Here is a 55,736-nt window from a genome sequence, read left to right as displayed (position 1 = left end):
GCGACCGCACGATCTACCACGGCTTCGCCCGCGAGACACCCTTCGAACTCGCCCACGCCACCACGACAGCCGATTCCGCCCGCCTGCTGCTGCACACCACGAGCATCAGACCGGACCGGCACCCCGGCTACCCCTTCGCACTCGACCTCGAAGCCCAATACACCATCACCGGCCGCGAGTTGAGCATCGTGATCCGGGCGACGAACGTGGGCGACACCACCGCCCCCTACGCGGCGGGCTGGCACCCCTACTTCACACTGTCGCGCCCCATCGACGACCTGCTCCTGCACATCCCCGCCCACACCCTCATCCGGACCGACGCCTCCCTCATCCCACTGACCGGCGATGCGGCCCTGCTTCCCCTGGACGACTGCACTGACATGGACTTCCGGGCACCGAAGCGGCTCGACGACGCGGTCATCGACGCCTGCTTCGCGGACCTGACGCCCGGCCCCGGCGGCCGGATCGACACGGTACTGACCAACCCGGCGACCGGCGAGGAACTGCGGGTCTGGCAGTACAGCGGGTACATGCACGTCTTCACCGGAGACACCCTGGCCCGCGACCGGCGCGCCTCCATCGCCCTGGAACCGGTCGAGACGATGACCAACGCCTTCAACCGCACCGAACACACCACCGCCCTTGCCCTGGAGCCCGGTCAGCGACGCGAGTTCAGCTTCGGGGTGCGGTACGGGGCTTCGGGAACCTGAGGCGGACGGTCGTCCCCGGCTGCGCCGATGAACTGCGCCACGGAGCACACCCGTGGGACGGATCTGCCGCAACGCACCGAGCCCACCTCCGTGCCCCCCCGTGACGGCTTGTGCCGCACCGTGTACGCGAAAGCCACGAGGAACGGCATCCCGGACTCGGACAAGACCAACTGATCGAGCCGCAGGCAGGCGGCGCGCTTGCCGATGGACCCTAGGGTGGGGGCGTCATCACCCGCGGGCGTCGGCCGGCGCCAGCAGGCTGGTGATCTCGGCGATCGCCTTCGGAGACGGCTTGAGCAGCGGCGGATGTTCTCCGGCTTCCTGTGCCGGTACTTCGCCATCAGCATGAGGAGCGACGTGCCCTGCTCAGGCTTCGAGGGCTCCCCGCAGCTTCTGCGCGCAGTCCCGTGCGTGCCATATATGTGCCGCGAGTACGAAGGTCCTTCCGTCCACCGGACGGAAGGACCTGTGACCAGGTACTTCTCTGTGCCCCGGCAGGATTCGAACCTGCGACACCCGCTTCAGGAGTGGGATCGAATCCTTGCCGGGGGGTGTTCGACGATGCCGCGTAGGGCTGTTTGGCCTGATCGGGCGCCACGCGGCTGTGTGTTCCATCCCGCTCGTGACGCATCGTGCCGGTCAGTCCGCTCACGCATCGCGCACGCAAAAGGACCTCGGTGACCAGTGCGTTCGCCTTCTTTGGGTGCTGCTCCGCCTCCGGGCATTCAGCGGTTGAGGCCACTGGCTCTCTTCACGAGATTCGCGTTCTGGCCCAGATCTTGGGGGGCGGTCGCAGTCCGGACACGCCGCGCTGGCCGCCCGGCCTCTCGCCACCACTTCGAGCGTGCCGAAGACGGCGGACACCGCCTCGACGTCCACGTCGTCGATCCTGTCGAACACCAGCGAGTCCCAAAACGATGCGTCGGCCTGTATGACGAGCACCGTCACCAGCAACAGCCCTCGCTGGCGGGAACAGCCGCAGACCTGTCGGAGCGTCACCCTCGCGTGCCGGACGGGGCGTACCCGGTCTCAGACGGACCCGGACCTCCGCGTTCGAACATCACACCAGCCCGGCGTGACGGCTCCCCAATGCCAGAACCCGCTTGAGACCTACGTAGTCGCCCCCCCTTCTCCCTTGAATCGGCATCTGGGCCGGCGTCCGTACGCCTTGGGGCGGCGCACGGACGCCGGCCGGTTGTCCGGCCTCAGCTCAGCGGCGCTCCGGGGCAGTGATCTGGCGCTTGAGGATCTTGCCGGTGGGGCCCTTGGGTAGAGCGTCGACGAGCCAGACCTCACGCGGGTACTTGTACGCCGCCACCCGCTCGCGGACGAACTCCCGCAGCTCGTCCGGGCCAGCCGCGCTGCCGTGGCGCAGCGCGACCACGGCGGCGACCTCCTCGCCGAGCGTGACGTGTGGCATGCCGATCACTGCGGCCTCGGCCACGGCAGGGTGCTCGTACAGCACCTCCTCGATCTCGCGCGGGTAGACGTTGTAGCCGCCGCGGATGATGAGGTCCTTCTTGCGGTCGACGATGTAGTAGTAGCCGTCCGCGTCGACGCGGGCCAGGTCGCCGGTGCGCAGCCAGCCGTCGACGATGGTCTCGGCGGTCGCCTCGGGACGGTTCCAGTAGCCGGCCATCACGTTGTGCCCGCGGACGCAGAGCTCGCCGACACCGTCCTGCGGGTCGAGGAGGCACATCTCGACGCCCTCGACGGGTGTGCCGACGGAGCCGGGCTTGCGGGGCCGGTCGGGGTGGTTGAAGGATGCGATCGGGGAGGTCTCGGACATGCCGAAGCCCTCCAGGACCGGACATTCGAAGGCGGCCTCGAAGGCGTGGAGGACCTCCACCGGGAGTGAGGCTCCACCGGAGGCGCACAGCCGCAGCGAGCTGGTGCCGTGTTTCTCGGTGCCGCGCTCGTGTTCGGCGAGTATGGCGGCGTACATGGTCGGCACGCCCTCGAAGACGGTGACCCGCCGCTCGTCGATGGTGCGGAGGGCCTGGCCCGGGTCGAAGCGGGCGAGCAGGGTGAGTCTGGCACCCGTCGCCACAGCGGCGTTCATGGCGCAGGACTGTCCGAAGGCGTGGAAGAGCGGCAGACAGCCCATCACCACGTCGTCGGGGGTGAGCCGGAGCAGGGTGCGCCCGCCGATCTCGGCGTTGCAGGCGAGTCCGGCGTGGGTGAGCATGGCGCCCTTGGGCGCGCCCGTGGTGCCGGAGGTGTAGAGGATGACGGCGAGGTCGTCGTCCTTCCGCGGGGCGGCCGCTGCCGGGTCCGGGTGCTCGGCCAGCAGCGTCTGAAGCCCACCGGGCACGATCGGCACCACCGGGGTTCCGGTGTCGTCGGCGCCGGCCCGGGCCTGGTCGGCGACGCCGTCCCAGGCCAGGAGCAGCTCCAGGCCGGAGTCGCGCACCTGGTGGGCGATCTCGCGCGGCTTGAGCAGGGGGTTCATCGGCACCACGACCGCACCGGCGCCCAGCACGCCGTAGTAGAGGACGGGGAACTCGCACAGGTTGGGCAGCATCAGGCCGACCCGGTCGCCGGGGCCGACCCCATGGGCGGCGAGGAGTGCGGTGGTGCGACCGGCGAGGGTGGCCAGCTCGGCGTAGCTCAGCCCCTGGTCGCCGAGTTCGACCGCGCGGCGGTGGCTGTGCTCGGCGGCGGCGCGGACGAGGAGGTCGTTGAGGTTCATGAGGGGGGTCGCTTCCTGTCAGCCGCGGAGGGCGGAGGCGAAGACGGCGGGCAGTCGGGTGATGCCGGGTGCGGTGGTGAAGCCGGTGACGCGTCGCAGGGTGGTGCGCCCGGTGCGGTTGGTGACGAAGTACGGGGGGCGGGGCGAGAGCGACGGCGAGCCGGTGAACAGGCCGCGCGGGGCGGGCGCGAAGGGCGCGCGCACCACGGTCTTCTCGACGTCCTCCAGCATGAAGGCGTTGTTGACGAAGCCGATGCCGCTGCCGATCGCCTGCCGGGTGTTGCCCGGGTAGGCGCCCCAGGGCGTGTAGCCGAGCAGGAAACCGACGGCGGACCAGCTGTTGACGCCGAGGGTGCCGTAGCGCAGCCCGGCGATGGCCGCCTCCACCACGGCCCGGTGGGCCCGCTCGGTGGCCGGGTGGACGATCAGGGTCGCGCCGAGCGTGCCGGGGAGGGTGTCGTTGGCGAAGTCGACGGCGGTGCCCAGGAACTCGGCCGGGGTCTCGCCGGGCAGGCGTACCACTCCGAGGGCGCTGGCGAACACCTCTCCGCTGAGCAGCACGTCATCGTGGTCGGCGATGTCCGGCACGAGCAGTCGGCAGCCGTCGCCGTAGCTCTCGGCCTCCGGATGTGCCGCGCGGACCGCGGTCAGCCTCCGGTCGGCGCCGGGGTAGTAGTCGCTGCGGGCGGGCAGTTCGCGCAGCACCTTGCGGATCTCATCGAGCAGCCGCTCGGTGCCGGCCCAGGAGCGGGGCAGCACCAGCACCTGGCTGGCGATGCAGTTGTGGCCGGAGTTGTTCATTTTGCTGGTGACGATGTGCTCGGCCTGGAAGCGGAAGTCGGCCGCGCTCCACTTCCCCGGCGCCACGATGCAGGGGCTGACTCCGCCCAGCTCGCTGGTGAACGGCTTGTCGATCAGTGGCTGGTCGTCGCGGCGGCGCTGCTCGGCCCGGTCGTCGGTGCCCCACATGATGGCGTCGTGGGTGCGATCGCTGCCGGTCACATGGATGGAGTCCACATCGTCGTGGGTGGTGAGGTACGCGCCCTCGGCCGGGCCGCCGTCGACGAACCGCAGCCAGCCGCGCTCGGTGAACTCGGCGAAGATCCGCTCGAAGTGGGGCCGCAGATAGGCGTTGACCGGGTTCATCTTGGCGACGACGACCTGACTCTCGGCGTACAGCTTGTGCAGTATGTCGACGGCGGTCAGGGCGGCGACGTTGCCCGCGCCGAGCACCAGTGCCACCCCGGCCGGCTCCGGACGGCCGCGGTACTGTCCGGCCGCCCGCTCGCGCACCTGCTCGGCTGTGGTGCCCGGCCGCATCCGGACCTGGGCCGAGTAGCCACTGAGCAGCAGCCGGTCCCAGCCGGTGGCGGGGAAGACGTCCACCCGGGTACGGCCGCCGTGTTCGTGGACCGCCCGCGCGGGCAGCGGGTCCTGACCGACGGCGAGCCGCCGCAGGACGTGCAGGCGGGCACTGACGTTCTGGGCCAGCGCCCACGGGCCGCCCGCCCAGTCCTCCGCGGCCCAGGGGGAGTCGGGGCCGTACCCCTTGGCATGGGCGCCGGCCGCGGCCAGCTCGGCGGCTCCGTCGCGGATGCGCGGCATCAGCCGCTCCAGCAGGCCGATCCGCTCGGCGAGCGGTGCCGCGGCCCAGGACGCGGCGTTCTCCCGCAGTTCGTGCAGGGCGCGGTCGAGGGCGGCGGTGTCGAGGGGGGTGTTGTTCACGTCACTCCTTGGCGGTGCGAACAAGTGGGGTAGGAACTGGGGCGGCTCACTCGCCCGGAAGGCGCCCGTCACGGGCGGGGTCGGCCGGGACGACGGTGGCGGTCCCGCCGGGCAGCAGCAGAGCTGCGGTGAGTCGCACGGCGTGCGGGTGGCCGGTGGTGCCGTGAGTGTCGGCCAGCGAGCAGGTCGGCGCCGGGGCGATCGGTCCGGCGGTGGTCATCAGGGCCCGGCGCGCCACCGCGGCGCCGACCGGGGGCGAGTTCGGCGACGGTCGTCACGGCGTGCCGGTCATCACGCAGGCCAGATCGAACCCCGGTAGCAGGACCACGGTGAGGAGACCGTGCGGAAGTCCCGGCAGGGCCTGGCGGGACGGAACGCAGATGATCAGCGTGATGCCGCCCAGGCGGGCACGGGCCCAACGACTGCTCATACCGTGGCGCAGCCGCTGGCCGGATACTTGTCGCTGACCTACTGGAACGTGAGCTCGTTGGCGACGCTCTCGCGTCCGGCGAGCCACATGCTCAGCGCTTCGGTGGTACCGCGGACCACCTGGCCGCGACCGCGTGGCCTTCCGCCCGGTGTTGTGGGGAGGACGCGGTAGCGGGTGAGCTTGCGGCCGAACGGCCAGCTCCAGATGACTCCTTCACGGAACAGGGCGCGGGCCACCGTCTCGGGGATCTCACGGTTGCGCCCCAGGCCACGCAGAACGTCCTGGTGATGCATCGCCATGTCTCCGGTGAGCAGCCATGCCATGGCCTGTGCCTGACCGGATGGCTTCGTGGCGGACTTCCACCCGAGGTCGGTCAGCTCCGCACGGCTCAGCGTCCTGCCGTGCGCAACCATCCGTGCGTTGCCCCGGTTCACCGTCAGTGTCGACAGCCGGAGATAATGGGACGCCATTCGGTCCAGACCGACCACATGTGCCAGGACGTCCCGTGGGGCCCAATCCGCACACAGGGTTCTCGCGTTGTTGAACTCATCGTCGGTCAGCTCGCTCAGGGTCTCCATGAACCGAGTGCGTTCCCGACGCAGTTCCAAGTGCCATGCGGTGGACACAGCCTGCAGTTCCTTTCCTGGATGAATCTGCTCCACAACCACGGGCTGGACCCGCGCGGTTCGAAGCGGTGACGTGTGCAGTGCACGGACGGCAGCGCCGCTCGCCTGTCTTGCAGGTTGTGTGGCAGCACCGGAACGCCCGAGTGGCGAAACGTCCCGCGTGCAGCACGCTGTTGTTCACTGCGGCCGCTCGGGGGGGCCTTCTCCGGAGCGTCCTCGCACCTCTGTGCGACGACCGGGCGTTTCGTGCAGGCAGCCACGTGAGGGCACTGCTCCTGCGGCGTCCGGCCTTGTCGTGCACGGCGCCGTGCGGGACCGGCACCTTCCCGGTGGCGATCCGGTGCAGGGTCAGCAGCAACAAGCTGGCGTTCTGCGCCGTCGCCCAGGGACCGTCGGTCCGCTCCTCGGCGGCGACGGGCAGGCCGGATCGTAAGCCTTCGCGGCTGCGGTCGGCGTGTCCTTGGCCGACCGCGTGATCCGCAGCGTCAGCCGTTCCAGCAGCGCGATCCGTTGAGGTAGGTCGCCCGTGGCCACGCCGAACGCCTGGTCGATGGGGGCGGTGCCGAAGTCCGGTGGTGTGCTCACTGCCGCGGCTCCTGTTCGGCTTCCGGCATCTCTGCTCGCGTGGCCGAGGCGGTGCGGGCGGCGCCGCGGGCCGCGGCCCGGGCCGCGCGCCGGGCTGCGAGTTCCTCGGCTTCGCGCCGCTCCAGCCGTGGTACGTAGGTCCACACGTACACCGCCACCAGTCCGGCACAGGCCAGCAGCAGCACCAGCGGGGCCACGGTGAACTGCGGGCCGACGCTGACCGAGGCCAGCAACCCCATCAGGGCGAAGACCACCGTGAGCACGGCTGCCACGGGCACGCCGCCGCGCAGCCGGTAGGGGCGGTGCGTGCCGGGCTCGCGGCGCCGCAGCCTCCACACGCAGTACCCGGCGGCGCTGTACACCCCCATCTCCAAAGCCGCGCACAAAGAGACGATGACGGCGAAGGAGCCGGTGGCGGCCACGACCGCGGCCAGGACCAGGGAAGCGCCGCCCAGGATCCACACCGGGAGCACCGGCACCGCCTGCTCGTTGAGCCGGGTCAGCGGGCGGGGCAGCTTGCCTTCGCGGGCGACCGCGTACATGAACCGGGAGAGGGTGACGAACCCGCCGTTGAAGGTGTTGACCGCGGTCAGTGCCGTGACGGCGAGCATCACCAGCATCCCGGCCCGGCCGAGCGCCTGCTGGGCGACCAGTAGCTGTGGGTAGGCGGTGCCGAGCGAGGCGCCGTCGAGGGTGGCGCCCATCGCCACCGCGAACACCGCCTGGGAACCGGCCAGGACCAGCACGGCGACCAGCATCGCCCGCGGGATGATCCGCGGCTCGGTGACCTCCTCGGCGTTGGTGGTCACCCACTCGAAACCGGTGTAGACGAAGATGCCGAGGATCAGCGCCTGGATCGGCGAGCTCGACGAGCCCGCGCCGAGCGCGGCGTGGTGGCCCGGGTGCGCGATCGCCGCGACACCGATCGCGACGGTGGCCAGCACCACGACCGTGGTGACGATCCGCTCGGCCGCTCCGGCGAGCTTGATCCCGCGCAGGTTCAGCCAGGTCGCCAGGAGGAGCAGCGCGCCGACGTAGCCGACCGCGATCAGCCGGCCGTTGCCGAAGGCGTAGGCAAGCGCTTCGCCGATGATGTAGGCGTCGGCGGCGATCACCAGCACGATCGCCACCATGTAGGTCAACGTGACGGTCAGCGCCGCCTTGTCCGGCATGGCGCGGGCCAGCCACAGCCGGATGCCGGCCGCCGTCGGGTGCATGCCGTTCAGCTCGGCGAACACCGACCGCACCGCCAGCATGACCAGACCGCCGGCGGCGATGGCCAGCCAGGACATCGGCCCGCTGACATAGGTCAGCAGCTGCGCGAGACCCAGGAAATTGATCGCGGCGAACGCCAGTCCGGTGGATATCGCGGAGGCGCCGCCGAACGACAGCGCCCGCCGCAGCACCGGCTGCGGCGAAGGTTCGGCCATGGTGTTCCTATCTGATGTTCGGATACAAGATCACGGATGTCGCAAGGTGGCGTGGCGCGGCCTTCCCGGCCGGCCGCGCCGGAAGGGACTTGCCCCCGGCCGAGCCGCTGACGGGCGGCGGGAAGGCGGGCAAGCAAGCCGGGGCGTGGGGCCACGCCCCGGCACGAGCCTGTGCCGCGCGGTGTCGGCTACTGGCCCAGGAAGACGAACATCGCCATCGCGTCCAGGCGCATGACGTCCTCGGCCCGGCCCTGGGTGCGGATCGCTCCTTGCATGTAGTTGGACACCGGGTTCGCGTCGCCCCAGAAGATCTCGGCCAGGTCGAAGCTGTGGCCGCGCACCACCAGATCGGCCGCGCCGGACATGCCGGCCGTCGGCGTTGCGGGTTTTCCGCCGGAGATCACCAGGGTGAAGGCCGCGTCGTGGTCGGTGGCCAGGATGTGGATGCGGCAGTTCCAGCCGCCGAGCGTCTTGCCGACCCGGGGACTGGCCCCAGCCTTGGTCGCGTACTCGCTCAGCGCGTCCAACAGCTCGTCCGCCCCGACGCTCTCACGGATCGTTTCGCTCATCGGGCGGCCTCCACCGACTCGCTCAGCCCGGCGCCCATGTCCAGCTCGGCCGCCACCGCGGCGGCAGCCTGCTCGCCCGAGCGCACCGCGCCGTCCATGTAGCCGCTCCACACGGTGGCGTACTCGGTGCCGGCCCAGTGGATCCGGCCGACCGGCTCGCGCAGCGCCGGGCCCAGCGTGGACCAGGTGCCCGGGCTCAGGATTCCGGTGTAGCAGCCGCGCGACCACTCCTCCTCGAGCCACACCTTCTCGTAGGTCGCGATCGGCTGCGCGGCCTTGGGGCCGAAGACCGAGACCAGTTCGGCCACGACCTGCTGCTGCCGTTCTTCGGGGCTCATCCGCAGCGCGCGCCGGGCGGCGTCACAGTCGGTGAAACTGACCAGCACGCCCTCCGCACGGTCCGGGTGGCTCTGGTCGAAGGTCAAGGTGTTGTGTCCTGTGCTGTGCCCGGACAGGCCGTCGGCGCGCCAGAACGGCTCGGGATAGACCACGGTCGTCTTGATGGCCGAGCCCATGAACACCCGCTGGGTCAGCTGGTCGCGCAGGGCCGGCAGCGCCGGGCTGTAGCGCAGCCGGCCGGCCAGCGGCGGCGGGACCGCGACGACGGCGTAGCGTGCACGCACCCGCCCCTGCTCGTGGTGCACGACGACACCACTGTCGTCCTGGTCGATCCGGTGGACCGGGCAGGACAGGCGGACCCGGTCGCCGAGCACCCCGGCCAGGCCGAGCGAGACGCCCATCGCTCCGGCGCTCAGGCGGGTCTCCTGCGCGCTGTTGATCACCCCGATCATCCGCTCCACGCCGCCGCCGGAGGCGATGTAGAACAGCGCGTGCAGCAGCGACACCTCCCCCGGCTCGGCGGGGAACAGGGCGCGGGTGAAGGCGCGCAGCCACTCCTTCGCGCCCTCGCAGTACGGCTGCGCGCCGATCCAGCTCTCGACGGTGGTGGCGTCCAGCACAGCGGCCTGCGGGTGGGACCACGGGGCCTCGGCGCCGACCTCGGCGGCCAGCGCGGTCAGCTCGACCATGGCCTCCATGAGGTCCGCGGCCACCACCGGATCCCCGGTGGGGATCGCCCCGTGGTAGCGCAGCAGTCTGCCGTCCTCGGTGCGTTGCAGGTTGTCCCCGTCGCTGTACTGAGTGAACGTCGCCAGACCGAACTCCTCGACGAGCGCGTTGATCCGGTCCTGGGTCGGGCCGATCCACTGCCCGCCGTACTCCACCAACCGCCCGTCGTCCTCGACAACGGAGCAGGTGCGCCCACCTACCCGGTCACGCGCTTCCAGAACAAGCACGTCCACGCCTTGAGTGTGCAGGGTGCGGCCGGCGGTCAGCCCGGCCAGTCCAGCGCCGACGATGACGACGTCGGTGTCGTAATTCTCGGGCACGGGGCCACCTTCCAGGTTTGGTCAGATGAACAGGTCGGCTGAATTGGTCAGCTGACCAGGTCGGGTGGCCAGAGTGAAGTATGCTTCGGTGAAGGTGTCAAGAGGTGACCGGAAGACCCGGTCGCGAACCTGGGGAAGAAGGTGACGAACCTGCCTCGGATGAAGGTCGAAGAGCGCCGCGAGCAGTTCGTGAAGGCCGCCATCGAGGTCATGGCCCGCGAAGGTCTGGACCGTGCCACGACGCGCCGCATCGCCGAACATGCCGGAACAGCGCAGGCCGCGATCCACTACGCGTTCCGAGGCAAGGACGAACTGCTGACCGCCGTCATCGGCACGGTGACCGAGCAGGTCGAGCAGATCCTGCGCAATGCGGTTACGCCCGAAAAGGGACTGGCCACGGCGATCGGCGACGCAGCCCGCGCCTTCTGGGCCTTCGTGGTGGGCGACGACGGGCTCCAGCTGATGCAGTACGAGCTGATGATCTACTGCCGCCGCAACCCCGGCTTCGAGTGGCTCGCCGCCTGGCAGTACACCCGCTACTGCGCCTGCGTCGAAGACGTCTTCCGCTCCGCGCTGGCCCACGAGACCTCACCACCGCCGATGGACCTGGCGGCGCTGACGCGGTTCCTCGTCGCGGCGATCGACGGACTGATCATCCAGTACGAGGTACACCACGAGGACGAACAGTCCCGGCGCGACATCGAAAACGTGATCACCTGCGCCCTCTCGCTGGCCGGCCTCGCCCCCGCGCTTCCGTCCCCGGAAACTGATAGCCCCGCGTAGCCGCGACCGGCGACTACGCAACCACAGACTGGACCCCAGCACGCGCATCGATCAGGCCTCACGGTCCAGCGCGGCCGCCGTCTTCGCAGCCCAGGAACGATTGGCGGCCGTCCACTCGACCGGCTTCGGGCACACTTCCTGAACCAGACGTGAGGGAGGTCTTCGTACCTCCTCCGGGCAGGGCGGTGGCGCGGTCGGGGCCGGTGCGGAGCTTGGCGAGGATCCGCCATGCCTTGACGGCATCCAGCGGGAGGGATCGGCGAGCAGCTATCCACGCCGGGTAGCTACCCGACAGGATGGGGCCGGCCACCGCTTCCACCGTGCGCCCGAACGCACTGAATTGTGCTGAGGGCGCTTCGGTTCGACAGGCGGCTCAATCAGGCGGGCTCGATCAGCAACCCGGGGCGTGTCGAACCTAGAACGGTGGCCCGAAAGAGGTGGCGGGGAGATCCGAAGCCAGTCCCAGAGCCTTCCGGACGTCCCGCTGGTACTTGTAGGAAGGTTGGTTCCAGGCGTCGTCGGAACGAGCCCAGTAACTGTTGTCAGAACGTGCCGCCACGGCCTTGCGCCACAGCTCGGCGCTCCTTCGAAGCTCCCCGACGTAGGCGGTGACCTTGGGCCTCGCACCGGCCGACCAGTGGGCGGCTTCGAGGCCATCTGCTTCATGGTCCAGTGCGGCCGCCATTTTTGCAGCCCAGGCACGATTGGCGGCCGTGCTGCCCAGGTGCGGATAGGTCTTGAAGACGCGCGCGGAGGCCAGCTCCAGCCTGAGGAAGGCAAGCTGGTCTGCTGCCAGGCTGGTCTCCTGCACGCGTACGCTGCCAGTGGTCCGGCCGTTCGTGTCGGCCGTGAAGCAGGTGGTGGTCCTGTTGCCCGCCTGCTGGACCTCACTGGTCGGGTAGTAGTAGTTGACGCCCGTCGTGTGGGGCAAGGACCAATCGTCCATGACGTAGTCGGTCAGCCGATCGCTGCACTGGTGGTACGACTGCTTTGCAAGGACATCGTCGGCGCCGCTGGACCCGGTGAGAGCGACCGTGGCGAACACTTCGCCGTCGTGTGGCCGGAAGCACGACACGGGTACCGCGGAGTAGACCTCATTGTGCTGCGAGCTGGTGAAGCAGTCGCCCACCGCGAGGCTCACGGCCGACCCGTCGCCTGCGCCGGACATCCGCTTGTCCGGATTTTCGTCGGCGTCACCGGAGAATGCCCTGCTGATCAGGCTCATCGCGAGCACGGCCCCACCGAGTGCCAGCACACCCACGATCGCTAGTCCGCGGCGCTTCTGGTGGCGCTTGGAGCCGGGCTCAGACGACGTGGGCAGCGGCATGGCGGACATGGATCTCCGGTCGACCTCGGCAAACACCTGTGCGGAGCCGGATCTTCGCACACCACCAGGCATCTCTGACACCCCAGTGCGCACGTGCCCCCCGCCTGATCCGGCCCACGGCGAGAATTCGGCACGCCGGGGCGCTGGACGCCGCGCATGCCCGTCATTCCCCGCAGGTTCCGCAGGGTCGCAGACGCCGTCGAGGGCCTCGACCCGAGGTTCCGGCCAGACCCGTATCGACTGGCCGCGCCGCGTGAGCCCTGCTAGACCGGAGAGGAGGGAGGTGCGCATGCCTCGTGGTCTCATCAGGGGGTTGGCCGCGCTCCTTGCGGCAGTGACAGTCCCGCTCGCCGTATGCGCGCTGCTGCTCCCCGTCCGAGCCACCCTGTCCCAGAACAACGTGGCTCTGATCCTGATGTTGGTCGTCGCGACGGTGGCTGCCCTCAGCTACCGCTGGGTCGCGGTCCTGACGGCCCTGTCCGCCGCCGTGTGGTTCGCCTTCTTCTTCACCGCTCCGTACGGAACCTTCATCCGCTTCAACCGCGCGGCCGACATCGTCACCGCCGGGCTGCTGCTCGGCGTCGGTCTCGCGGTCTCTCAGCTGGCTCGGCGCTACTCCCGTGAGCGCGCCATCGCCACCACCTTGCAGCGCAGCCTGCTGCCCCATGTGCTGCCGGACACCTGTGCCGTCCGGGCGGCGTGCCGCTACGTGCCGGCCGAGGCCGAGGTCGGTGGGGACTGGTTCGACGTGATCCCTCTCCCGGGCTTCCGCACCGCTCTGGTGGTCGGGGACGTGGTCGGCCACGGCCTGCGCTCCGCGGTCACCATGGGGCGGCTGCGCACCGCGGTCCTCAATTTCTCCACCCTCGACCTGCCGCCGGACGAACTACTGGCCCGCCTCGACGACGTGGTCAAGCAAATGGACGCCGAAGCGGGCGCCGGCCAAGAGGGGACCATCGCGGCCACGTGTCTGTATGCGATCTACGACCCGGTCTCCGGGAGCTGCACGATGGCAAGGGCCGGTCATTTCCCGCCTGCCATCGTCCGTCCAGACGGCCGCGTGGAGATTCTCGACCTGCCCGAAGGACCTCCGCTCGGCGTCGGCGGTCTGCGCTTCGAGGCTGTCGAGCAGCAACTGTCGGATAACACCCAGCTCGTGCTCTACACCGACGGGCTCATCAAGAACCGTTACCGTGATGTCGGGGCTGGCCTGAAGCTGCTGTGCGACACGCTCTCCGGTGCGGGGCTCGACCCGGAGGAGACGTGCCAGACGGTCCTGGAGGCGGTACTCCCCGCCCGTCCAGTCGATGACGTCGCTCTCCTGATCGCCCGCACCCGTACGTTTCCGCATGACCGTATCGCCGAATGGGACATCCCGGCCTTTCCCGCCGCAGTGCCCGACCTGCGCGCCGAGGTGTCCGCGAAGCTGGCCGACTGGAACCTGGGGGAGACGGCATTCACTACCAAACTGATCCTCAGCGAGCTGGTCACCAACGCCATCCGCTATGGGACACCCCCTGCCCACCTGCGCCTTCTGCTCGATACCACCCTGGTGGTGGAGGTCGGCGACAACAGCAGCACCTCTCCGCACCTGCGCTACGCAACGGACAGGGACGAAGGCGGCCGCGGAATCTTCATCGTCGCTCAGCTCGCCGAGCGATGGGGCACCCGCTTCGTCCCCACCGGGAAGATCGTCTGGGCCGAGCAGCCGGCCGCCCCATCAGTTCCCGTCACCCCCGACCTGGCACCGGTCGCGTGACCGGGCTGGACCGTCCGAAGCCCTCGACTTACATTCCGATTGGCACCTGTGAGCGTCGGAGATGACGAGCTGGACGCCGGTCAGACCGCGGGTGATCAGCGACCGCAGCAATGCCAGCCAGCCGGCTGCCGTCCTCGGCGGTGGTGACGCCCGGGCCGAGGATCTCGCGGTGCCCGTCGGCGTTGACGCCGACCGCGATGCTGACCTGGCGATCGCCGAGGCCGCAGCCCGGCTCGTACCACGGGCCCGCGCTGTCTCCGAAAGAGCCGCTTCCGCAGCGGCGCCCGGGCGAGACAAGCCGGAAGAGTCCGTGCCGGTTGATGCTGGTCCGTCGGGCGATGTTCGGGAGATCAACTCTCCGTCCGCGCACGCACCGCTCACGCAAACGGCCCCGGACGAGGTGTCCGAGGCCGAATAGGCCCCTGCCTGGGGAGGGAACCCCAGGTCAGAGCGGTAATGCGTTGTGCCCCGGCAGGCTTCGAACCTGCGACACCCACTTTAGGAGTGCGGGTGTTCACCGGCGCGGCCATGGCTCGACCACGGGAGACGTACCCGAACTCGGCGCTTACCTTCAGACGTTGGGCGCTACGGCCAGGCCGTCAGTGCCTTGTCCACGGCGACCGGGGACCAGCGTGCACCCGGTAAACCCCTATCAGTACGCGGAGTTGACGTTGTCGATGGAGCCGTAGCGGTGGGCCGCGTAGTTGGCGGCCGCGGTGATGTTGGCCACCGGGTCGGTGACGCTCTTGGCGGTACCGGCGACGTGGTAGGTGTTGAAGGTCGGGTCGATGACCTGGAGCAGGCCCTTGGAGGGGGTGCCCTGCTTGGCGTTGACGTCCCAGTTGTTCTGGGCGTTGGGGTTGCCACCGGACTCGCGCAGGATGTTGCGCTTGAGGCCCTCGTAGCTGCCGGGGATGCCCTTGGCCTTCATGATCTGCAGAGACTGCTTGATCCAGCCGTCGAGGCTGTTGGCGGTGCCGGCCGTGGACCGGGTGCCGGTGCTGCTGTCGTGCGAGGACGTCTTGACCACGGAGGAGGCCGACACCTGCGTCGCTTCGGCGGCCTGGGCGTTCGCGGGCATCAGAGTGAGGGCGACGGCCGCCGCGCCGGTCGTGGTGATGCCGGTGAGGGCGAGGGTGCGCAGGCGAGCGATGCGGGTGCGGTTGATCATGGTCATACGGAAGGAACTCTCCACGAAAGGACGTAGTCGGTGCCGGCCGCTGTCGGTCGCGGTGGCGTGGGGCGATGCCCCGGGCTGCGTCGCGAGCGGGCCGATCCGGCGGTGTCCCGCTCGGTCCGGCCGGTGTGTCCCGGCGACGACAGCAATGTTTACGGGCCGGTTGAGCGCGGCGCAATGATGTGACGTACTACCCCACTACGGAGAAAATGTCCTAAATGGGTAAGTTAGAAGTCATCTTCCCTGTTCAGGCATATATGGACCTACGGCCGTCTTTAGGATGTGATCCCGCTCTCGTGGGCAGCGTCACGACTCCGGCCCCTCCAGATCGGGTTTTGCAGCGTTCCGGTTCACCTTGCGGCCCGGTGAGTACCAGCCGGCGGTGGGCGATGACGGCCCCGCCTGACCGCGTACGCGATCGGAAACGGGCACGGTTGTGAGAGATCAGCAGCTCTGATGGGAGATCGCCGTGCACATCTTGATCCTCGATCGTGACCAGCCCCTGATCGACCGCGTCGCCTCACTGCTGCGGCAGCAGGGTTTCGACGTGACAGGCGTCACCCGTGACGAGGAGGCGGTGGCGCGGCTGGAGACTGGCGCGGTCGACGGCCTCGTGATCGGTGGTGGAGTGCCTGAGGAATCGCGGAGTGACTTGCGGACAGCGGCCGAGGAGAGACACATTCCGGTCGTCGAGGGTGCCTTGGCAGGCAAGGATCCAGAGGTCTACGTACGGGATGAGCTCGGGCCGCAACTGCGGGAGGCCATCGACGCCGGGGAATGAGACCCGCGCGAAGGACGGCCTTCTCCTACCGCCCGCCGGACACGGTGACTGTCGTGCCGGTCACGTAGGAGGCCGCCGGTGACATCAGCCGGCCGACCGCCTCGGCCACTTCCCGAGGCTGGGCCGGGCGGCCCATCGGTTGTCTCGGCGAGTTCGGCCAGGTCTGGCGGGGCCATGTCGGTGTCGACCAGGCCGGGGGCCACGGCGTTGAGGTGGCTGCCCTCCTGCGCCACCTCGTTGGCCAGGCCCCGGGTGAGGGTTTCGACGGCGCCCTCGGTCGTTGTACAGGCGACGGCGCCGTGTATCCCACCCATGCGGGCGGCGACCGAGCTGGCATTGACGTCCACCGGGAGCGTTTCAGCTTCTCCAGCGCGGTGCTGACTCTGATCTTCGCGGTGTACGCGCTGGTACTCGGCAGCCGCGACGCCGAGGTCGGTGAAGCCACGGCCCGGCAGCTCACAGACCGAGGGCTGTCGGCCACAGGCATGGAACTGGACGTGACCGACCCCGAGGATGTCCGCTCGGTGGCCGACGAGATCGGCAGGACGTACGGGCGTCTGGATGTGCTGGTCAACAATGCCGGTGTGATGGTCGAAGCGTCCGCCGCCCGGTTGACCGCCGCCGAGTTCCGCTCCGTCTGTGAGCTCAACCTGCTCGGAGCGGCGACCATGGTGCACGAGATGCTGCCGCTCCTGCGCAGCTCCGCGCACCCACGGAACGTGAGCGTGTCCAGCACCACGGTGTCGTTGTCGCTCACCGCAGCCGACACGGACTCGGCGGCGACGCCGCCCACCGCATCGGCTGCTCGGTGTCCAAAACGGCGCTGAACATGCTCACACTCCAGTACGCGCGAGCGTTCGCCGCGGACCCGGATCTCGCGCACATCAAGATCAACGCTGTGACACCCGGCTATGTCGCGACCGACATGAGCAAGGGACAGGGCACCCGGACGGTGTCGGCGAAGGCGCCGTGGTCGTCGTCGCGTTCGCAAATCTCGCCGACGACGGTCCCACGGGCCAGTTCCACAACGACCGCGGCCCGGTGCCGTGGTGGCGCCGACACCCTGCGGCTCACGCTCCCTGTTGGCTTGGCGCACCTGGCGTGGCCGAAGTGACGGTCGGGTACTCGGCCGCCGTCACGGGCACAGGCCGGTGCCCGTCGCGGAAGGCAGGTGGAGGTACCCATGGCTCAGCAAGTACGGGAGATCATGACGTCGGACCCGGTGACGGTGACCGAGACGACGCCGCTCACCGAGGCGGCACGGCTCATGCGGGAGCGGGACATCGGCGACGTCATCGTCGGGGACGCCGACCATGTCCGGGGCCTGGTGACCGACCGCGACCTGGTGATCAGGGCCATCGCCGAGCATCGCGATCCCGACACCACAACCGTCGCGGACGTGTGCAGCACCGACCTGATCACCTGCTCGTCGCAGGACGCGGTGGACCAGGCGGTCCGGCTGATGCGCGACAAGGCCCTGCGGCGGCTGCCGGTCGTCGACGACGGCCACCTCGTCGGTGCCCTCAGCCTCGGCGACCTGGCCGTCGAGAGGGACCCGGGCTCGGCCCTGGCCGATATCAGCGCCGCTGAACCGAATCGCTGAGGGAGCCATTCCGCTCACGGCGGATCGTCGATGGTTCCTTGCCTCTACGACGTATCCGATCCCTCTACGACGTATCCGACGTACGCCTGCACGACACGGCCGTCCGCCGCGATGGAATCGCGGCGGACGGCCGCCTGCCTGACGAGCCGGGCCAACCGAACCGGCTGTAGGTGCCGGTGTACCTGGCCTTTGGTCCGGCTGGCTCGGCCGGCCCGGCCGACCCACGAGATCTTGCTGTCGGTGCCGACGTGCCGCACGCCAGTGCCCACCGGAGTGACGGGCGGCCGCCCGCGTGGCGCGCCGCCGTCGTTCGGGACCGCACGATGCAGAAACTGCCACCAGGCAGCAATTCGCACGACAGCCCTCGGCGACGAGATTCAGGAGGCGTTCTTGGCCACCCGCGTCCACCACCCCTGCCGCGGTCGCGTCACGATGGCTGTCGCGGTCCTGGCCGGCGCCCTTGGCCTGCTCTGTTCCGGCTGCACCCCCGAGGGGCCGGCTGACATCGAGGCGGCCCCGGTGCACTCGCCGGGCGTGAACTGGACGGCGGTGCAACGGGCCATCGGCACGGAGCTGGCCGCTGAGGACGGCGGTGTACACACCGCCGAATGGCTGCGCACCGACCTGCACGTGGTCAACGCGGGCATCACCGAGAGCCCGGGGATGGAACTCGGCGCCGAGGCGTCCTTCCACGAGACGTCGCCCGGCAAGGTCGTCGTGATCGGTGAAGCCACCCTCACCGAGGACGAACTGAGCAAGGTGGCCGACCGCCTGCAACAGGGCGGCGTGGAGATCACCGCGATCCACAAGCACCTCCAGGCGGAGTCCCCCCGTCTGTGGTGGCTGCACTACGCCGCCTACGGCGAGCCGGTGCACATCGCGCACGCCGTGCACGCCGCGCTGGCCGCCACCGGCATCCCCGCGCGCCGGCCGAGCGAGACTCACTCCCCGCTCGCGTTGGACACGGCCGCACTGGACCGCGTCATCGGCGCCAAGGGTGAGATCGAGCACGGCACCTACCACTTCCACGTCCCCGTGACCCAGAAGGTGACCGACACCCGGGCGCGGGTGACCCTGCCGTACCTGATGGAGGCATCCACCCTGCTGATGTTCCAGCCGCTGGGCGCAGGCCGCGCAGCCGTCAACGGTGACTTCGTCATGACGGCCGACCAGGTCAACCCGGTGATCAAGGCACTACGCTCCCGGGGCATCACGATCATCGAGCTGCACAATCACATGCTCCACGAGCAACCCCGCCTGTTCTACCTGCACTTCTGGGCAACCGGGCAGGCCACCGCCCTGGCCCACAGCCTGCGTGCGGGTCTCGACCAACTCCACGCACCCAGCACCTGAGCGGCCCGCGACCACACCCCCGACACCCGCAGTCCGGTACGCAGGCCGCCTGCCACACCCTCTCGATATCCGCAAAGGAGCACATGACATGACTGTCGTTCAGGAGAACGCCGTCGCCGTTCTCGCCGAGATCGTGCACGAGATCGCCGGGATCCCGGCGGAGGACGTCCAACCGGACAAGTCGTTCACCGATGATCTGGACATCGACTCGCTGTCCATGGTCGAGGTCGTTGTGGCTGTCGAGGAGCGCTTCGACGTCACGATCCCGGACGAGGCCGTCAAGAGCCTCCAGACCGTCGGCGATGCTGTCGCCTACATCCTCAGCCACCGGACCTGAGCCGCCGTTCCCCGGACAGACAGCCCTCAGCGTGCGCCGCGAACGTGCGCCCGACGCCGCCGAGTGGGCGCGGCGGTTGCGTACGTTCGTGCACGGCCGGGCGTGGACGCACGCCGAGGGGCCGGTGGCGCCGGTGAGGTCCGCGCTGGGGGCGAAGGCGCCCGAAACCCTTGGCGACACGGCCTTGGCCTGCAGGCGAGTGGCTCCGTGGCATCCGGCCACGGAGCCGCCGCAAAAAACGCGTTGGCGGACCACGGTGACCGTTGCTGGTTTTCCGGGGGCCGTGCGAGAGAACGAGGAGGTGGTACCCGTGAACGCAGTATCGACATGGGTGCTCCCCTCCGGGGTCACGGTCGGGCGATAGGTCGTCCGGGAGCGCCGTTCCAGAGCACTCCCGAAAGCCACGACCGTGCGATTCACTTCTGAGCAGCGCCTCGACGACGGCGTCCTCGAACGCGAGTGAGACCTGACCTGGATCTCCGTTCCCGTCGGCCGGTGTTTCCGTTGAGGGATCCCCTTACGGAACACCTCGCCAGGTCGATCGTCGACGCTGTCCATGCCGTACCGCAGGAACGGGGCGAGAGCTCAGGGGTGATCCGTGCCCGGCCACCGTGAGGGGCCGGTCCCACGTGGCACGGCGGGCACCTGTGGTCAGCCGCGAGGAAGGCCCCCGATCCGGCTTCCGGTCACCTACGCAGAGCCCTCTTGAACTACGGGGTGCCTGCAGCGGACGGCGACGGCCGCGATGTCGTCGTCGAGCCTTCCGCCGCTGTAGTGGAGCAGATCCTGGTGCAGCTGGTCCAGCAGCTCACGGGGCGCTGCCGGGCCGAGCTGCCGCATCCACTCCGGCAGCGGGAAGAACGTGCCGGTGCGGTCCCGGGTCTCCGTCACGCCGTCGGTGTAGAGCAGCATCTGGTCGCCCGAGGCAAAGGTGATGGTGTCGACGTGGTAGTCGTCTCCGAGGAGCGCCGCGAGATTGAGGGGCGGCGAGGGAACGGTGGGCTCAAGGACGCGGATCTCTCCGTTCTGCATCAGCAGTGGTGGGGGATGCCCGCAGTTGAGGATCTTCGCGTGCCCACCGCCGTACGGGATCTCGGCGATCAGAGCGGTGGCGAAGTGCTCCGGCTGGTCCGGGTCGAGGATCGCGACGCTGTAGCGGCACATGCTGGTCTCCAGGCGATGGATGATGCCCCTCAGGTCGGGCTGGTCGTACGCGTTCTCCCGGAAGCAGTTGATCACCGCGGAGGCCGCTCCCACCGCCGACAGTCCCTTGCCGCGCACGTCACCGATGAGCAGCCGAACCCCGTACGGCGTGTCGGCGACCTCGTAGAAGTCGCCCCCGATGCGGGCCTGCTCCTGGGCCGCCAGATACAGCGACTCGATCTCGACGTCCTGGACCCGGCGCGGCAGCGGGCGCAGCAGCACCTGCTGCGCCGCGTCGGCGACGAGCCGGATCTGGAAGAGTGTCTCCTCTCGCTGGAGTCGGAGATGGCTCGTATAGGCGGCCGCCAAAGTGACCGCAACGATCGCAGCCGCCGTGTAGGGCGTTCCCAGATCGGAGTAGACGAAGCTGAGCCCGATCATGACCAGCAGGCAGAACGCCCCCAGCAGGATCGTCGAGAGTACGGGCCACATCGCGGCGGCGAGGGCGGGTGCGGCCGGCAGGAGGCGGCTGAAGGCGATCTCCCTGGGGGTGGCGAAGGCCAGGCCGGCGATGAGGACGGTGAGAAGCAGGGGGGAGAGCAGTACGGGCTCGGGTCGGCCACCGTACAGAGGGCGGTGACGCCGAGGCCGTCCTGTCCTGATCATAAAAGGTATCTTAATGGGGCATAACGGGCTTCGTACCGTGCGACGGGATGGATCAGCGTCAGCCTCTCCCCTGTGGTGTTATCAAGGGTGTATGGAGGTATTTTCCGGGCGTCCTGGAAGCCCGGAACGTCATCCGCCCGTCGGACGCTCACGCGAACGTCGCACTCCCGTGCTGGACCTGCGCAGTGCGGCCGGTCAGGTGTTCCTTCTCCAGGTCCTGATCGTGATCCTGCTGGTCGTGGCCGCGGTGGGGGCCACGGTGCTCCAGACGGCGCGTGACGCTCTGCAACTGGGGCGACGGGAGTCGGTCGTCGCGGCCCAGTCGTTCGCGAGCGCTCCTGGCGTGTCCGCGGCGCTGCAGAGCCGCGATCCGCCGGCGTTGCTCCAGCCTCGGGCCGAGGCGGCGCGGAAGCGTGCGGGTGTGGATTTCGTCGTCGTCATGAACACGAAGGGGATTCGCTACACGTATCCCTATCCGCGGGAGATCGGGAAGAAGTTCGTCGGCACCATCGCACCGGCGCTGAAGGGCCGTACCGTCGTCGAGCAGGCCGGCGGGCCGCCACTGCCCGCGGGCAAGGGGACGGCCGTACAGGCGGTGGTCCCGGTGACCGACGCGCACGGCAAGGTGGTCGGCCTGGTCTCCGCCGGAATCACGGTCAAAGCCGTCGCGGGACTCTGGATGCCCCAGCTGCCGATCGTCCTGGGCACCGGCGCGGCCGCGCTGGCGCTGGCCGTGACGGGAACGACCCTGGTGTCCCGGCGGCTGCGGCGGCAGACGCACGGCCTGGCCCCGGAAGAACTGGTGCAGCTGTACGAGCACCACGACGCGGTCCTGCACGCGGTGCGGGAAGGAGTGCTGATCACCGGCGCCGACGGACGGCTGATGCTGGCCAACGACGAGGCGACACAGCTGCTCGGACTGCCCGCGGACGCGCAGGGGCGCCCCGTACGGGAGCTGGGGCTGCCGGAGCCGATCATGGGTCTGCTGACGTCGCCGGAGTCGGTCACCGATGAGGTCCATCTCGCGGGGGACCGCTTGCTGGCGGTGAACAAGCGGCCGACGTACCCGCAGGCCGACCGGGGAGGCAGTGTGGTGACCCTGCGGGACACCACGGAGCTGGCGGTGGTCACGGGGCGGGCCGAGGTCGCGCGGGAGCGGCTGAAGCTGCTGTACGAGGCGGGGGTGGCGATCGGGACCACGCTGGATGTGGAGCGTACGGCCCAGGAGCTGGCCGACGTGGCGGCGCCGCAGTTCGCCGACCTCGTGACGGTGGATCTGCTCGAAGCGGTGCTGCGGGGGTGGGAGCCCACGGCGGAGGGCTGGCGGCATCTGCGCCGGGCGGCGATCGGCGGCGAGCAGCGGATGATGCCGGTGTATCCGCTGGGCGAAGTGATCACTTTCGCCCGCCGAACGCCGCAGATGCGGGCACTGCAGGAGCGAAGGGTCTTGCTGGAGGCGGATCTGCGGCAGGCACACGGCTGGCAGGAACAGGATCCGGAGCGCGCCAGGAAGGCCCTGGAGTGCGGGTTGCGGTCGCTGATGGCCGTACCGCTGCGGGCACGGAACGTGCCGCTGGGCGTGGCCAACTTCTACCGGACGGCGGATTCCCCACCGTTCGAGCCGGAGGACCTCGCCTTCGCGGAGGAACTGGCCGCGCGGGCGGCGGTGGCCCTGGACAACGCCCGGCGGTTCACCCGGGAGCACGCGATGGCGGTGACGCTGCAGCGCAGCCTGCTCCCGCGCAGGCAGCCGGAGCAGGACGCACTGGAGGTGGCCTGGCGGTATCTGCCCGCGGAGGCGGGCGTGGGCGGGGACTGGTTCGACGTCATCCCGCTGACGGGCACTCGAGTGGCTCTGGTGATGGGTGATGTCGTCGGTCACGGGCTGCACGCGGCGGCGACGATGGGCCGGCTGCGCACCGCGGTGCACAACTTCTCCACCCTGGACCTGCCCGTGGACGAGGTGCTCGGGAACCTGGACGACCTGGTGGTCCGCATGGACAACGAGGAGAACACGGGCGATGCCGCAGACCGCCACGAGGGCGCCGGGGTGGCCGGAGCCACCTGTCTGTATGCGGTCTACGACCCGGTGGCGGAGACCTGCACGATGGCCCGTGCGGGGCACCCCGAGCCGGTGGTGGTGCGCCCGGACGGGACGGTCATGTGCCCTGCCGTGCCGGCCTCCGCGCCCCTCGGTCTGGGCGGCTACCCCTTCGAGGCCGTGGATGTGTCCCTGCCGGAGGGGTCACAACTGGTGCTGTTCACCGACGGCCTCGTGGAGGACCGCACCCACGACATCGACGCCGGGATGAAGAGGCTGCACCGGGCCTTGGCCGGGTCCGGGAACCGCACGCCGGAGGAGACGTGTCAGGCGGTGATCGACGCGGTGAAGCCGTCGCACTCCTGCGACGACATCGCTCTGCTGACGGCACGCACCCGGAAGTTCCCGCCCTCGGGTGTGGCCGAGTGGGACGTGCCACTGGACCCGGCGCTGGTTCCCTCGGTACGGGCGCGCTGCCGGGAGACATTGCTGCAGTGGGGGCTGGAGGACTCCGCGTTCGCCACGGAGCTGATCGTCAGCGAGTTGGTCACGAACGCGATCCGGTACGGCTCCCCGCCGGTCGCCGTACGGCTGCTGCACGGACGCTGTCTGATCTGCGAGGTGTCGGACGGCAGCGGCACCTCGCCGCGCCTGCGGCGCGCGGCCACCACGGACGAAGGCGGACGGGGGCTGTTCCTGGTGGCGCAGTTCGCCCAGCGATGGGGAACGCGGTACACCACCCGCGGCAAGGTCATCTGGACGGAGCAGGTTCTTCACGACGGCACGTCCGCCGCCTCGGGCCTGGCACCGGTCGACTTCCTTCTCGACCAGTTCGACCTCGACCAGTTCGATGATCTCGGCTTGTGAGCCGAACTGACCACCGGATCGCCGCACGCTCGGCATGCCTGTATGCGTGGCCGCTTCGACGGTGTTCCCATACGGACGGAGGCACCGAGATTTGGGACACGTTTTACGCGACGTACGCAACTGTGCCCGGGCCTTCGCTGTCTGACAGGGAGTCGGGCCCGTCAGGGCTGAGGAGCGAGAGAGCGGGGCAGGTCGTGGGACGGCGCAAGGGCGGCATAGGGATCGCACTCGTCACGGCTGCGGTGCTGGTGGGCGCGAGTGCCTGCGGCGGCGGCAGTGACAAGGCGAGCGGGGACGACGCGAAGGCCTCGGGCAAGCCGAGTGCGAGCACCTCCCCGTCACCGACGAAGCCCGCGGGCCCGCCGATGCTGCTGGACACGATCACCCCGCAGGCGGGAACCACGGTCGGCGTGGCCATGCCGATCTCGGTCGTCTTCACGAACCCCGTGGCGGCAAAGGCACGGGCCGCGGTGGAGAAGCACATGAAGGTGAGCGCCTCGCAGCCGGTGGCCGGTGCCTGGCACTGGTTCGGCGACAGGCGCGCCGACTGGCGACCGAAGACGTACTGGCCCTCCGGCACCAAGGTGAAGATCGACGCCGACATGACGGGCGTCGGCAACGGCAACGGACGCTACGGCGTGCGCAACTACACGCACACCTTCACGATCGGCGACGACGTGCGCGCGGACGTCTCGGTGACCGGCCACACCATGAAGGTGACCCGGAACGGCCAACTGGTGCGCACCCTGTCGATCAACGCGGGCAGCGCCCAGTATCCGACGTGGAACGGCACGATGGCCGTCATCGACAAGCAGGAGAAGGTCCACATGACCTCCTGCAGCGTCGGCATCAGCTGCGACAAGGGCAGCCCCAACTACTACGACCTGACGCTGCCCTGGGACGTCCACCTGACCCAGTCCGGCACGTACGTGCACTACTCGACCGGCGACCCCAATCCGGGCAGCGGCAGCGCCCGCGGCTCGCACGGCTGCGTCCACCTGTCCATGTCGGACGCCAAGTGGTTCTACGGCCAGGTCAAGCAGGGCGACCCCATCACCATCACCGGCTCGCCCCGCGCCAAGGCCCCGGCCGACAACGGCTACGCCGACTTCAACCTGGCATGGGACCAGTGGCTCGCGGGCAGCGCGTCCGGGGAGGGGACGACCGCGACGCTGTCATGAGCTGCGGTGGCGGCGCCGGTCGGCGCTCGACGCTGCCTCCCACTCCGGGGCCGGCAGGGCGAGGAGGCGTCCGATCTGCTGCGCGTCCGGCAACGGGCCGTGATCTGGGGCCACTTGCAGGGCCGACACCGCGGTGATGTGCCCCAGTCTGAGCGCCTGGGCCGGGGCGGCTCCCCGCAGCGGGCCCGCGAGGAAGCCCGCGGCGAAGGCGTCGCCTGCGCCGACGGGCTCCATCACCGTCGTCCGTAGCGCCGGCACCGTGTGGACGCCGTCCCCGGTGAAGGCGGTGGCGGCGCGGGCGCCGTCCTTGACCACGAGGATGCGCGGATGCGGAAGCAGGCGCCGCAGACCGGTCACCGCCAGATCCGTGCCCCACAGACCTTGCGCCTCGTCGAGACCGACGAACACGATGTCCGCCCGGTCGGCCAGCCGGCGCAGCAAGGTGGCCGCGGTGCCGTCCGGCCAGAGGGCGGGCCGGTGGTTGACATCGAAGCCGACGGCGAGTGGCCGCAGGGCCGCGGGAGTGCTCAGGGCCCTTGTGACCAGTTCCCGGCAGGGGGGCGAGAGGGCCGGTGTGATGCCGGTGAAGTGCAGCAGACCGGCCGAGCGCACCGGCTCGTGGTCCAGCAGTTCGGGCCCGAGCGTCGAGGCCGCCGAGCCGGCTCTGTAGTGGTGCACGCGCGTGCCGGCCGAGCCGGTGTCCTTCACGAGGAGACCCGTGGAGTGGTGGGCGTCGGTGTGAACGTACGAGACGTCCACTCCGGCGGCGGACACGGCGGCGCGGACCCGTCTGCCCGAGGTGAGCCAGCCCATCACGTACCCCACTATGGAAGGGTGGCGTGTGCGCGGGCCGGAGCGGAGGTGGGCTGCCATGTCGAGCGGTGCCGTGCTCGTGCGCCTCACCGACGACGGGCGGATCCTGGAGTGGTCCGCGCGGGCGGCGTACCTGCTCGGCCGGTCCCGGGAGGAGGCTGAGGGCCGCACCGTGGCCGAGCTGATGGGCGGGGGCGACGGCACCGTGGGACGCGGGACCTTGCTGGCGGGTCTGGGCGCGGTGTCCGTACGGCCGGTGGTCTCCGGCGACTCGCTGACGTGGGAGGTACGCGACGAGCAGGACGACGGCACCGCGGCCCGGGATCTGGCGATCCTGCGGACGCTGTTCGTCCACTCGCCGATCGGCCTGCACGTCCTGGACGGGGATCTCCGCATCGTCCGGTCCGGCAGGGCCATGCGCGAAGCACCGCCGGAGGCGGAGGGCGCCCCGGCCGGCGAGGACTTTCCCGAGGCCCTGGGTCCTGAGGATCCCGAGAAGGAGCGCGCCGTGGCGCGCCGGGTCCTCAGGACCGGGGAGCCGGTGCTGCAGCGCGTCGTACGCGCCGTGCCGAAGCGGGGCACGGGCAGACCCGTGGACTACTCCCTGTCCTACGTGCGCCTCGAAGGGGCGGACGGCGAGGTGCTGGGCCTCGTCGCCTGGGCGCTCGACGTGACCGAACACGAGCGGGCGCTACAGCGGCTGAAGCTCCTGGAGAAGGTCCGCGCCTCGGTAGGCGAGCGGCTGGAAGTCGTGGCTGTGTGCCAGGAGTTGGTGGACGCGATCGCACCGGCGTTCACGGGCATCGTGGTGGTCGAAGTCATCGAGGACGTCATCCGGGGCGACGAGCCGCCGCTGGCTCCGGTGGACCAGGACGTGCCGTTGCGGCGAGCCGCCTTCAAGGGGCTGATTTCCGCTCACCCGGTCGGGGACGTGCGCCGACTGCCGGACGGCACGCCCTTCTCCCGCGTCCTGAACGACCTGCGGACCAGGCTCGTCACCGTGACCAAGGACAGCCCCTGGCTGTCGGCGGACCCGGCGCGGGCCGACGCCATCGTCCGGTCGGACGCGCACTCCCTGATCGTCGCCCCGCTCACCGTGCGTGGCGAGGCGCTGGGCGTGGTCAGCTTCTACCGGCACCGGGACGAGGAACCCTTCGACGAGGCGGACATCCCGCTGACGTCGGACATCTGCGCCCATGCCGCCCTGTGCATCGACAACGCCCGCCGCTTCACCCGGGAGCGGACCATCGCCGCGAGCATCAAGCGCAGGCTCCTGCCGCAGCGGACGTCGGCACCGTCCACGATGGACGTGGCCCCCATGCACATCCCGGGATCGGGTGGTGGAGGCGCGTGGTTCGACGCGATCGAACTGGCCGGGGGCCGGACGGTACTGGTGCTCGGGGACGTGGTCGGCCGGGGTGTCGCCACCGCGACCACGATGGGACAGCTGCGGACGGTCATCCACGCACTGGCCGCGCTGGACCTGGAGCCGAACGAACTGATGGCACGGCTCAGCGACACCGCCGCGCAGCTCGCCTCCGAGCGGGCGGCGCTCCCCGCCGGGGATCCGCTGCACCGTGAGCCGCTGACCGCCTGCTGCCTGATCGCCCTGTACGACTCCGTCGACCACACCTGCACCCTCGTCCGTGCCGGCCTGTCCGAGCCGTACCTGGTCCGCCCAGGGGCAGAGGCGGAGAGACTGCCCACGCCGGCGGGACCGGTGCTGGCCGGCCCCGACCACGCCCCCTTTCCCGCGACCGAGATCCCGATGCCGGCCGGCACCATCCTCGCGGTCGGCACCGAGAACCTGCTGCAGCGCGAACCGCGGCTGCGTACCGTGCTGCGCGAGGGAGCGGAGCTGCCGCTGGAACAGGTCAGCGACACGCTCGCCTACACGCTGCGGGACAACGACCCCGAGAGCGAGAAACTGGTGCTCCTGGCACGCGCCCGAGGGCTGCCCGCCGACCAGGTGCTGACGCTGCCGCTGGCCGGGAACCTCGCGACCGTCCCGGAGGTCCGGGCGACGGTGCTAGGACGGCTCGAAGCGTGGGAGGTCAGCGCGGAAGCAGCGTTCACGACGGAACTCATCGTCAGTGAGCTGGTCGCCAACGCGCTGCGCCACGGCGCGCCGCCGTACCGGTTGCGTCTCATTCTCGACGAGCGCCTGACCTGCGAAGTCCGCGACGCGGGCGACAGCGTTCCGCACCTGAAGCACGCCCGCACGATCGACGAGGGCGGCCGCGGCCTCTTCATCGTCGCGAGCGTCGCCGACGGATGGGGCATCCGCTACCACGCGCAGGGCAAGACGGTCTGGGCACAGCAGCGCCTGGGTATGCCGGGGTAGCCGCGGACGACGGGCACGGTGTCGGCACCGGACTCGTCACCTTGCCGTGGCGCGGTGTGAGGGTGAATCGGGCGGCGCATTATGATCTTCGGCCTGGCCGAGGAGGGGGTCGTATGGCGTTTCGGGAACATGTGGAACGGGTCGCCGGCGAGGTCGTCGGAGCGTTCCCGCCGGATGGCGGGATCTACGCGGTGACGTTTCGTATCGACAGCGTCGATCAGGATCCCCGGTTTCCGTACCTGGCCATCGGATACACGACCGAGGCCGACGCCGCGGCATCGGCGGTGCAAGCGTCGGACGCCTGGGAGGCGCGCTGGAGCTACGCGTTCTTCCCCCGGACGGGGCTCGAAGGGATAAGGAGCGTAGGGCGTGATCCGGAGGGTACGGAGTTGTACCGGCGGGAGGCGGAGTCGCGGGGGCTGTGGTACGAGGACGACGACGAGCCGGACGATCGCGACGAGCGGCTGGTCGAGTGGTTCTACGAGGTGTGCGTCGCAGCCGCTCGGCACCTCCACGACAGTGGCCGGATCGTGGAGGCGCTGGGACGGCCGGTCCCGGTGATTCTGTACGACATGTTCGACCCGGACTCGATGTTCCGGCTGACCTCGCACGCCAACCCGGCGGAGCTTGTCACCGAGTTCATGACCGAGGACCCAAGCTAGACTTCCGCACTCAGCTCACTCGAACGAGTGCTGTCCAGTGCCCCTGAGACGCTCGGGCGTTCAATCACCCTCGCCGAGAGCGCACGCGCCTGCGCGCGTGAGCCGGCACCGGCGCGGTGTCGTTCGCGCGGCACGGCGTCAACCGCGGTGTCCACCCTGACTGCAGGCGGGCGCGGTGGTGCATCGGAGGCCACATTCCACTGGTTTGGTCAATATTTACTTTTCCGGAATCCGTCTGCATAGTGGCGCCTCGAAATACTGGTGGGTTGAGCCGAGGGGCCCTTTCTTGTCTCAGATCAACGATGGTGCCGCGCGCGAGGTGGAGCTTGAGCGAGTTCAGGTTTCCGTCATAGGCGAGCTGTTCGACGAGCGGCTGGCCGAAACGCGGGAGCAGCTGGCGAGCGTGCTCGCGTCGCCGTCCGACGGCGCGGGCGAGGCGTACGAGAGGGAGGTGGCGGCGGGGCGGCTGGCGCGGGAGGTGCGTCGGCTGGAGGGGAGCGAGGACGGTTTGGTCTTCGGGCGGATCGACCTGGCGGACGGGACCGTTCTGCGGATCGGGCGGCTGGGGCTGCACAGGGATTCGGACGAGCTGCCACTGCTGGTGGATTGGCGGGCCGAGGCCGCGCGGCCCTTCTATGAGGCGACGCCGGTTCATCCCATGGGGTTGCGGCGGCGCCGCCATCTGCGCCTGGCGGGCCGCACGGTGGTGGGGGTGAGCGATGAGCTGCTTGACGGCTCCGCACCCACCGGACAGGACGTGGTCGGCGACGGTCCGTTGGCGGAGGCGCTCCAGGAAAGGCGCACGGGACGGATGGGTGCGGCGGTTGCCACGCTGCAGGCCGAGCAGGACGCGATCGTCCGGTCGCCGCACCGCGGAGTGACGGTGGTGCAGGGTGGTCCGGGCACCGGAAAGACGGTGGTGGCGCTGCACCGCGCCGCGTATGTGCTGTACGCGTTCCCGAAGGCAGCCGAGCGCGGCGTGCTCGTACTGGGCCCCAACGCCCGGTTCCTCGACTACATCTGTCAGGTCCTGCCCTCGCTCGGAGAGAACGACGTCGTCTTGGCGACATGCGAGGAACTGGCCGACGTCGTACCGGGCGCCGCGGACTCCGTCGAGGTGGCGCGCCTGAAGGGGAGCGCCGCACTGGCCGACGCGCTGGCCGCCGTTGTCCGCTCGCGTCAGGCCCCGGGCGGCGCCTTCGACGTGCGGGTCGGGCAGGAGTGGATTCGTCTGCAGGACAGGGAGGTGGCACAGGCGCGGGAGTCGGCGCAGACCAGCGGTCTCGCGCACAACCGGGCGCGTCGGCTGTTCAAGGAGCTGCTGGTCGACGCCCTCGTCCGAGAGCTCGCCCGCAGTGGCGCCGAGGCGCTTGACCGTATCGACGCCCAGGTCGCGGAGCTGACCGGCCTCGACCTCGACCGGGCAGCGGCAGCGGACCTGCGCCGCCTCGGTCTTGACGACGCCCCCGCCACGGGTGCCGACGAGTTCGACGCCGACGCCGTACGCGCCGACCTCCTGGACGATTCCTTGCTCGATCAGGCAGTCGATGACCTGTGGCCGCGGCTCACGCCCGGCGACGCCGTCCGCGCCCTGCTGACGGACGGCGACGCGCTGGCCGCGTACCTGCGGCACTTCACCGACGACCAGCGGGCCCTGCTGTGGCGAACGCCCGATGCGCCCTGGACGGACGCCGATGTGCCGCTTCTCGACGAGGCGGCCGGGCTGGTCGACGGCCCGCCTGAGCACGCCTTCGGGCATGTCGTCGTCGACGAGGCGCAAGAGGTCACCGCGATGCAGTGGCGGATGATCGTGCGCCGCTGCCCGGGCAGGTCGATGACACTGGTCGGGGATTTCGCCCAGGCGGGCCCGACGACGGTGGCCCGGGACTGGAGAGAGGCACTCGGCCCGCACCTCGGACGGCGCTTCGATCTGCGCACCCTGACCGTCAGCTACCGGACCACTCAGGAGATCCTCGCCGCCACAGGGGACTTGCTCGCCCGGATCGCCCCGGGCCGGCCGCCGATCCGATCGATCCGGCGCGGCGAGGTGCCTCGAACCCTTGCCGTGGCCCCCGAATCGCTCGTCACGGCCCTCGAGCGGGAGCTGCGCGAGCAGGGCGCCGCGTACCCGGGCGAGTTGGTCGGGGTGATCTGCGCCGACGGCAGGACGGAGCAGCTCGCGGCGGCCGGGATCGAGCGGTACGCCCGACTGCTGCCGGCCTCACAGGCGCGTGGCTTGGAGTTCGACGCCGCCGTCGTGGTCGACCCGGACGAGATCATCGCCGCCCGCCCCGGGGGCGAACGCGACCTGTACGTCGCCCTCACCCGGGCCACCAAGCGGCTGTGCACAATCACCGTCCCGCGGCCCTGATGCGGCAGCCGACTGAGGTGACCCGTGGTCCGAAGCCCCCACCTGCGGCGGCCGGTTCACCGAGATCGTGTCCAACCTGACCGGGTCAGGCGGGCTGCCACAGCTCGACCCGATTGCCCTCAGGATCGGTGACCCAGCCGAATCGACCGACACCCTCCATGTCCTGCGTTTCCTCGGCCACGTCCGCTCCCCTGGCGCGCAGTTGGGCGAGCATCGCATCCAGGTCGCGGACCCGAAAGTTGAGCATGGTTTGCTGGGTGCGGGACCCGAAGTAGTCGGTCTCGGACTCGAACGTCGCGAACACCGTCGGCCCGGCTGCCTGGCGCCACACTCCGTGCTCATCGACGTCCAGGCCCAGGCAATCGCGATACCACGCGCTCAGGGAGGCCGGGTCGGCGGCCCGCAGGAAGTATCCACCGATTCCAAGCACACGTTCCATGCCGCCATCTTGCCAGGACGGCGATCGGGCGGGCGGGTTGAACCGCCCGCCTTCGACCGCGAGAGCTGCAAGGAAGCACCGTCTTGCGGAGTGCGCCCGGAGATCAGTTGCCAGGTCGGAAGCGGAGCGCCGACCAGGTGTCGTCGATGGCGATCTGCCGCACGGCCCGCACGCCCCGCTCGGAAAGCGCGGCAGCCAACGTGTCCCGGTTCAGATCCGTTCCGAGCTTCCCGCCCTTCGGGTACGCCACCCAGGCGAGGGCATCGCGCTGCGCGGCGGCGAGCGCCGCCTGCCCCTCCGCCCCGAGGAGATCACCCGAGGTGGTCACGAAGACGAGCACCGCATCGGCCGAAGCCGCGTCCCCCGCGGCCTCCTCCAGCTCCAGCTGGACGTCGTTGGGCTTGCCCAGGACTACGACACTCTGACCGGGCTTGATCTGCAGCTTGCTCATGACGGTCACGTGCCCGATCCTGCCACCCTCAGGACCACCCCGCGCACCTCCCGGCAGGGTGAGCCTCAACCGTCAAGAGCCGTCCGGACGACGGTGGTCCAACAGCCGCCGTCCGGATTCCTGCTTCTTCGGCCGGCGGCTCAGCAACCGCCGCAGTTGTAGTACAGAACGTCCCAGTGGCTTCCCTCGTCGGTGTAGACGTTGCCGGCGCCCGACGTCCACATCGGGTAACCGTCACCGCGCAGCCCGGAGTAGCTGAAGTTGCTCTTGATGTAGTTCCCGATGCAGGTGTACTTGCTGTAGTCGAGCTTGTAGCCGTTCCAGTGCGAATACGTGCCGGAGGCGTGCCCGACCTCGGTGCCGCCGGTGATGTTCAGGGCACAGCCGCTGGCACGCTTGAGCGTCTGGGCACCCTGAGCGGTGGCGAGGTTGAGCTGCTCGAACGAGGTACAGGTCGAGTTGTAGCGGTCGGAGCAGTTACCGGAGGAGGACCAGGTGATGCCCACCTCACGGAACATCTGGGTCGCGGTGGCCTGACTGATCTTGGTGACGGCGAAGGCGTCGGTGGCAGTGCCGAGTACCGCGACACCGGGGGCGACGACAAGGGCGAGAGCGGTCAGTGCGGAGCGGACCTTCATGAGGAGCCTCCTGCTCATGGCCGTGCTTCCTATGGGGCGGCTGTGCAGGTGGTGCCACGAGATGATGCCAGAGTTCTCCGCGCGCCTGCCAGAGGGATGACCGGGTCTCGAGCGCAGCCGGAGCGGCTGCGCGGGCAACACGCGGCGTGGGCACGTCAGCCGGGAGTGAGGCAGGCTTCGAGGGCGGCTCGCTGTTGTTCCGGCAGGTGGTCGCCCAAGGGCACCTTGCGGGGGCTGTGGTCGCCTTCGCAGATCCAACTCCGCTCATCCTGGTCGAACCACCAGTCCTGGGCGCCCCACATGGGGTGCCCCTGGAGCAGCTGCCTGGCCAACGGCTCACTCGACTCGGGAGCTCCCTGAGCGACCAGGGCCTGGACCACGGCTGCCACGGCTCCCTCCGGGAGCGCGGTGTCGCCCAGGACCGGAAGGAGGAGAAGGAGCCGGGCATGGGGGTCGGTGACGCCCATGGCGTCAGCCGGTGCCGGCAGCAGGGCGGCGAGCTCGGGCCAGCACAGCCCTGGGCCGACACGGTCCTCATCATCACTGGCCAGGACGAGATCCAAGCTCCAGTCGGGGTGCGTGAGGAAGTAGTCCGCGCTCGTGAACTCCTCGTCACTGTTGTAGTGCACGACGATCGCGAATCCGCCGGCCAGGGGCACCGTGAACACGGGCCACGCTGTCGGGTCGTGCAGCTTGTCCAGCATGGCGTCCGCGTCGGCCGGGTCAGCGCCGAAAGCTTCCGGCGAGAAGCCCTCCGACAGGTCCGCCAGGTGCGCGGACCAGAAGCCTGGCTCATCCAGGAGGGGAAGCCCGTCCACCACGGGCGACAAGGAGTACAAGTGCCGTGCCATCACCATGCCGGGATTCTCCTCCTGCCCGGTCAGGACGTTCGCAACCCCCTGTGCTCAAGGGCAGCCGGCTTGACGGTATGTCAACGTGAGGTGTCACCACGCCGCACTCCAGGGCGGGACCTGTCGGACCGCGACTACGTGTATGTGCGGGCCGATGGCGCACATCCCAAGCTCCGGCTCGGGCAGGCGCACTCGTGCGCGCTGGTCCTGTGCCGGGCATCAGCAGTGTTGGTTCACACATCACCGGGACCAAGTCGTCAGAGGTCAGGTCGGCGGGCACGACCTTGGCGTCGCGGGCCCGCTCCAGCAACTCGCCGACAATAGAATTTTTCTTGACAGGAATATCTGTCGGACGCACTCTGGAACGGTGCTGGACATCGCTGTGATCGAAGAACCCGCCGCGGCCGAGGCATCCCTGGACCCGATACGGTCCCGGATCCTCGCCGCCCTGGCCGAACCCGGCTCGGCCGCCATGCTGGCCACTCGCCTGGAGCTCCCCCGGCAGAAGGTCAACTACCACCTGAAGGAACTGGAGCGTCACGGCCTGGTGGAACTCGCCGAGGAGCGGCGCAAGGGCAACGTCACCGAACGGATCTACCGCGCCACCGCCGCCTCCTACGTGATCTCCCCCACCGTTCTGGCCGCCGTCAGCCCGGACCCCTCCCGCTCACCTGACCAACTCTCCGCCCACTGGCTGCTGGCGCTGGGAGCCCGGCTGGTGCAGGAGGTCGGGTCCCTGCTGACCGGCGCCTCACGAGCCCGGAAGCGGGTCGCCACCTTCGGTATCGACACGGAGGTCCGCTTCGCCTCCGCGGCAGACCGCACGGCATTCGCCGAGGAACTGACCCAGGCCGTCGCGGCCCTCGTCAGCCGCTACCACGACGAGACCGCCCCGGGCGGCCGCAGCCACCGTGTGGTCGTCGGACTCCACCAGATCCCCGACCGGCAGCCGGGCGACGCGGGCAAGCGGACCGAACCAGAGCAGTCCGGGGGGACGGACGCAACTGAACCCGACGCAGGACAGGACGACTGACGATGACACACCCGTTCGAGATCGAGCTGGAGACGACGCTGCCGGCGAGCCCGGAACAGGTCTGGGAGGCGATCGCCACCGGACCGGGGATCGACTCCTGGTTCATGGGGCGCAATGACGTGGAACCACGCGAGGGCGGTGTCGCCGGCATGGAGACCGGCGGCCATCGCGAGGAGGCGGTGGTCACCGCCTACGAACCCGGCAAGCGCTTCGCCCTCCGCACGGCCACCGGCGCGGACGGCCGCTTCATGGCCTTCGAGTACCTCATCGAAGGCCGGGACAAGGGCAGCACCGTGCTCCGCGTCGTCCACAGCGGCCTGCTCGGCGACGACTGGGAAGACGAGTACGACGCGCTGCGCCGCGGCTGGCCCTTCCATCTGCACACGCTGGGCCAGTACCTGGCGCACTTCAGGGGCCGCACCGGCGTTCCCGTCTTCGCCATGGCCATGCCCGGCGAGCGTCCCTCAGGGGATGTCCGGGCGGCGCTGACCAGCGCTCTGTCACTGCCGACCTCGATCACCGTGGGCACGCCGGTGCACGCGGAGCCGGCGGCCCTGCCGGCCCTGGACGGCGAGGTGGTCTGGGCCGACGACGAGCGCTTCGAGATCCGCACCGGGGACGGGATCTACACCTTCCACCATGGCACCAGCGGCGGCCCGGTGCTGATGTTCCATCACCTCTTCGGGCCGGACACGGATGGCGCCGAGGCCGCCTGGCAGCAGTGGCTGACCCAGCTCCTCGGCTGACGCCCGCACACAACTCCTCCGCTCCGACCAGGCCAGTCGAACAACCCATATGAGAAAAGGAATCACGCATGCGCACCCTGATCAGCACCGCCTTCATCTCGCTCGACGGCGTCGTGGAGGCCCCCGGCGGCGAGCCCGGCTACCGCAACTCCGGCTGGACCTTCAAGGACGTCGAGTTCGTCCCCGAGGCATTCGAGATCAAGGAACGAGAGCAGCAGGAAGCCACCGCCATCCTGCTGGGCCGGGTCAGCTATGAGGCCTTCAGCCCGGTGTGGCCGGACATGCCGGAGTTCGCGCACTACAAGACGATGCCCAAGTACGTCGTCTCCACCACCCTCACCGAGGACAAGCTGGTCTCCAACTGGGGCGCGACCACCATCCTGCGCTCACTCGACGAGGTCGCCGACCTCAAGAAGACCGAGGGAGGCCCGATCATCGTCCACGGCAGCGCCGCGCTGAACCACAGCCTCTCGGACGCCGGCCTGATCGACCGCTACCACCTGCTCGTCTACCCGCTGCTGCTCGGCGCCGGCAAGCGTCTGTTCAGCACCACGGACAAGGACACCCAGAAGCTGAAGCTGGTCGAGCACGAGGTCTACTCCAACGGCCTGCACAAGCAGGTGTTCGACGTGGTCCGCTGACCAGCTCCGCCGGCTGCCTCCTGCTGCGCAAGCGTGTCCTCACGTCCTGATCGACCGGCGGGCACGGCGGTTGTTCCAGCTGAGCCGACGGCCCTGCCGTTCCACTGCACTCTCAACCCGGGCTACTGGGGGGAGTCGTGGGGCATCTCCGTCGCGCGCGACGTGCTCATGGATGACGAGGACGCGGTCATCGGCGCCGTCGACGCCAACCGGCTGCGGGGACGGGCACCAACGGGCGCCGGTACCGCGCTGCACGACAGCTCGTGTGCCTGGCGCACCGCAGGTACATAGCGCAGGCCAGAAGGAAGGTCATCCGCCCGGTCGGCACAAGGGCGCCTGTCGGGCGTGCGGCCACCAACCGTCGAGCCGCCTGCGCACGTTCAGCTTTCACCACAGGCGGCTGGACGGTCGTGCCCGGGTGCCGGGCGGATGCCGGCGCGGAGGTGGTGTCTAGTAGATGCTGACGCCGTAGGCGCTGAGCGCCTCGGGCACCGGCTGGTAGAACGTCGTGCCGCCGGTGGTGCAGTCGCCGCTGCCGCCGGACGTGATGCCGAGCGCCTTCGTCCCGTCGTAGAGGGGGCCGCCCGAGTCACCGGGCTCGGCACAGACGGTGGTCTGGATCATGCCGCTGACCGTGCCGCCGCCCTGGTAGCGGACACTGACGTTCAGCGCGGTCACCGTGCCGCTGTGGGTGCCGGAGGTGGAACCGGTGCGCTTGACCGCCTCGCCGACGTAGGCGTTCGCCGCACTGTAGCCGCCGGGGTGGCTCAGAGCGGTGTTGTCGTAGCGGACCAGGGCGTAGTCGTTGCCCGGGAAGTCGTAGCCGATGGTCGGGCCGATGAGGGTGGTGTGGGCCTGGTTGGTGTACCAGGTCTTGGCGACCTTGCCGCAGTGGCCCGCGGTGAGGAAGTAGTACGTACTGCCGCTGACCACGTTGAAACCGAGCGAACAGCGGTACTGTCCGCCGTAGATGGCGTTGCCGGCGCCCAGCAGCGGCCGGAAGACGCCGTCGGCGTGCCGGACCTGCACAGCACCCAGGTCGCCGGCGGCGGCCTTCTCGATGCGGGCTATCGCGGCCTTGGTGACCGTACTGTCGGCGGTGACGACGACGCGTCCGGATGCCCGGTCCACGTACCAGGCGGTGCCGTCGACACCGGCCCGGGCGATGTTGTCCGAAACGCGGGCCAGCTGTGCCGCGCCGCGAACCGGGGAGCTTGCGGCACCGGCGGTGGGAACTCCCGCCAGGGTGGCGGCGACGAGGCCTGCGGCGACGGCGAGCAGACGGGTGCGTTTGGTTCTCACTGATCCTCCTCTTGGGAAGCGCGAGGCCCTACGGGGTGGGGGCCCGTGAGATGAGCCAGAACGGCGTGTTTCTGACATGCACCGATCAGTGAGAATGCCGCCGTAGAGCCCCGCGCACAAGAGACTCACAGCAACGGAATCCCGGCACCCGTGACGGCCTCGCGAGCACCGGCTCACAGCCGGCCGTCGGCCCGGCGCGCGACGGCGTGCAGCGGGAGGTCCTTCCCGGCCTGCGTGAAGGCGAGTTCGCCGACGACCGCCAGGACGTTCGGGAAGCCTTGCCGGCTCGTTGCCGGACGTCAACGACACGGCTCCCGGCTGGTCGGACGGTGGGTGCGCCAGGGCCACGCCGGGTCGGGATCGCATGGCCACAAGGCTGTACTTGGCCGACAATCGCCGCTGGTCTTCAGCCCATCGGGATTCGTCGCGAATGAAGGAGGCGGACGATCTGCCCGGAGCAATACGTGCATTGGAGGATCTTGTCGCGGAGCTGAACACCTCAGTCGGCCCCGATCACCCGGCGGCCCTCATGGCGCGCATCCGGATCGCCGCTTGGCGCGGCATCGCAGGTGAACACGCCGTCGCAGTCCAGGAGCTGGACACCCTCGTGGCCGACATGCGGCGCGTGGGAGGGGACGACCATCCGGCCGGCAACCGACCGTAATGGAACTCAAAGGTGACCGGTGCCCGCGCCGCCGAATGCCGGCGTCCGCGCCGGGCGGGACGGCGTCGCGGCCGGTGGCGACACCATCGACAGCGCCCTGGGCGAGGGGCTCCGAACGGTTACCCCGCTCCCCCGGTCACGCCGGAAGGACACGGCCGACCGAGGCCAGCCGGGCGCAGCTTCCCAAAGCCCGCACCCCGCCACAGCGAGTCCGCCGGTCGGATCGGTGCGGTGTGGCAGCCGGCGGTGCGGGTGCCGGTGCCGGTTCACTGCGACGTCGGTCTGGAGTCCATGCCGTGATGACGAGGGTCGCCGTACGGGTGAAGGGTGTCCGGCGTTTTCCGGGCTCCAGCGCCTACGGCTGCGCCGATTGGCGGCTACTCGCGGCCAAGCGGCACCACAGTCCGTTCACACGGGCATGGATGGGCAGGAGGTGGGTGCCGATGGCGAGTGATGACCTGATCATGCGCGTGGACGAGGGCGGGCGGGTGACGCAGTGGAGCCGTTCTGCGCAGGAGATGTTCGGGTGGGCTGCCGAGGAGGCCGTCGGCCAGTCCGTCGCTGCTCTTGCGGGTGAGGCCGCGGCCGATGAGCAGTGGCGTCGGGCGCGGGTCGAGGATGCCGGCGCTGTGCTGGTGAAGCCGGTGCTGGCAGGTTCTTCAGTGGTGTGGGAGGTGCGTGCCGCCGCCGATGCCGTCTCTGCGAGAGACTTGTCGATCCTGCAGGCCATGTTCACCCAGTCTCCGATGGGTCTGCACGTGTTGGACGACCAGTTGCGCATCGTCCGAATGAACACGCCGACACGCGCGCTGCATGGCGCGCCGATTGCCGGACTGCTGGGCCGGGTCTTCACCGAGGCGTATCAGTTGGCCAATCCGCGGGAGGAAGAGGCTGCGGCACGCCGGGTCCTGGAGAGCGGGCAGCCGGTGGTGAACCGGCTGGTGCGCGGGGTGACGGGGCTGAACAGCCGGCACCGCAGCATCTATTCCGTCAGTTACGTGCGTCTGGAGAACGATCGTGGTGAGGTCTTGGGGCTGATGGCCGCCGCAGTCGACGTGACCGACCGTGAGCGGGCCCTGCAGCGTCTCGCCGTGCTGGAGGAGGTCCGCAAGCGGGTCGGGGAACGGCTGGATGTGATCGCCGTCAGCCAGGAACTGGTGAATGCCGTGGTACCGGCCTTCTCGGGGATCGCGGTGGTGGAGGTGATCGAGGATGTGGTGCGAGGTGAGGCGCCCCCGCTGGTCCCCGTCGATCGCGGTGTGCCCCTGCGTCGGGCAGCGTTCCAGGGAAGGGTGTCGGCCTATCCGGTGGGTGATGTACGGCACCTGCCGTACGGGACTCCGTTCGCTCGGGTGCTGACGGATCTGCGGCCGCGGCTTGTGTCGGTGGACGAGGACAGCATGTGGCTTGCGGCTGATCGGGCCCGGGCCGATGCCATCAGACACTCCGGTGTCCACTCCTTGATCGTGGCCCCGCTGGCCTTGCGGGGCGAGGCGCTGGGCGTGGTGAGCTTCTACCGGCACGAGGACGAGGATCCCTTCGAGGAGGGCGACATCGCGCTTGCGTCCGATGTGTGCGCGCACACGGCGCTGTGTATCGACAACGCCCGCCGCTACGCGCGGGAACGGACCATCGCGGCGACGCTGCAGCGCAGGCTGCTTCCCCAGCGGCCGGCGGTCCCGTCCACCGTGGAGATCTCCCACCTGCACATTCCTGGCGCCGAGGGCGGTGGCGACTGGTTCGATGTCATCGCGCTGGCAGGGGCGCGGACGGCGCTGATCGTCGGCGACGTCACCGGACGAGGGATCGCCGCGGCGACCACGATGGGACAACTGCGGACCGTCATCCACTCCCTGGCCGCACTGGACCTGCAGCCGGATGATCTGATGGCCCGCCTGAATGACACCGCCGCCCGACTGGCCGCCGAACGTGCCGCGCTGCCCGCAGGCGACCCGCTGCACCACGAGCCGCTCACTGCGGGCTGCCTGATCGCCCTCTACGACCCGGTCGAGCTCCGATGCACCATCGTCCGCGCCGGGCTGTGTGAGCCTGTCGTGGTGTACGCCGACGGCAGCTCGGCCACTCTGTCCGTGTCTGCGGGCCCCCTGCTCGCCGGCACCGGCAACGCCCCTTTCCCGGCGACCACGGTCGACCTTCCCGTAGGCAGCACCCTGGTGATCGGCACAGCGCCACTGGCCGAGAACCTCCTGGCGCCGTCCGCGCCACTGCGGCCCCTCCTGAGCGAGGGCGCAGACCGACCGCTGGCCGACCTGTGTGACACGATCGCGTACGCGCTCACCGACGACACCCGGTCGGTAGAGGCGCTCATGCTGCTCGCGCGCACCAAGGCGCTGCCCGCGGACAAGGTCCTCACGCTGCCCTTGCCCGCCGGGCCCAAAGCCGCACCGTACGCACGCGCAGCGGTCCGCCGCCAGCTGCAGGAGTGGACCGTCGACCCGGAAACCGCGTTCACCACCGAACTCATCGCCAGCGAACTCGTCGGCAACGCGGTCCGCTACGGAGCCCCGCCCCTGCGACTGCGCCTGATCCGCGACCGATCCCTGACCTGCGAAGTCAGCGACGCCTCCACCAGCGCGCCCCACGTCAAACACGCCCGCACCATCGATGAGTCCGGACGTGGGCTGTTCATCGTCGCCAGTCTCACCGACAGCTGGGGCACCCGCTACCACGACCAAGGCAAGACCGTCTGGGCACAGCAGCCCACCGAGGTGACATGAGAGTGTCACACCCGCCGCCGAACCGTAACGAGGAGACATCCAGTGGCAACGGGGGCCGACTACACCTCGCCGGTGGCGAACAGCTCCAAGTGCCCGCACTTGGGGCAGCGGTACGCCTCTATCTGCCGCCGGGGTCGGCCCCTCCGCTTGGCACCCCCGAACATCCCCCGCTCCAACGCACCTTCGATCCAGCGCGCGTAGCCACGCGAGTGCTCGCCGGCATCCTCGATGAAACCTTCTGACAGGCCGACGGTTCCACATTGCGTGCACGTGTAGTTGCTCATCCGGTGAGTGTAGAAAAGGGTGCGTGTCCGAGTAGGGCAGATGCAGGCTGAGGGCGGCCTTGACCAGGCTCGTGATGCGGGTGGTCGAGCAGCGGAGCTTGCGAAGGAGCCGCCATGTCTTCAGGGTGGCGACGACCTGCTGAGCCACGGAAAGGCCGTCCCAAGGGCCGCAGGCGGCCAGGAGAGTATGGCCTGGGCGTAGCCCGCGCGGGCGGCAGCCGGCCCCGCGTGTGTCGTCCGCCGTGTTGCGGCCCATTGCGCGGCGCGCGACGCGGTCCGGGGACAGCAGGATGGCGCGCGCGCCGCTGTCGGACAGTTCCGCGGCCTGCTGCGAGGCGCTCGGATGCGGCCCGACCGCCCGGGGGACCGGCACGACCGCCAGCACCCGGCGGTGCCCGCGTGCGAGCTGCAGGTGGGTGGTCGAACGACTGCCGCCGTCCATCCAGCGCCGGCCCGCCACGGTGACCGGCGGCCATACGACGGGCACGGCGCAGCTCACCGCGACCGCTGCGCGCAGTGTCACTCCGGAGCGTGAGTCGCAGACCGCGGCACCAATGACCTCATGACCACGAACCTGGAAGGCGTGACGTCCCTGGAGGCGGTCCACGCCCACAACCGTGAAACCATCGACGAGCTGCTCCAACGCGTCAGGAGCAGGAAACCGTTCGCCCGGACCTCACCACCGAGGCCCTGCTCTTCACCCTGGCAGCACTGGGGAGGGCCGTTCGCCCGCTCACCACGGTCGCCCCGGAGGCCTGGCTCCGCCCGCTCGCCCTGCTCCTCGACGGCCTTCGCACCAGCCCGTGCGCGCTCCCGCTGCCCGCACCGGCCCTCACTTCCGGCCGGCTCGGCCAGGTGCTGCTCAGCCTTGGCCCGCACAGGCGGCGTTGAGGGTGCCCTGACTGACACGGTTGCCCCGATGGGCCTGCCGTCACTGCTTGGCGCCGAAGTCCTGCGTCCACCACGGGCCGCCCGCACCCTTGTGAACACCCACGCCGATGTCCTTGAACGAGCAGTTGAGGATGTTCGCCCTGTGGCCGGGACTGTTCATCCAGGACTCCATGACCGCTGCGGCGGTCTGCTGGCCTTGGGCGATGTTCTCGCCGTACGTGGACCAGTGATAGCCGGCGGCCGTGATGCGCTGTCCGGGGTCGACGCCGTCCGGGTTGGTGTGGTCGAAGAAGTGACGAGCGGCCATGTCGTCGGAGTGCCTCTGGGCCGCTTGTTGCAGTTGCGGGTCCTCGGTGAGGGGGCCGCAGCCGACGCCTGCCCGCTCCTTGTTCACGAGCGCGACCACCTGGCCGACGGCGTCCGTCCGGTCCGGCAGTGGCTGCACTGTGCTCGCCGGGGTCGCGGCCGGTCCGGCGGACGGCCGGTGGGTGGGCCCGCTCTTCTTGCCGCGACCCACTGGGTTCGCAGCCCGCGACCGCTTCGGCTTCGCCGGGGACGGGGAGGGCGAGGCCGACGGCGACACACCAGCGGTACTGGGCGTGGCGAGGTCCAGGGCGGGGGCGGCAGCTCTTCGCTCCACGCCCGCGGTGTCGCGGCCGGATCCGGACTCTGTACCGAAATACCACAGACCACCACCGACGACGCAGGCCGCGACGACGGCCCCTCCCGCCGCCCGGCGCCGCGTGCGCCGGCGCCGACGGGACTCGCGGCGCGAGCCGGTCCCGCCCCGTATGCCGCGTCGCGCAGCGCCCGGGTCCGATCCGGTGTCGCCCTCGGTGACCCCCAGCGCTGCGGCAGAACCTGCCGGGACAGCACTCCCGGAAGAGGCAGACACCTTGGCGAGCAACGCAGTCGACACCGCGACCAGCGCCAGACCGGCAAGCAGCCCTTCCGCGGGCATCAGACCGCTCCACAGTCCACTGCAGCGGCTACAGCCGCGCGCATGCCGGGCTATTCGCTTACGCCACAGAGCCGATGGCCTGCCGTCCCAGGAAGCCAGCACGATGCGGAGCTCCTCGCACCGTGGCCGTGCGTCGAGCGCTCGTACGACCACGCGGGCCGCCTCGAGCTGCGCCTTCATCCGCTGTACGCGGACCGCTGTGTGCTGGGGCGAAAGGTCCAAAGCCGCCGCCACCTCGGTCCGGGTGAGCTCGCCGGCACACTCAAGCCACCACAGGGACAGCAGTCCCCGATCATCGGGCTCCAGCCAGCGGGTCGCCTGCGCCGTCTCCTGACGCTGTCCGGCGAGCTGGAGTTGCACCACCGTGAGGTCGACGAAGTCAGCACCCGGATCGGCCAGTTCCTCGGCCTCCTCCATCGTGCCCGGGGCGAAGCGCCGGTTCTGCCAGTGGGCCCGGACCTGGTTCATCGCGATCGCCACGAGCCAGGAGCGAAAACGCTCGGGAGTACGCAGCTCGCCAAGCCCGTTCAGGGCGCGCAGCATGGTGTCCTGCACCACGTCGTCGACATCCACCGAGCCGTTCAGAGCCCGGCCCACAATGTTGTAGACCAGCGGGAGGTAGGCGTTGACCAGCGCGTCCTGGGCTTGGGTGTCGCCCTCCCTGGCGGCCGTGACCAGTACCGCTGTCTCCACCGCGTCCTGCGTACTCATGCACATGCTTCCTGTCATCGAGGCCGAACGATTGTGTCCGATACCTGGGAGATCACTCGATGCGCCCCGGATAACAGTTCTTCGAAAGTGAGTTTCAGTTCGGGTGTCGTCGACAGGGGCAGCGGCTCAGCACGGACCCAGGTGGTCAACCGCGCGCCGCGCTCCTCCAGAAGTCCCGCATCAGCGGCGTTGGTGTCGGGTTCTCCATCGCCACCTGCGTCAGGAGGATCGCGACCACGCCCGTGGCCGGGACGATGTGTGCCGTCGTCCCCGTGCCGCCCACCCAGCCGTAGCGGCCGGGGACGTTCCAGGGTTCGGCCGAGGTGACGTCGACCTGGCCGCCGTAGCCCCAGCCCTGGCCTTCGAGGAAGAGGGTGGCGGCGGCGCGCTGTCCGGCCGTGAGGTGGCTGGTGGTCATGCGGCTGACGGAGGCCGGCGTGAGAAGGCGGCGGCCGTTGCCCTCACCTCCGTTCAGCAGCATGCGAGCGAAGGCCAGCCAGTCGTCGGCCGTGGAGACCAGTCCCCCGCCGCCCGAGTGGAAACGCGGCACGCGGCTCCACTGGCCCTCGGGAGCGTCGGTCAGTTCCAGGGTTCCGTCCGGGGCCGGCGCATAGGAGGACGTGAAGCGGTGCCGCTTCGCCTCGGGGACCTCGAAGGCCGTGTCCTCCATGCCCAGCGGCTCGAAGATCCGTTCCGCGAGGAAGTCGGGCAAGGTGCGGCCCGACGCCCGGGCGACCAGGATTCCCTGGAGGTCGGAGGAGGTGCCGTACAGCCAGGCGTCTCCCGGCTGGCGCAGCATCGGTACCTGCGCGAGCAGGCCCAACCAGGTGTCCGGGTCCGGCCAGTCCTGCAGGGCGCGGCCGTCCTTCTGCACCGTGAAGAGGGACTGCACCGCCGGGAGGGAGAAGTCGTCGGGGAAGCCCCAGCCGGTGCGGGAGCTGAGCAGGTCCTCGACCGTGATCGGGCGGCCCGCCGGGACGACGTCGACGAGCGGGGCGTCAGGGGTGCGCACCACGCTCGGTTTCGCCAGCTCCGGCAGCCACTCCTCGACCGGAGCGTCCAGGGCGAGTCGCCCCTCTTCCACCAGCATCAGGACCGCCGCCGCCGCGATGGGCTTGGTGATGGACGCGATACGGAAGATCGTGTCCCTCGCCATCGGGGCGGTGCCCTCGGTGTCCACCGAGCCGGCGGTCACCACCTCGACGTCATCGCCGCGGGCGACGAGACCGACGGCGCCCGGCACCCTCCCGTCGTCGACGTACCGGTGCAGGGTGTCATGCAGAGCTTTCATCGGTGGCCTTCCGGTCGGGGTTCGTCCAGCGGGTACGACTCCCGGGTCGGCGGAGACTCGTCGGCGGCAGTGAACGTACGGTGTCGCCCCCTCTGAACACAGGGCCGTGTCGGGACGCCAAGAAAATCGAACACGTGATTGAATCCGACCATGAGTCCGATTCCCGACGACCTCGCCCATGCGCAAGAGCAGTGGCACGCCACCTATCGGCAGCTCGCCGCACGCCCGCGCACCACACTGCGGCGGCGACTGATCCATCTGTCGGCAGAGGTGCTGTTCCACCCGTACTGGCAGGGACGGCGGTCAGGAGCCTGGGCTGCGCTGCATGCCACGGGGCGGGAGGGCAGGAGCTGACGGCGAGCGACGGACGCATCGGCGAGATCCGGCAGCGAGCACCGTCAGGAGCTCTCGCCATGTGTCGAACCAGCCCCGCGGCCGGGCACCGACGCAAGGTCGACGAACAGCGGCATTCTGTGCAGCGGCGGAGGCTCTCCCGGCAGACCCAGCCGCTGCCAGGCCAGACGGGCCGACACCTTCAGCACCCGTCGCGCGCGCACTATGAGCAAGACCGCGAGAGGCAGCTCGACCAGTACCGCTGAGGCGGTACTCCACCACACATCGGGTCTTCCCCAGTCCAAGGAGACATCGAACCAGGCATCGCATATCAGCAGTGTGGCCGCCACGTACGACAACGGGACCATGGCCTGCCGTCTCAGCCACACCGCCATTCCCGCACCGGCCAACGACACCAGCAGCATGACATCGAAGCCGACCCACACCATGGGCCAGTACCGAGCCTCGAAGCGATCCGGCAATGACACCGCGAGGTACACGGTCCAAGGCACGAGCAAGAGCACGGACACGCCGAACTGCCGTAGAACCCGCCGGTAGCGGCGGCGCAGCGCGACACTGTCCAGTGAGAAGGAGCCGACTGTCATACCGGCGGGGGCGGTGGGGTCCCTCTGCTCGCTCATCTTCGCCTGTTCCTTCCGGCAGCTGGTGGCCCTGCGAACCGCCGCTGTTGGTGCACTGCCTTCATGGTTGCATCCCACCCGAGTGGGGTGGGGTCCGGCACCATGGGAATGCCGCTGCCACTGTTCCTGCTGCTGTGGGCGCCGATGAGTTCGACGGCCGGGCGGGGTCTGGATCTGAGCACCGCAAGCTGCGCACACGACAGTGAGGGATCATGAGCGCCAACGCACTACCGCCCGTCGTCGACGCCGAGACCTGGCAACGAGAGCTCGATGCCCTGCGCGTACGGGAGAAGGCCGCGACCCGAGAACTGGACGCGATCGCCGCCCAGCGTCGCCGCCTGCCCATGGCCCGGATGCCTGAGTACACCCTGGAGGGTGAGAAGGGGCCGGTCCGGCTGGTGGACGTCTTCGAAGGCAGTACGCAACTGATCGTTTACCACCACATGTGGTTCCCCGGGAAGCAGTGGCAGTGCCCGGGGTGCACGGGCTTCACGTCGCAGTTCACCCGCCTGGACTTCCTGTACGCCTATGACGCCCGGTTCGTCGTCGTCACCCAGGGGCCGATCGACGAAGCGCTCGCTTACAAGCGGCGAGTCGGAAACCACATGACCTGGTACTCCACGGCGAACAGCCCGTTCGGAAGCGATGTCGGTGCACCGCCCGGCGGGGGATTCGCCGTCAACGTCTTCCTGCGTGACGGCGACACCGTCCACCGGACCTGGCACACCGACGGTCGTGGCGTCGAACAGCTCAGTCACACCTTCGCGCTCATCGATCTGTTGCCCTACGGGCGACGGGAGGAGTGGCAGGACTCGCCCGAAGGCTGGCCACAGGATCCGACCTACAGCCGGTGGAGCTCCTCCGAAGACATCGCGGCACTCTACGGCCCGGGACAGCACACGTAGGACTGCCACCGCCAGGCAGTCGACGGGACCCGGGCCTGCATGGCTACGAGGATCCCCGCCTGCCTCCCGGACCGGTCAGCCGTAGCGTGCCGAGGGTCGGCCGTGAGGGCGCCCGCGACGACGAGTGCACGGCGGCTGCCTCCGCGTCGTCGCGCACAGCGCCGGCCTGCTGTGCGCGGCGAGGAGCGTGGCGAACGACTCACCTGTCTGCGCCGTCGTTGTTCGACTTCGGGCATCCGTGGAGCCGCCCATTGCCGTGCCGGCTTCGGTCAGGTCCTGCTCAGCGCCGGCCTCGGCCGTCTAGCCCCAGTGATCAATGCCTCAACTCCGAGCGTTCGGTACGGACGCCGTTGCACGGTCGGTCGCATGGCGAGCCACTCCGGCCGCACACTGCATCAGGTCGCGCCCAGCTCCCATGTCGAGCCTGACGACGAACGGCTCACCCCCAGGGGCACGGGGTGTGGTGCGACGGCCGGTGGCTGCTGTGCTGGTGACGGCTGGCCGACGTCGCCAGGAGCGGCGGTCGGTGGGCCTCCGGGGCATGCGGAAGCGCGAGAGCCGGCCCATGCGGCCGTCCGGCTGCAGGCCACCACCCCCGTCTCACCCGTTCGGCGGTGGGAAACGCCGGAAAGGAAGCCGGCGGACACGACGTCGGGACCGGGACTGACGGGAGGCGTTCGGGCGGGCATCACCAAGGCGGATCGGCCGGTGAACGAAACGACGGGCGCCCGGAGAGCAGTCCGGCAGCGCCTGGTGCCCCGCTCCGGCGGGCTGCGTACGGCGCGTGTGGTGTCGGACAATGGTCAGTACTGGGCCCCGGCCCGATTCCGGCGGGCCGGGGCTCCAGATCATTCACTTGACACCGGCCTAGCCCCAGCGGTCCCGGACCACGCGGAAGCTGGCGACCACGCCGTGATGGACGTGGATCTCATGGGTGGGGCACACGCGCACGCCGTCGCTCTGGCTGTGGGGTCCGACGATGGCGACCGGAGCACCGTTGTCGCAGACCGCCCCACGGAAGACCTCGACGGTCTTGTGCGTGTCGTTGCGGACGTTCAGGGTCTTGGCGCCCAGACCGCTGACCACGGTGATGCAGTCGCCCGGGTGGGCGGAGTACGACCGCTCGTTGATCAGGATCCGGCCCCAGTCGCCTTCACGGCCCTCACGGCCCTCACGGCCCTCACGGCCCTCGTTGCCCTTGCCCTGCCCGGACATGCCGTCGGAAGGAGCCGCAGCGGCGACGACCGGGGCCGACTGGGGCACCGGGGCGGAGGCCGCCGATGCGTAGGTGATACCGGTCGCGACCAGAGCTGCGGCGGCCGCAGCTCCAGCAGTGACCACGGTGGAACGGGGGACCTTCATATCGCTTCTCCTGTCTGCTGTCTCAGAGATACCGGCTCGTCAGCCGGCCGTGATCAAAATTACCTAAAGGAGTCATACCAGTCATATTGAATGACCGCCCTCAGGCGCCGAATGGGGTATTTCCGGCGCCACATGCCGTCGCGTCAGGGGTGCGGATGAGCTTGAAGTACCCCAAGAACAAAGCAGATTGATGCGGCATTAACCCTTTTGGTTGATCCTCTGATGCCCACTCACCATGCAGACCACGGCGTGTCGCTACGGAAGGGGAGGCCGGGTCGTGCTAACGGGCGGGCTGCCTGCACCCAGACCACGACCACGATCCAGTTGACGCAACCACTTGGTTGCCATAGTATCGCAATCAGACGGTTGCTATATCTCTGGAGGCAGACATGGCGTTCCCCGATCGAATCGAGCGGACCATCGAGATCGCGCACCCGCCGGCCAAGGTGTGGGCGGCGCTCACCACGGCCGAGGGACTGAGCGCCTGGTTCGGCAACGAGGCCGCGATCGACCTCCGCCCAGGCGGCACGGCCTGGATGAAGTGGGACGGCGGCCACACCGCCGACATGCGGGTGGAACGGGTCGAGGAGCCCACGGTGTTCGGCTTCACGTGGCGCATGGCCGAACTGTCCGAGGACGATCCGCGCCGGACCTATGTGGAGTTCACGCTCGAACCGGTCGGCACCGGCACCCGGCTCACCGTGGTCGAGACCGGCTTCGCCCAGCTCGCGGACGAGGTCTACCGCAAGGAGTACGACGGCCACGCCGAGGGTTGGGCGCGCGAACTGGGCGAACTGGTCGACTACCTCGATGCCGCGGCCTGACGTCGAGGCGATCGCCGAACAGGTCTTCGCCGCACTGGCCGACCCGAGCCGGCGCGCCATCCTGGCCGCGCTGGCGTCAGGGGGGCCGGCCACGGCCACGGACCTGGCCGGCCGGCTGCCGATCACCCGGCAGGCGATCGCCAAACACCTGGCTCTGCTGGCCGATGCCGGCCTGGTGACGGCCGAACCGGGTGAGCGGCGCCGGGTGCGGTACCGGCTGCGGTCCGCACCGATGCAGGTGGCGCAGCAGTTCCTGGCCGCGCTGGCCCGCGACTGGGACAGCCCGCTCGGCGCTCTGAAAGATCACCTCGACGAGCAGGCGCGCGGATCCGCGTGACGAGGACCGCCGCCTGACACACCGGTGGGAGAGCCGACGGTGAACGTGGACATCCCGCGGCCGAGCGCGCCGGCGCTGGTGCTGGGGGTGACGCTCGGGCTGGCCGCGGCATGCTGGGTGGCCGCGGTCCGGCTGATGCACGGCATGGACATGGGGGTCGCGACCGGGCCCGGGTCGTTCGGGTTCTTCGCCGCGACGTGGATGACGATGATGGCGGCGATGATGCTGCCGGGCGCGGCCCCGGCGGTCGCCGGGCACGTCCGCCTGGTCGGCAGGGTGTGTGGCGCGCTGCCGTTCACCGGGGCTTACCTCGCCGTCTGGGCGCTCGCCGGTGTCGTGGCGTACGCGCTGGACCGGCCGCACGGATCACCGGCCGCCGGCGCCGTGGTGATCATCGCGGGCACCTATGAGCTCACGCCGGTCAAGCGGCGTTTTCGGCGACGCTGCCATGAGGTTGCCGGCTCCGGGCTGAGGTTCGGGCTGTACTGCGCCGGATCGAGCATCGGGCTGATGGCGATGCTGGTGGCGCTGGGCGTGATGAGCGTGTTGTGGATGTCGTTGGTCGCCGCCCTCGTCTCCGCGCAGAAGCTGCTGCCCGCGAAGACCGTGATCGATGTACCGCTGGCGCTGGCGATCGTCGGGCTCGGCGTCGTGACCGTCGTCGCGCCCTCGCTGCTTCCGGGGCTCACGCCAGCGCCGATGTAGCGACGCGCGGCAGGACGAGGCAGAACAAGGCAGAACAGGGCAAGGAGACAAGCGATGACCGGTCACAAGACAGGGACACGCGAGGAGTGGCTCGCGGCGAGGCTGGAGCTGCTCGAGGCGGAGAAGGAGCTGACCCGGCGCGGTGACGAGCTGGCCCGGCGGCGGCAGGAGCTGCCCTGGGTCCGGGTGGACAAGGGCTACCGCTTCGAGACCGAGGAAGGGACGGCATCGCTCACCGACCTGTTCCGGGGTCGCTCGCAGCTGCTCGTCTACCACTTCATGTTCGGGCCCGACTACACCGCCGGATGCCCGTCCTGCTCGGCGATCGCCGACGGCTTCAACGGCTCCGTGGTCCATCTGGCCCAGCACGACGTCATGTTCTGGGCGGTGTCGCGAGCCCCGCTCGCCAAGCTCCACGGCTACCGGCAGCGCATGGGCTGGACCTTCCCGTGGGCGTCGTCCTACGGCAGCGACTTCAACTTCGACTTCGGGGTGGCCCACACCAAGGAGGAGTGGGAAGCGGGACTCGTCGCGTACAACTTCGGTGAGGAGGACATGCGGCCGGCATCGGACGACGAGCAGGGTTCCCGCGATGCCTTCAGCCAAGCGATCGTCGGCACGGACTGGGAGACCTACCGGCGGGAAGGGCCCGGCGTGAGCGGGTTCGCGCTGCAGGACGGCGAGGTTTACCACACCTATTCGGCGTACGCGCGCGGCCTGGACGCCCTGTGGGGCATGTACCAGTGGCTCGACCGTGCGCCGCTGGGCCGCAACGAGACCGGCTTCTGGTGGCGCCGCCACGACGAGTACGACAACCGGACCTGACCGTTGCGGTGCTGAGCACGAGTTGTGGTCGATATGGCCGTTGAGGCTGCGGGTGTGGACGGAACCGACCTTCCCACAGCGGCCACAAGGCCGACGTGGGGCTCGGTCGATGGAATGCTGTGAGCTGACGACGCCGGGCACCGCGTCGGCATGTCAAGTGGCGGGCATGTGGCGGCCGTTCCCTGAATCCGCTCGGCCCGGAGAGGACTGAGACTGTTGGCGGCATACACCCTGCGCCCGATCGGGCACGTCGAATCACCGTTGACCGATCGGGCGGCGGCTCCCCGACAGCCCGATGAGGGAGCCCCCGACGCCTGGCTCGTCTTCGAGGACCGGTACGCCCCCGCCCTGGACGGACTGACCCCGGGCACCGACGTGCTGCTGCTCACCTGGCTCGACCGCGCCGACCGCGACACACTCAGCGTCCGCCCGCGCGGCGACACCAACCGCCCGCTCACCGGCGTCTTCGCGACCCGCGCCCCCGACCGCCCCAACCCGATCGGCCTCCATACGGTCCGCATCCTCGCCATCGCCGGAACGCGCGTCCATGTCCGCAACCTCGAAGCGCTCGACTCGACCCCGATCCTGGACGTCAAACCCCTCCTCACTCCGGACCGTTGACGGCCGGGCCCCGGCCTTCGTGGAACGGAGTCCCAGCGGTTGGCGTTCGTGACCTGGCAGACCACGCGGCAAGGCAGGTGTCCGTAGTCCACCGTCCCGGGGATCCGGCGGGACCGCCGCTGCGTGTGCGGGTGGGCGACGAGGTCGTCGTCACCTTGCACGGACCAGCCGCCCATGGGTGGACGCCGGTCGAGGTGGTCACCGGGCCCTTGAGGGTGATCGCGGCGGAAACGGCCGACGGCACCGTGCGGGCCACTGTCCGGGCAGTCGCGGCCGGTGCGGCGGAGTTGCGGTCGACGTCGTCGTTCCGCGGAGACCGGTTCGGGCCGCAGACGCGGCTGTGGCGGCTGCTGGTGGATGTCGAAGCGGCCTAGACCTACGGACGGTTACGGGATCACGGTCAGAGTCAGTCGCCAGACCCGCGAGCTCGGGCCGTGCGGATCGGGGGTGTAGGTGTCGGCCGAGTTGAGGCTGGCGGTACCCGCAGCGGCGGCGCGTGCGGTGGCGGACCGGGTCCCGTCCGGTGCGGCATGGTCGTCCAGCAGCGGCACCGTCCGCGGATCCGAACTCGTGACCGGCGCCCAGCCGTAGCGGGGCGGCGGCTTCAGGATGATGTGGATCGTCGTGCCCACGTGGACGCAGGCGGTGCGCAGGGGGTTGTCCGCGGGCGGGTAGCGGACCGTGACGGTGCCGCTGAGGCACTGGCGGGTCGAGCCGGACGCAGAGGAGCCGACGGGGGCCGGGCTCCCTTGGGACGACCGGGTCGAAACGGCGAGGGCGGAGGCGCCCGTCCTGGCAGGCAGTGCGCCCCCGGCGCCACAGGCAGCGGCTGAGACCATGACGGCGACCACGGCAAGCGATCGGGCGCCCAAGTGGCGGTGTCCCACGATGCCCCCAGGGGAAATCCCTTCAGCGCCACAGAGCGAACCCCTGTGGTTTTACTGCGAGTTGACTGTACTCCGTAAATTCTCGGTTGCCTCGCGCCACCCTGGCGTCTCCCCTCTTGTTGCTTGACATGTCCAGTGCAACCATGCCGGATTGCGAACACGCGCTCCATCGGCGTGAACGTCCTTCTGCTCCCCGCATGCCGGAGGATCTCCGGCTGTTCGAAAGGATGTTCCGTGCCCCGATCCAGACGCAGACGCGGCCGCATAGCCGCGCTCACCGCGATCCTGACCGCAGTTCCCGCTCTGTGGCTCTCCGCTCCGGCCGCTCAGGCCGATCCCGCGCCGCACACCCCGGCGCCGCACCGCTCGACCGACACCGGCCCCGCCGTCCGGCACGACACCTCCCCCGCTCTGCGCTCCATGGCCGCCCACGCGCACCACGGGCACCACGGGCACCACGGCAAGAAGGAGCAGCACGACGACCCCGGCGAGGAGCGGCTGCCGCATCCGCCCGCCTCCCGTATCCCCGACCCGGTCGTGCAGTCCAGTCCCGGCGGACCCTCCGCCCCCTCGACGGGCACGAAACAAGGACAACGCCACCGGCACGACCACCACCGTGCTGGCCAAGACCTGTGTGTCGTCCTCCGGCTGGCATCAGAAGACCGCCCCGGTCACGGCCGGGCACAGCTACTCGCTCACCCTGATCAGCCGTGACGACAACTGCACGGGTGACGCCACGTACACCCGCTACGACGACGTGACCCTGTCCTGATCCACCGCGTCGTCCCAGGGGCCGCCAACCTCACGCCGGCGACCCCGCCCGAACCTCCCTCCACGACAAGGGGTCTTCTCATGTCGCGTACTGCTGTCCGCAGATCCGTGGCGATGGCCACCACCGCTCTGCTCTCGTCAGGCGGTCTGCTCCTCGCCTCGCACCCGGCGCTGGCCGACGTCTCCAACGGCGGCTTCGAATCCGGCGGTCTGACCGCCTGGACCGCCGCGGGCACCACTGCCGTCGTCAACTCCGGTGCCCACACTGGTACATACGCCGCCCGCGTCGGCGGCACCTCGCCCACCAACGGCGACTCCTCGATCGCCCAGAGCTTCACCGCGCCCACGGGCGCCACCCAGCTGTCCTTCTGGTACGACGTCACCTGCCCCGACACGCTGACGTACGACTGGGCCACGGCCACCCTGACCGACACCACGACCGGCACCACGACGACCGCACTGGCCAAGACCTGCACCAACGGTCAGAGCTGGAAGCAGGTCACGTCGTCCGTGACCGCCGGTCACAGCTACACCCTCAAACTCGTCAGCCACGACGACAACTACGCGGGCGACGCCACCTACACCCTCTACGACGACGTCGCTTTCACCACCGCCACCCCGCCGCCCGGACTGACCCAGGTCAGTACCGACCCGTTCACCAACTCCTCCAGTCAGCACGCCACCGAGCTGGAACCCGACACCTTCGCTCACGGCAACACGATCGTCGCCTCCTCGCAGGTCGGCCGGTTCTCCGACGGCGGCTCCTCGGACATCGGCTGGAACACCTCCACCGACGGCGGCACCACCTGGCAGCACGGCATGCTGCCCGGCATCACCACCTACCAGGGCGGCACCTGGGCCCGAGTCTCCGACCCGGCCGTGGCCTACGACGCCAAGCACGGCACCTGGATGATCGCCGGACTGGTCATCGACTCGAACGTGAACGGCGCCGGCGTCAGCGTGAGCCGCTCCACGAACGGCACGAACTGGCAGAACCCGGTACTCGCGGTCGGCAACGACGGCCAGGGCTACGACAAGGAGTGGATCGTCTGCGACAACTCCGCCACCAGCCCCTACTACGGCACCTGCTACGTCGAGGTCGACATCACGTCCTCGGGCAACGCGGTGGTGATGAGCCGCTCCACCGACGGCGGCGCCACCTGGTCGACGCCGGTGGCCCCGTCCGGAGGCCCGAGCGGCCTGGGCGGCCAGCCCCTGGTCCAGCCCAACGGCACGGTCGTGGTCCCCTATTCGGCCAACGGCAGCGCCGTGCGTGCCTTCAACTCGACCAACGGTGGCGCCGGCTGGTCCTCCAGCACGCTGATCGCCAACGTCTCCAGTCACGGAGTGGCCGGCAACCTGCGCGACGGTGAGGGCCTGCCGTCCGCCGAGATCGACGGATCCGGCAAGATCTACGTCGCCTGGCAGGACTGCCGCTTCCGCTCCGGCTGCCCGGCCAACGACATCGTCTACGCCACCTCCACCAACGGCACCAGCTGGTCGGCCGTGACCCGGGTTCCCATCGACGCCACCACCAGCGCCGTCGACCACTTCATCCCGGGCATCGGCATCGACCCCGCCACCTCCGGCACGACGGCGAAGATCGGCCTCTACTACTACTTCTACCCGAACGCCAACTGCACTGCCTCCACCTGTCAGTTGGAGGTCGGCTATATCTCCTCCGCCAACGGCGGCAGCACCTGGAGCAGCCCGACCACGGTCGCCGGCCCCATGTCCCTGTCCCAGATAGCGAACACCACTCAGGGCAGCATGGTCGGCGACTACCTCTCCACCTCCGTCATCGGTGGCAAGGCGGTCTCCGTCTTCGCCGTCGGCAAGGCCCCGGCGGGCGGCCAGGCCTTCGACGAGGCGCTCTACACCGCAGGCCCGCTAGCCGTCACCGGCGGCAGCTCCGCCGCCACGACCCGAGGTGCCGCCAGCGTCGCCGCACCGCACACCACCCATCCCCTCCCGACCCGGCACTGATCCAGGACGGCAGGCGGGTGCGCCCCGGCAGGCAACCCAGGGGCGCACCCGTCAGCGCGCGAGAGAGCGGCCATGGCGCGCACTTCGCTGGGGAAATGCTCCTCGGCCAGGTCGGCGGCGGCTGACCGGGATCCGCGCCGCATCCGCTGCCCGCGTCAGCTGCCGCCCGCTCCCAGTGCCGCCAGCAGCACCCGCACCCACACCCACACCAGGGTCGCGGCACCGAGAAGGCCATGGGCGGCGACGACAGGAACGGGCAGATGCCGTTCCGCGGGCGTCGATTCCTCACCTGCGGCCGCCGGGGCGGAGCGGTACACGGGGACCCAGCGGGCGAACATCGTGAAACCGAGCAGCGCGACGGCGACGAGGATGCCGAAGGACGTCCAGGTCAGGGCCGACCGGTCGGCCGCGAGACAGACGATCCAGACGACCAGCCCGGCCGCCGCGAGCAGGAAGTGACCGAACACGACCGGGGCCGGCAAGCGGGTCGTCCCCGTCTGCTGCTGGCGCAGGCCACCGCGGGTGATCCAGCGGG

General features: G+C 69.8%; 54 protein-coding genes and 5 pseudogenes (2 of these 59 running past the window's edge). 30 read left to right on the top strand and 29 right to left on the bottom strand.

Annotation, left to right across the window (positions count from 1 at the left end; translation table 11 throughout):
- Positions 1-710: the 3' portion of an aldose epimerase family protein gene (locus tag ACZ5NH_RS02235; protein WP_468772509.1), read on the top strand. It extends 304 nt beyond the left edge of the window; 710 of the gene's 1,014 nt are visible here — the last part of the coding sequence; the start codon falls outside the window, past its left edge; the stop codon is at positions 708-710.
- Positions 711-938: 228 nt separating this feature from the next.
- On the opposite strand, the pseudogene ACZ5NH_RS02230 reads toward ACZ5NH_RS02235, so the two are convergent.
- The 9 genes and pseudogenes from ACZ5NH_RS02230 to ACZ5NH_RS02190 form a co-directional block, all read right to left on the bottom strand.
- Positions 939-1,075, bottom strand: a pseudogene (locus tag ACZ5NH_RS02230) (site-specific integrase); the annotation flags it as partial.
- Positions 1,076-1,920: 845 nt separating this feature from the next.
- Positions 1,921-3,402: a long-chain-fatty-acid--CoA ligase gene (locus ACZ5NH_RS02225; RefSeq protein WP_468772507.1), complete on the bottom strand. Its 1,482-nt coding sequence runs from the start codon at positions 3,400-3,402 to the stop codon at positions 1,921-1,923.
- 18 nt (positions 3,403-3,420) lie between these two features.
- On the bottom strand, positions 3,421-5,127 hold the full coding sequence (locus tag ACZ5NH_RS02220) for an aldehyde dehydrogenase family protein (RefSeq protein ID WP_468772506.1): 1,707 nt from the start codon (positions 5,125-5,127) through the stop codon (positions 3,421-3,423).
- A 46-nt stretch (positions 5,128-5,173) separates the two neighbouring features.
- Positions 5,174-5,347: a hypothetical protein gene (locus ACZ5NH_RS02215; RefSeq protein WP_468772505.1), complete on the bottom strand. Its 174-nt coding sequence runs from the start codon at positions 5,345-5,347 to the stop codon at positions 5,174-5,176.
- 54 nt (positions 5,348-5,401) lie between these two features.
- Positions 5,402-5,557, bottom strand: a complete 156-nt coding sequence (locus ACZ5NH_RS02210) for a hypothetical protein (RefSeq protein ID WP_388635325.1) — start codon at positions 5,555-5,557, stop codon at positions 5,402-5,404.
- Positions 5,558-5,595: 38 nt separating this feature from the next.
- Positions 5,596-6,183: a maleylpyruvate isomerase family mycothiol-dependent enzyme gene (locus ACZ5NH_RS02205; RefSeq protein ID WP_468772669.1), complete on the bottom strand. Its 588-nt coding sequence runs from the start codon at positions 6,181-6,183 to the stop codon at positions 5,596-5,598.
- A gap of 581 nt (positions 6,184-6,764) precedes the next feature.
- Positions 6,765-8,198, bottom strand: coding sequence for an APC family permease (locus ACZ5NH_RS02200; RefSeq protein WP_388635329.1), 1,434 nt, complete (start codon positions 8,196-8,198; stop codon positions 6,765-6,767).
- A 188-nt stretch (positions 8,199-8,386) separates the two neighbouring features.
- Positions 8,387-8,767 (bottom strand): SCP2 sterol-binding domain-containing protein, encoded by a 381-nt coding sequence (locus ACZ5NH_RS02195; RefSeq protein WP_388635331.1) that lies wholly within the window; start codon positions 8,765-8,767, stop codon positions 8,387-8,389.
- The gene (locus tag ACZ5NH_RS02190) at positions 8,764-10,155 is read right to left on the bottom strand and encodes a flavin monoamine oxidase family protein (protein ID WP_468772502.1); all 1,392 of its coding nucleotides are present in this window, start codon (positions 10,153-10,155) and stop codon (positions 8,764-8,766) included. Before ACZ5NH_RS02190 ends, ACZ5NH_RS02195 begins: the two co-directional genes overlap by 4 nt.
- Positions 10,156-10,314: 159 nt before the next feature.
- On the opposite strand from ACZ5NH_RS02190, the gene ACZ5NH_RS02185 reads away from it, so the two are divergent.
- Positions 10,315-10,938 (top strand): TetR/AcrR family transcriptional regulator, encoded by a 624-nt coding sequence (locus tag ACZ5NH_RS02185; protein ID WP_388635335.1) that lies wholly within the window; start codon positions 10,315-10,317, stop codon positions 10,936-10,938.
- 415 nt (positions 10,939-11,353) lie between these two features.
- On the opposite strand, the gene ACZ5NH_RS02180 is transcribed toward ACZ5NH_RS02185, so the two are convergent.
- Entirely contained in the window at positions 11,354-12,274 is a 921-nt protein-coding gene (locus ACZ5NH_RS02180; RefSeq protein WP_388635337.1) for a septum formation family protein, read from the bottom strand.
- On the opposite strand from ACZ5NH_RS02180, the gene ACZ5NH_RS02175 reads away from it, so the two are divergent.
- On the top strand, positions 12,264-14,024 hold the full coding sequence (locus ACZ5NH_RS02175; protein WP_468772500.1) for an ATP-binding SpoIIE family protein phosphatase: 1,761 nt from the start codon (positions 12,264-12,266) through the stop codon (positions 14,022-14,024). The genes ACZ5NH_RS02180 and ACZ5NH_RS02175 overlap by 11 nt on opposite strands.
- 48 nt (positions 14,025-14,072) lie before the next feature.
- On the opposite strand, the pseudogene ACZ5NH_RS02170 reads toward ACZ5NH_RS02175, so the two are convergent.
- Together ACZ5NH_RS02170 and ACZ5NH_RS02165 are read right to left on the bottom strand one after the other, a co-directional pair.
- Positions 14,073-14,223 (bottom strand): annotated as a pseudogene (locus ACZ5NH_RS02170) (transposase); the annotation flags it as partial.
- 453 nt (positions 14,224-14,676) lie between these two features.
- Positions 14,677-15,201, bottom strand: a complete 525-nt coding sequence (locus ACZ5NH_RS02165) for a transglycosylase SLT domain-containing protein (RefSeq protein WP_468772498.1) — start codon at positions 15,199-15,201, stop codon at positions 14,677-14,679.
- Positions 15,202-15,670: 469 nt separating this feature from the next.
- Between ACZ5NH_RS02165 and ACZ5NH_RS02160 the strand changes: the two genes are divergently transcribed.
- Positions 15,671-15,982 (top strand): hypothetical protein, encoded by a 312-nt coding sequence (locus ACZ5NH_RS02160; RefSeq protein ID WP_468772497.1) that lies wholly within the window; start codon positions 15,671-15,673, stop codon positions 15,980-15,982.
- 25 nt (positions 15,983-16,007) lie between these two features.
- On the opposite strand, the gene ACZ5NH_RS02155 is transcribed toward ACZ5NH_RS02160, so the two are convergent.
- Together ACZ5NH_RS02155 and ACZ5NH_RS02150 are read right to left on the bottom strand one after the other, a co-directional pair.
- On the bottom strand, positions 16,008-16,118 hold the full coding sequence (locus tag ACZ5NH_RS02155) for an SDR family oxidoreductase (RefSeq protein WP_388635930.1): 111 nt from the start codon (positions 16,116-16,118) through the stop codon (positions 16,008-16,010).
- Positions 16,119-16,209: 91 nt separating this feature from the next.
- Positions 16,210-16,296: pseudogene (locus ACZ5NH_RS02150) on the bottom strand (hypothetical protein); the annotation flags it as partial.
- Here ACZ5NH_RS02150 and ACZ5NH_RS02145 point away from each other — a divergent pair.
- The 5 genes from ACZ5NH_RS02145 (at position 16,282) to ACZ5NH_RS02125 (ending at position 19,275) form a co-directional block, all read left to right on the top strand.
- On the top strand, positions 16,282-16,809 hold the full coding sequence (locus tag ACZ5NH_RS02145) for an SDR family NAD(P)-dependent oxidoreductase (RefSeq protein ID WP_468772668.1): 528 nt from the start codon (positions 16,282-16,284) through the stop codon (positions 16,807-16,809). The pseudogene ACZ5NH_RS02150 and the gene ACZ5NH_RS02145 overlap by 15 nt on opposite strands.
- Positions 16,791-17,096: a hypothetical protein gene (locus ACZ5NH_RS02140; RefSeq protein ID WP_468772682.1), complete on the top strand. Its 306-nt coding sequence runs from the start codon at positions 16,791-16,793 to the stop codon at positions 17,094-17,096. Before ACZ5NH_RS02145 ends, ACZ5NH_RS02140 begins: the two co-directional genes overlap by 19 nt.
- Positions 17,097-17,165: 69 nt before the next feature.
- Positions 17,166-17,585 (top strand): CBS domain-containing protein, encoded by a 420-nt coding sequence (locus tag ACZ5NH_RS02135; protein ID WP_468772495.1) that lies wholly within the window; start codon positions 17,166-17,168, stop codon positions 17,583-17,585.
- A gap of 390 nt (positions 17,586-17,975) precedes the next feature.
- Positions 17,976-18,938 carry an LppY/LpqO family protein gene (locus tag ACZ5NH_RS02130; RefSeq protein ID WP_468772493.1) on the top strand — a complete coding sequence of 321 codons (963 nt, stop codon included), beginning with the start codon at positions 17,976-17,978 and terminating at the stop codon, positions 18,936-18,938.
- Between the two features lie 88 nt (positions 18,939-19,026).
- A complete protein-coding gene (locus ACZ5NH_RS02125; protein ID WP_388635922.1) occupies positions 19,027-19,275 on the top strand; it encodes an acyl carrier protein in 249 nt (82 codons plus the stop codon).
- Positions 19,276-19,965: 690 nt separating this feature from the next.
- Here ACZ5NH_RS02125 and ACZ5NH_RS02120 read toward each other — a convergent pair.
- Positions 19,966-21,084 carry a PP2C family protein-serine/threonine phosphatase gene (locus ACZ5NH_RS02120; RefSeq protein WP_468772492.1) on the bottom strand — a complete coding sequence of 373 codons (1,119 nt, stop codon included), beginning with the start codon at positions 21,082-21,084 and terminating at the stop codon, positions 19,966-19,968.
- Between the two features lie 91 nt (positions 21,085-21,175).
- Here ACZ5NH_RS02120 and ACZ5NH_RS02115 point away from each other — a divergent pair, with 91 nt between their 5' ends.
- The gene (locus ACZ5NH_RS02115; RefSeq protein ID WP_468772491.1) at positions 21,176-23,992 is read left to right on the top strand and encodes a SpoIIE family protein phosphatase; all 2,817 of its coding nucleotides are present in this window, start codon (positions 21,176-21,178) and stop codon (positions 23,990-23,992) included.
- A gap of 194 nt (positions 23,993-24,186) precedes the next feature.
- Positions 24,187-25,173: a L,D-transpeptidase gene (locus ACZ5NH_RS02110; protein ID WP_468772490.1), complete on the top strand. Its 987-nt coding sequence runs from the start codon at positions 24,187-24,189 to the stop codon at positions 25,171-25,173.
- On the opposite strand, the gene ACZ5NH_RS02105 is transcribed toward ACZ5NH_RS02110, so the two are convergent.
- The gene (locus ACZ5NH_RS02105) at positions 25,168-25,986 is read right to left on the bottom strand and encodes a sugar kinase (RefSeq protein WP_468772666.1); all 819 of its coding nucleotides are present in this window, start codon (positions 25,984-25,986) and stop codon (positions 25,168-25,170) included. The genes ACZ5NH_RS02110 and ACZ5NH_RS02105 overlap by 6 nt on opposite strands.
- A gap of 58 nt (positions 25,987-26,044) precedes the next feature.
- Here ACZ5NH_RS02105 and ACZ5NH_RS02100 point away from each other — a divergent pair, with 58 nt between their 5' ends.
- The 3 genes from ACZ5NH_RS02100 (at position 26,045) to ACZ5NH_RS02090 (ending at position 31,363) form a co-directional block, all read left to right on the top strand.
- On the top strand, positions 26,045-28,330 hold the full coding sequence (locus ACZ5NH_RS02100; RefSeq protein WP_468772488.1) for a SpoIIE family protein phosphatase: 2,286 nt from the start codon (positions 26,045-26,047) through the stop codon (positions 28,328-28,330).
- 131 nt (positions 28,331-28,461) lie between these two features.
- Positions 28,462-28,992 (top strand): hypothetical protein, encoded by a 531-nt coding sequence (locus tag ACZ5NH_RS02095; RefSeq protein ID WP_468772486.1) that lies wholly within the window; start codon positions 28,462-28,464, stop codon positions 28,990-28,992.
- A gap of 286 nt (positions 28,993-29,278) precedes the next feature.
- A complete protein-coding gene (locus ACZ5NH_RS02090) occupies positions 29,279-31,363 on the top strand; it encodes a HelD family protein (RefSeq protein WP_468772485.1) in 2,085 nt (694 codons plus the stop codon).
- A gap of 85 nt (positions 31,364-31,448) precedes the next feature.
- Here the strand turns inward: ACZ5NH_RS02090 and ACZ5NH_RS02085 are convergent, their stop codons facing one another.
- The 4 genes from ACZ5NH_RS02085 to ACZ5NH_RS02070 all read right to left on the bottom strand — a co-directional run bounded on the left by ACZ5NH_RS02085 (position 31,449) and on the right by ACZ5NH_RS02070 (position 33,748).
- Positions 31,449-31,802 (bottom strand): VOC family protein, encoded by a 354-nt coding sequence (locus tag ACZ5NH_RS02085; RefSeq protein WP_388635908.1) that lies wholly within the window; start codon positions 31,800-31,802, stop codon positions 31,449-31,451.
- Positions 31,803-31,905: 103 nt separating this feature from the next.
- Positions 31,906-32,262: a hypothetical protein gene (locus ACZ5NH_RS02080; RefSeq protein ID WP_468772483.1), complete on the bottom strand. Its 357-nt coding sequence runs from the start codon at positions 32,260-32,262 to the stop codon at positions 31,906-31,908.
- Positions 32,263-32,393: 131 nt separating this feature from the next.
- The gene (locus ACZ5NH_RS02075; protein ID WP_451554709.1) at positions 32,394-32,891 is read right to left on the bottom strand and encodes a hypothetical protein; all 498 of its coding nucleotides are present in this window, start codon (positions 32,889-32,891) and stop codon (positions 32,394-32,396) included.
- A 155-nt stretch (positions 32,892-33,046) separates the two neighbouring features.
- A complete protein-coding gene (locus tag ACZ5NH_RS02070; protein WP_468772481.1) occupies positions 33,047-33,748 on the bottom strand; it encodes a hypothetical protein in 702 nt (233 codons plus the stop codon).
- A 361-nt stretch (positions 33,749-34,109) separates the two neighbouring features.
- Between ACZ5NH_RS02070 and ACZ5NH_RS02065 the strand changes: the two genes are divergently transcribed.
- From ACZ5NH_RS02065 to ACZ5NH_RS02055, 3 genes are all read left to right on the top strand, one after another.
- Positions 34,110-34,775, top strand: coding sequence for an ArsR/SmtB family transcription factor (locus ACZ5NH_RS02065; RefSeq protein WP_468772479.1), 666 nt, complete (start codon positions 34,110-34,112; stop codon positions 34,773-34,775).
- A 2-nt stretch (positions 34,776-34,777) separates the two neighbouring features.
- Positions 34,778-35,521, top strand: coding sequence for an SRPBCC family protein (locus tag ACZ5NH_RS02060; RefSeq protein WP_468772478.1), 744 nt, complete (start codon positions 34,778-34,780; stop codon positions 35,519-35,521).
- 68 nt (positions 35,522-35,589) lie between these two features.
- Entirely contained in the window at positions 35,590-36,162 is a 573-nt protein-coding gene (locus ACZ5NH_RS02055) for a dihydrofolate reductase family protein (protein ID WP_468772476.1), read from the top strand.
- A 450-nt stretch (positions 36,163-36,612) separates the two neighbouring features.
- On the opposite strand, the gene ACZ5NH_RS02050 is transcribed toward ACZ5NH_RS02055, so the two are convergent.
- A complete protein-coding gene (locus ACZ5NH_RS02050) occupies positions 36,613-37,464 on the bottom strand; it encodes a S1 family peptidase (RefSeq protein WP_468772474.1) in 852 nt (283 codons plus the stop codon).
- Between the two features lie 382 nt (positions 37,465-37,846).
- Between ACZ5NH_RS02050 and ACZ5NH_RS02045 the strand changes: the two genes are divergently transcribed.
- Together ACZ5NH_RS02045 and ACZ5NH_RS02040 are read left to right on the top strand one after the other, a co-directional pair.
- A complete protein-coding gene (locus ACZ5NH_RS02045; RefSeq protein ID WP_468772472.1) occupies positions 37,847-38,128 on the top strand; it encodes a hypothetical protein in 282 nt (93 codons plus the stop codon).
- Between the two features lie 443 nt (positions 38,129-38,571).
- On the top strand, positions 38,572-40,866 hold the full coding sequence (locus tag ACZ5NH_RS02040) for a SpoIIE family protein phosphatase (RefSeq protein WP_468772471.1): 2,295 nt from the start codon (positions 38,572-38,574) through the stop codon (positions 40,864-40,866).
- Positions 40,867-40,925: 59 nt separating this feature from the next.
- On the opposite strand, the gene ACZ5NH_RS02035 is transcribed toward ACZ5NH_RS02040, so the two are convergent.
- Both ACZ5NH_RS02035 and ACZ5NH_RS02030 read right to left on the bottom strand, forming a co-directional pair.
- Positions 40,926-41,150 (bottom strand): hypothetical protein, encoded by a 225-nt coding sequence (locus ACZ5NH_RS02035; protein WP_468772470.1) that lies wholly within the window; start codon positions 41,148-41,150, stop codon positions 40,926-40,928.
- 25 nt (positions 41,151-41,175) lie between these two features.
- Positions 41,176-41,319: pseudogene (locus ACZ5NH_RS02030) on the bottom strand (IS5/IS1182 family transposase); the annotation flags it as partial.
- 369 nt (positions 41,320-41,688) lie between these two features.
- Here ACZ5NH_RS02030 and ACZ5NH_RS02025 point away from each other — a divergent pair.
- Positions 41,689-42,041 (top strand): annotated as a pseudogene (locus ACZ5NH_RS02025) (SbtR family transcriptional regulator); the annotation flags it as partial.
- 40 nt (positions 42,042-42,081) lie between these two features.
- Here ACZ5NH_RS02025 and ACZ5NH_RS02020 read toward each other — a convergent pair.
- On the bottom strand, positions 42,082-43,713 hold the full coding sequence (locus ACZ5NH_RS02020) for a sigma-70 family RNA polymerase sigma factor (protein ID WP_468772468.1): 1,632 nt from the start codon (positions 43,711-43,713) through the stop codon (positions 42,082-42,084).
- Positions 43,714-43,858: 145 nt separating this feature from the next.
- Positions 43,859-45,004 (bottom strand): serine hydrolase domain-containing protein, encoded by a 1,146-nt coding sequence (locus ACZ5NH_RS02015; protein WP_468772466.1) that lies wholly within the window; start codon positions 45,002-45,004, stop codon positions 43,859-43,861.
- 150 nt (positions 45,005-45,154) lie between these two features.
- Here ACZ5NH_RS02015 and ACZ5NH_RS02010 point away from each other — a divergent pair, with 150 nt between their 5' ends.
- On the top strand, positions 45,155-45,358 hold the full coding sequence (locus ACZ5NH_RS02010; RefSeq protein WP_468772465.1) for a hypothetical protein: 204 nt from the start codon (positions 45,155-45,157) through the stop codon (positions 45,356-45,358).
- Positions 45,359-45,402: 44 nt separating this feature from the next.
- Here ACZ5NH_RS02010 and ACZ5NH_RS02005 read toward each other — a convergent pair whose 3' ends face one another.
- Entirely contained in the window at positions 45,403-45,978 is a 576-nt protein-coding gene (locus ACZ5NH_RS02005) for a hypothetical protein (RefSeq protein ID WP_388635881.1), read from the bottom strand.
- 212 nt (positions 45,979-46,190) lie between these two features.
- Here ACZ5NH_RS02005 and ACZ5NH_RS02000 point away from each other — a divergent pair, with 212 nt between their 5' ends.
- Positions 46,191-46,883, top strand: a complete 693-nt coding sequence (locus tag ACZ5NH_RS02000; protein WP_468772463.1) for a DUF899 domain-containing protein — start codon at positions 46,191-46,193, stop codon at positions 46,881-46,883.
- Between the two features lie 867 nt (positions 46,884-47,750).
- Here the strand turns inward: ACZ5NH_RS02000 and ACZ5NH_RS01995 are convergent.
- Positions 47,751-48,245, bottom strand: coding sequence for a hypothetical protein (locus tag ACZ5NH_RS01995; RefSeq protein WP_388635877.1), 495 nt, complete (start codon positions 48,243-48,245; stop codon positions 47,751-47,753).
- A 389-nt stretch (positions 48,246-48,634) separates the two neighbouring features.
- On the opposite strand from ACZ5NH_RS01995, the gene ACZ5NH_RS01990 reads away from it, so the two are divergent.
- The 6 genes from ACZ5NH_RS01990 to ACZ5NH_RS01965 all read left to right on the top strand — a co-directional run bounded on the left by ACZ5NH_RS01990 (position 48,635) and on the right by ACZ5NH_RS01965 (position 51,931).
- Positions 48,635-49,069: an SRPBCC domain-containing protein gene (locus ACZ5NH_RS01990; protein WP_468772461.1), complete on the top strand. Its 435-nt coding sequence runs from the start codon at positions 48,635-48,637 to the stop codon at positions 49,067-49,069.
- Positions 49,056-49,406, top strand: coding sequence for an ArsR/SmtB family transcription factor (locus tag ACZ5NH_RS01985; protein ID WP_451552394.1), 351 nt, complete (start codon positions 49,056-49,058; stop codon positions 49,404-49,406). Before ACZ5NH_RS01990 ends, ACZ5NH_RS01985 begins: the two co-directional genes overlap by 14 nt.
- A 39-nt stretch (positions 49,407-49,445) precedes the next feature.
- Positions 49,446-50,111: a copper chaperone gene (locus ACZ5NH_RS01980; RefSeq protein WP_468772460.1), complete on the top strand. Its 666-nt coding sequence runs from the start codon at positions 49,446-49,448 to the stop codon at positions 50,109-50,111.
- 54 nt (positions 50,112-50,165) lie between these two features.
- A complete protein-coding gene (locus ACZ5NH_RS01975; protein ID WP_468772458.1) occupies positions 50,166-50,936 on the top strand; it encodes a DUF899 domain-containing protein in 771 nt (256 codons plus the stop codon).
- 216 nt (positions 50,937-51,152) lie between these two features.
- On the top strand, positions 51,153-51,557 hold the full coding sequence (gene tsaA / locus ACZ5NH_RS01970) for a tRNA (N6-threonylcarbamoyladenosine(37)-N6)-methyltransferase TrmO (protein ID WP_468772457.1): 405 nt from the start codon (positions 51,153-51,155) through the stop codon (positions 51,555-51,557).
- A 77-nt stretch (positions 51,558-51,634) separates the two neighbouring features.
- Positions 51,635-51,931 (top strand): hypothetical protein, encoded by a 297-nt coding sequence (locus tag ACZ5NH_RS01965; RefSeq protein WP_468772455.1) that lies wholly within the window; start codon positions 51,635-51,637, stop codon positions 51,929-51,931.
- Between the two features lie 12 nt (positions 51,932-51,943).
- Here the strand turns inward: ACZ5NH_RS01965 and ACZ5NH_RS01960 are convergent, their stop codons facing one another.
- A complete protein-coding gene (locus ACZ5NH_RS01960; protein WP_468772454.1) occupies positions 51,944-52,396 on the bottom strand; it encodes a hypothetical protein in 453 nt (150 codons plus the stop codon).
- Positions 52,397-52,678: 282 nt separating this feature from the next.
- Here ACZ5NH_RS01960 and ACZ5NH_RS01955 point away from each other — a divergent pair, with 282 nt between their 5' ends.
- Together ACZ5NH_RS01955 and ACZ5NH_RS01950 are read left to right on the top strand one after the other, a co-directional pair.
- On the top strand, positions 52,679-53,158 hold the full coding sequence (locus tag ACZ5NH_RS01955) for a hypothetical protein (protein WP_468772453.1): 480 nt from the start codon (positions 52,679-52,681) through the stop codon (positions 53,156-53,158).
- Between the two features lie 138 nt (positions 53,159-53,296).
- Positions 53,297-55,201, top strand: coding sequence for a sialidase family protein (locus ACZ5NH_RS01950; RefSeq protein ID WP_468772452.1), 1,905 nt, complete (start codon positions 53,297-53,299; stop codon positions 55,199-55,201).
- Between the two features lie 155 nt (positions 55,202-55,356).
- Here ACZ5NH_RS01950 and ACZ5NH_RS01945 read toward each other — a convergent pair whose 3' ends face one another.
- Positions 55,357-55,736: the 3' portion of a hypothetical protein gene (locus tag ACZ5NH_RS01945; protein ID WP_468772450.1), read on the bottom strand. The gene runs 61 nt beyond the window's last position; only the last 380 of its 441 coding nucleotides appear in the window; the start codon falls outside the window, past its right edge; it ends in the stop codon at positions 55,357-55,359.

The sequence above is a fragment of the Streptomyces sp. NPDC031426 genome (genome assembly GCF_055581585.1).
The sequence above is the reverse complement of the archived record's forward strand: the minus strand, read 5'-3'. Positions and strand labels throughout refer to the sequence as shown.

Excerpts from the sequence above, each read along its gene's own strand:
- ACZ5NH_RS02225 (WP_468772507.1), bottom strand. The coding sequence starts at position 3,402 with ATGAACCTCAACGACCTCCTCGTCCGCGCCGCCGCCGAGCACAGCCAC.
- ACZ5NH_RS02215 (WP_468772505.1), bottom strand. The coding sequence starts at position 5,347 with ATGACCACCGCCGGACCGATCGCCCCGGCGCCGACCTGCTCGCTGGCC.
- ACZ5NH_RS02210 (WP_388635325.1), bottom strand. The coding sequence starts at position 5,557 with ATGAGCAGTCGTTGGGCCCGTGCCCGCCTGGGCGGCATCACGCTGATC.
- ACZ5NH_RS02200 (WP_388635329.1), bottom strand. The coding sequence starts at position 8,198 with ATGGCCGAACCTTCGCCGCAGCCGGTGCTGCGGCGGGCGCTGTCGTTC.
- ACZ5NH_RS02195 (WP_388635331.1), bottom strand. The coding sequence starts at position 8,767 with ATGAGCGAAACGATCCGTGAGAGCGTCGGGGCGGACGAGCTGTTGGAC.
- ACZ5NH_RS02185 (WP_388635335.1), top strand. The coding sequence starts at position 10,315 with ATGAAGGTCGAAGAGCGCCGCGAGCAGTTCGTGAAGGCCGCCATCGAG.
- ACZ5NH_RS02175 (WP_468772500.1), top strand. The coding sequence starts at position 12,264 with ATGGCGGACATGGATCTCCGGTCGACCTCGGCAAACACCTGTGCGGAG.
- ACZ5NH_RS02180 (WP_388635337.1), bottom strand. The coding sequence starts at position 12,274 with ATGTCCGCCATGCCGCTGCCCACGTCGTCTGAGCCCGGCTCCAAGCGC.
- ACZ5NH_RS02165 (WP_468772498.1), bottom strand. The coding sequence starts at position 15,201 with ATGACCATGATCAACCGCACCCGCATCGCTCGCCTGCGCACCCTCGCC.
- ACZ5NH_RS02155 (WP_388635930.1), bottom strand. The coding sequence starts at position 16,118 with ATGGGCCGCCCGGCCCAGCCTCGGGAAGTGGCCGAGGCGGTCGGCCGG.
- ACZ5NH_RS02135 (WP_468772495.1), top strand. The coding sequence starts at position 17,166 with ATGGCTCAGCAAGTACGGGAGATCATGACGTCGGACCCGGTGACGGTG.
- ACZ5NH_RS02125 (WP_388635922.1), top strand. The coding sequence starts at position 19,027 with ATGACTGTCGTTCAGGAGAACGCCGTCGCCGTTCTCGCCGAGATCGTG.
- ACZ5NH_RS02120 (WP_468772492.1), bottom strand. The coding sequence starts at position 21,084 with ATGATCAGGACAGGACGGCCTCGGCGTCACCGCCCTCTGTACGGTGGC.
- ACZ5NH_RS02115 (WP_468772491.1), top strand. The coding sequence starts at position 21,176 with ATGGAGGTATTTTCCGGGCGTCCTGGAAGCCCGGAACGTCATCCGCCC.
- ACZ5NH_RS02105 (WP_468772666.1), bottom strand. The coding sequence starts at position 25,986 with ATGGGCTGGCTCACCTCGGGCAGACGGGTCCGCGCCGCCGTGTCCGCC.
- ACZ5NH_RS02100 (WP_468772488.1), top strand. The coding sequence starts at position 26,045 with ATGTCGAGCGGTGCCGTGCTCGTGCGCCTCACCGACGACGGGCGGATC.
- ACZ5NH_RS02085 (WP_388635908.1), bottom strand. The coding sequence starts at position 31,802 with ATGGAACGTGTGCTTGGAATCGGTGGATACTTCCTGCGGGCCGCCGAC.
- ACZ5NH_RS02075 (WP_451554709.1), bottom strand. The coding sequence starts at position 32,891 with ATGAAGGTCCGCTCCGCACTGACCGCTCTCGCCCTTGTCGTCGCCCCC.
- ACZ5NH_RS02070 (WP_468772481.1), bottom strand. The coding sequence starts at position 33,748 with ATGGTGATGGCACGGCACTTGTACTCCTTGTCGCCCGTGGTGGACGGG.
- ACZ5NH_RS02060 (WP_468772478.1), top strand. The coding sequence starts at position 34,778 with ATGACACACCCGTTCGAGATCGAGCTGGAGACGACGCTGCCGGCGAGC.
- ACZ5NH_RS02055 (WP_468772476.1), top strand. The coding sequence starts at position 35,590 with ATGCGCACCCTGATCAGCACCGCCTTCATCTCGCTCGACGGCGTCGTG.
- ACZ5NH_RS02040 (WP_468772471.1), top strand. The coding sequence starts at position 38,572 with ATGGCGAGTGATGACCTGATCATGCGCGTGGACGAGGGCGGGCGGGTG.
- ACZ5NH_RS02035 (WP_468772470.1), bottom strand. The coding sequence starts at position 41,150 with ATGAGCAACTACACGTGCACGCAATGTGGAACCGTCGGCCTGTCAGAA.
- ACZ5NH_RS02020 (WP_468772468.1), bottom strand. The coding sequence starts at position 43,713 with ATGAGTACGCAGGACGCGGTGGAGACAGCGGTACTGGTCACGGCCGCC.
- ACZ5NH_RS02015 (WP_468772466.1), bottom strand. The coding sequence starts at position 45,004 with ATGAAAGCTCTGCATGACACCCTGCACCGGTACGTCGACGACGGGAGG.
- ACZ5NH_RS02010 (WP_468772465.1), top strand. The coding sequence starts at position 45,155 with ATGAGTCCGATTCCCGACGACCTCGCCCATGCGCAAGAGCAGTGGCAC.
- ACZ5NH_RS02005 (WP_388635881.1), bottom strand. The coding sequence starts at position 45,978 with ATGAGCGAGCAGAGGGACCCCACCGCCCCCGCCGGTATGACAGTCGGC.
- ACZ5NH_RS02000 (WP_468772463.1), top strand. The coding sequence starts at position 46,191 with ATGAGCGCCAACGCACTACCGCCCGTCGTCGACGCCGAGACCTGGCAA.
- ACZ5NH_RS01995 (WP_388635877.1), bottom strand. The coding sequence starts at position 48,245 with ATGAAGGTCCCCCGTTCCACCGTGGTCACTGCTGGAGCTGCGGCCGCC.
- ACZ5NH_RS01990 (WP_468772461.1), top strand. The coding sequence starts at position 48,635 with ATGGCGTTCCCCGATCGAATCGAGCGGACCATCGAGATCGCGCACCCG.
- ACZ5NH_RS01985 (WP_451552394.1), top strand. The coding sequence starts at position 49,056 with ATGCCGCGGCCTGACGTCGAGGCGATCGCCGAACAGGTCTTCGCCGCA.
- ACZ5NH_RS01975 (WP_468772458.1), top strand. The coding sequence starts at position 50,166 with ATGACCGGTCACAAGACAGGGACACGCGAGGAGTGGCTCGCGGCGAGG.
- ACZ5NH_RS01960 (WP_468772454.1), bottom strand. The coding sequence starts at position 52,396 with ATGGTCTCAGCCGCTGCCTGTGGCGCCGGGGGCGCACTGCCTGCCAGG.
- ACZ5NH_RS01950 (WP_468772452.1), top strand. The coding sequence starts at position 53,297 with ATGTCGCGTACTGCTGTCCGCAGATCCGTGGCGATGGCCACCACCGCT.